Genomic DNA, 48,524 nt, shown 5'->3' with positions numbered 1-48,524 from the left:
GTCGAGCGAGCCGGTTGCATCCTCGGTCATCGCCGCACCTCAGCCTTTCTGCTTCGACAGATCGTACGCGCCGAGGCCCGGCTTGTACGACTTCTCGTCGATGAACTGCCGAATGCCTTCCTTCCGGCCCTCGGTCTTGTCGTGGAAGTTCGCTGCTTCCTGGGCGCGGACAAGGTAGTCCTCGGCGTTGTCGTAAGTCATCTCGCCCACGCGGCGGATCGCGTCCTTGGTCGCCTTCAGCGCGACGGGGTTCTTCTTCAGGAGAACGCTGGCGACCTCGGAAACACGGGCCTTCAGCTGGTCTGCGGGCACGGCTTCATTGACAAGGCCCCATTCGGCGGCGGTCTTGCCGTCGACGTTTTCGCCCATCATCGCGTGGTACATGGCGTTGCGGAAATTGGTCAGCTCGCGGATGATCTTGGTCGCGCCGCCGCCGGGCAGAATGCCCCAGTTGATCTCGGAAAGGCCGAACTGCGCATCCTCTGCCGCGAAGGCGAGGTCGCAGGCGAACAGCGGACCGTATGCGCCGCCGAAGCACCAGCCATTGACCATGGCAATCGTCGGCTTCTGATACCAGCGCAGGCGCCGCCACCAGCCGTACGACGAACGCTGTGCTGCGCGCGTGGCGACAAGGCCCTTGGCCTCGGTCTCACGGAAATATTCCTTGAGGTCCATGCCCGCGGAGAACGCCGTGCCTTCGCCGGTCAGCACGAGAACGCCGAAATCGTCACGAAATTCAAGCTCGTCGAGCACGGCGTTCATGTCGTCGTTCAGCGTCGGGCTCATGCAATTGCGCTTGTCGGGGCGGTTGAAATAGAGCCATGCGACGCCATCGACGATTTCGTAGGCGACCGTGCCGCTTTCTGTGGTGGTTAGGGTCATGGGATTCTCCTGATATGGTCGGGTTTCGATCGTGCTTGCGCGGCGATCAGATCGGGTAGTGGCCGGGCTGGGTCTCGATCGTGATCCAGCGGGTTTCGGTGAAGCTGTCGATGCCCTGCCGTCCGCCGAACTTGCCGTAACCGGACGCTCCGACGCCGCCGAAGGGCATCTGCGCCTCGTCATGGACGGTCGGGCCGTTGACGTGGCAGATGCCGGACCTGATCTGCTTCGCCACTTTCAGGCCGCGCACCGTGTCGCGGGTGAACACGGCGGCCGAAAGACCGTATTCGCTGTCGTTCGCCAGTTCGATGGCGTGCGCCTCGTCCCGCGCGCGGATCAGCGCGACGACGGGCCCGAAGCTTTCGTCGCGGTAAAGGTTCATGCCGTCGGTGACGCCATCGACCACCGTGGCGGGCATCAGCACGCTGTCGGCCGTACCGCCGGTCAGGAGGCGGGCCCCCTTGGCAGTCGCGTCCTCGATCAGGGAGTTGACGTGATCGACGGTCTTCCTGTCGATGACGGCGCCCAGCGGAGTAGTCCCCTCGCGCGGGTCGCCGGTGGGCATGGCGCTGACCTTGGCGGCGAACTTGTCGGCAAAGGCATCGGCCACGGCATCGACGACGATGATCCGTTCGGTCGACATGCAGATCTGGCCCTGGTTCATGAAGGCACCGAAAGCCGCAGCCTTGACCGCCTCGTCGAGGTCGGCATCGTCCAGCACGATGAGCGGGGCCTTGCCGCCGAGTTCGAGCAGGCATGGCTTCAGGTGCTCTGCCGCACGCTTGGCAATGATCCGGCCAACCGCGGTCGATCCGGTGAAATTGATGCGTTTCACCTCGGGCGCGTCGATCAGCGCGCCGACCACATCGGCGGCGTCTTCCGGCGCGTTGGTGACGACGTTGACGGCGCCTTCGGGGAAACCTGCATCGGCGAAAGCCTCGACGATCAGCGCATGAGTGCGCGGGCAGGCTTCGCTAGCCTTGAAGATGACGGTGTTGCCGCAGGCGAGCGGCATGGCGATGGCCCGCACGCCCAGGATGATCGGGGCATTCCACGGGGCGATGCCAAGCAGGACGCCGACCGGCTCCTTCAGCGCCATGGCGACGCAGCCCGGTTTGTCGGACGGGATGACTTCGCCCGCGATCTGGGTGGTCATCGCCGCCGCCTCGCGCACCGTGCTGGCGGCAAGGCCGAGATTGAACATCGCCCAGCCCGCCGTCGCTCCGGTTTCGGCCATCATCGCCGCCACGAAATCGTCCTTGCGCGATTCCAGTGCGTCGGCGGCCTTCATCAGGACCGCGCGGCGCGCGTTCGGCCCCATCGACGACCATGCGGGGAAGGCGGCCTGCGCCTTGGCCGCGATCGCGGGGATGTCGCTTGATTGCATGGCCGGGGCGCTCGACGCGACTTCGCCGGTAAGCGGATTCAGGCGCGAAAAAGTGCTGCTGCCGATCGAATCGGAGGTGCTTGCCATCGTGTGTCCTCTCCTTTATTGTTATATGGCATAACAATCTTCACTGACACCTGCAAGCCGGTTATGCGGCTCGAAGGCCGTTCAGCGGAAAAAAGTTTTGTCATATAACAAAATCGCTCTATCAGTAGGGCGATAAGTCCGCGTGGAAGCGGTCAGAAGATGGAGAGGACTTGCCATGGATCCCCGGCAAACGATCGAATCGAGCAACATGTCGCGCTTTCAGTGGTCGATCGTGGCGATCATGGTCGGCCTGATCGCGCTGGACGGTTTCGACGTCCTTTCGATCAGCTTCGCCTCGCCCGGCATTGCTGCTGAATGGGAAATTGACCGCGCGGCGCTGGGGCTGGTGCTGTCGATGGAACTGATCGGCATGTCGCTCGGCTCGGTCCTGTTCGGCCGTATCGCCGATAGCTATGGGCGCAGGAGGACGATCCTGACCTGCCTTGGCATCATCTGCCTTGGCATGTTCGGCGCCTCGACCGCTTCGGGTGTCGTCTCGCTTTCGGCCTGGCGGGTTGGCACCGGGCTTGGCCTTGGCGGCATGCTCGCGGCGACCAATGCCGCCACTGCCGAAGCTGCCAATGGCCGCTTTCGCGCATTTTGCATCGTGCTGATGGCGGCGGGCTATCCGCTGGGGAACGTCATCGGCGGCAGTATCGCAGCACAGCTGCTTGAAATGTACGACTGGCGCGCGATCTTCCAGTTTGGCGCCGTGGTCGCCGCGCTTTTCATTCCCATCGTCTGGCTCGGTGCACCCGAATCCATCGGCTTCCTGATGGACCGCCGCCCGGCAAACGCGCTGGAGAAGATCAACGCGACGCTGTCGCGGATGGGCAAGCCCCAGATCGACACTTTGCCGCCGCCGGAACCGCGCCCCGAACGGCAGGGTCTTGGCGCCTTGCTGTCAGGCCAGCACCTCGTGCCGACGCTCGCGCTCACGTTCGTCTATTTCGGTCATATCATGACGTTCTATTTCATCGTGAAATGGATACCCAAGCTTGTCGCGGACATGGGTTTTGCCCCTTCGGCTGCCGCGGGCGTGCTGGTCTGGGCCAGTGTCGGCGGTCTCCTGGGCAGCGCCTTGCTGGGCCTGCTCACGCTGCGCTTCCGGGTATTCTGGCTGACCTTTGCGGCCATGATGGTATCGGCGGTGACGGTGATCTGGTTCGGTTTCGCGCCGTCCGATCTGCCTACCCTGTCGATGACCGCGGCCGCGGTCGGCTTTGCGACCAACGCCGGTGTCGTCGGCATCTACGCGATCGTCGCCTCCGCTTTCCCGACCTCGGTGCGCGCGTCTGCCACAGGCGTGGTCATCGGCGTCGGGCGCGGCGGTTCGGCGCTCGCCCCCGCGGTCGCCGGTCTCCTGTTTGCCGCAGGTTATGGGCTGGGTATCGTTGCCACGGCCATGGCATGTGGCTCGCTGGCGGCCGGGTTGGTCCTCGTTCTCGTGGTTCGCAAGGCAAGGACGACGTGAGCGAGGATAGCGGCATCCCGCATCACGGCATTGGCCCGCTGTCGCGGCTGCTGGGCTATCACTTCCGGCGAACGTCGACGCTGTTCCGCAAGGATTTCGAACAGGCTGCTGGCGATTCCGGCATTCGGCAGGTGTCGTTCGGCGTCATGTCGGTGATTTCCGCCAATCCGGGAATACGGCAGGGCGATGTCGGCACGATCCTCGACATCCAGCGGGCGAACATGGTGACCCTGATCGGCGAGTTGACCGATGCCGGCCTCGTCGAGCGCGGGACGGACGGAAACGACCGCCGCGTTGTGCGGCTCTCGCTCAGCAAGAAGGGCGAAAGCCTTCTGGCGGAAGTGACCCGCCGGATCGAGGAGCAGGAAGCCGCCTTGCTGCACGGCTTCGACGAAGACGAGATTGCGGCATTGATCGCGATGCTGCATCGTATCGGTCGCAATGCGCAAGGTGAGGGGAGCCGGCCTGCTTCACCCCCAAACGAGGACGGATCATGAGCATTTGCGGCATCGCGGATCGGGCATATCCGCGCTGCCGTTTCGGCACATCCTGATCAGCAGGAGGCTTGAGGAGAAACATCATGGGTGAGGTTTCAAGCGACTTGTTGTTCGACTTGTACGGCTGCGTCGATCAGCCGGAACGTTGGACTCGCACGCTCGACTCTATCTGCTCCCGCCTTAACGTGCGCAGTGCCGCGCTGCAGATCTTCAATTGCGAACAGATGCGCCTGCGCGAACAGTGGAGCGCGCGCGACACGTTTTCGACCCGCCATGCCGCCATTCACGACATTCACGTCAACAATGCCGACAATCCCCGGCTCGACCTTTCGGTTTCTCCCTTGCCGCAGAACGATTACCTGTGGCCGCACATCGATGAACAATCCTCTGCACGATCCGACTTTCGCGATCTGAAAACCCGTCTCGACACGATCGGCCTTGGCCACTCGATCTGCATCGGCTTCCAATTCGACGCGGACCGCTACCTTTCGTTGATCCTGCACAAGGCGGCGGGCGACGGGACGCCCTATTCGTCATCCGATGTCGACTTCCTGCGCAGGCTTGGCCCGCATGTCGAACAGATGACCCGCGTGACATCGTTCGCGCAAAAGGCGCTTTCGTCCCGCACGGTCGGGGAATCGGTGCTGGATCACATGCGGGTCGGCGTCGTCGTCTGTGATGAGGGGCGGCACATCGAATGGGTCAACCGCGCGGGGCGGAGCATTCTTGATCGTTCGGAACACCTGACCGACCTTGGCGGATCGCTACGCTGCCTGTCGCACTCGGAAGACAAGCGGCTGGCATCGCTTGTCGAAACGGCGCTGCAAGCGCGTGAGAACGACGGGACAGACATGCTCGTCGTCGGCCGGGATTCGCTCTCGCCTGCGCAGATATCGGTCGCCACGGTCGAACCTGCGGCCACGCCCGTCCACACCAGCCAGACCCGGCGAAGCGTGGTGCTTTTCCTTTCGGTTCAGGAAGATGGTCATAACTTCGAACCACAGGAGACCGCTGCCCTGTACGCGCTCTCACCGGCCGAAGGCGCATTGGCGGCGGCGCTGTCGAACGGGCTGACTTTGCAGGAATATGCCGACGACCGGGGCATCAGCACGGGAACCGCGCGAGTGCAGCTCAAGCAGGTCCTGGCTAAGACCGGCACCAACCGCCAGGCGGAGCTTGTCCGCCGGGTCAACAGCTCGCTGCTCGGCTTCCGGTATGAAGGGCCTGCTGGTCGCGCCTGAATTTCGTCCGATACCTCAAATGGGAGTTTCGGGTTTGAGCCGATAATTCCACGATCCCTCTCGAACACGGGCCGCGGCAACCGGCGGCCATTCGTGAGGAGAGGGTTGGATGAAGATTTCGATACGGCGGCCACTGCTGGCCTTGACGACGGGGCTCGCGCTTTGCGGGCTGGCCACACCGGTCCTGGCGCAGCAGGCCCTACCGCAAAATCTGGAAGAAGGCGCGAAATCGGACGTGCCGGTGGCGGTGCAGGTCCTGCGCTGGCACATGCTCGACGCCGACGTGAACACGCTGACTTTCCGCAGCATGGACGAACTGTTCACGACCCGCGAAGTGCCCCGGTCCGGCCCTGTCTGGAACCTCCCGCGCGAAGATCACGCGCTGGATTTCACGTACCAGTACGGCGGCAAGACTTATGCCGCGGACGACTTTGCCGAGCGGACTTACACGAACGCGCTGCTCGTCATGAAGGACGGGAACATCGTTTCCGAAACGTACCGCAACAACAGCGGGCCGCAGAGCCGCTTCATGGGCTGGTCTATGACGAAGTCGTTGACCTCGATCCTGGTCGGCTGCGCCCTTGCCGAAGGGCGGATCCGTTCGCTTGACGATCCGATCACGGCCTACCTGCCCGAACTGAAAGGCGGTGGCTATGACGGTGTGACGATCCGCCAGGTCATGCAGATGCGCTCCGGTGTCGATTACGAAGAACGCTACGATTTCGCCAATCCGGGCATCGCCGCGACCAATCACATCAATGCGCTGGTCAAGAACGTCGCGCGCTTTGCCGATGCCGCCCGCACGGTCGGGCGGGCGCACGAACCGGGAACGGTAACCCAGTACAAGACGATCGACACCGCGGTTCTCGGCTGGCTGATCGAACGGGTCAGCGGCGGCAGCACGATCGCGGCCTACATGGCGCAGCGCCTGTGGGAACCGCTGGGGGCAGAGCGTGACGGCTTCTTCATCATGGACGGCGCGCCGGGAACGGGGCGCGAATTCAACGGTGCCGGCTTCAACGCCACCTTGCGCGACTATGCCCGCGTCGGTGCGATGATGCTGAACGGGGGCATGGCCAACGGTCACCAGATCGTCTCGCCCGAATGGGTCGCCGCATCGACCCGGCCGGTCGAACCCGAAAAGCCCGGAGAGCTGGGATACGGGATGCAGTGGTGGACTCTTGGCGACGGATCGTACTCTGCGATCGGGCTGCAGGGACAGTACATCTTCGTCGATCCCAAGAGCCGGACCGTGGTCGTCAAGCTCAGCTATTTCCCGCCCGGAAACCAGACCGCCGACGATGAAACCGTCGCGTTCCTGAAGGCGGCTGCGGCGTGGCAGCCGCAGTGATCCACACTCGATAAAAACCAAGATAAAGAAATGAAGAGGATTGAGGGATGAAAACGACTTTATTCGGGGCCGTGGCCCTGTCCGCCCTGATGATAGGGCAGCCTGCCTTTGCCGCTGCGGCACAGGACGGCGTTCCGACCAATGATGGCGCGTCTTCGAACGGGGCATCTTCGGAGGGCCTTGGGGCCATCGTCGTAACGGCACAGCGCCGTACCGAGAACCTGCAGGACGTCGCCATCGCGGCCACCGCGCTCGACGCCAGTGCCCTTGATGACAAGGGCATCATGACGATCGAGGATCTACAGACCGCCACGCCGTCGCTGTCGGTCACGAATTCGGGCATTACCCAGTCGATCAATATTCGCGGCATCGGCATCGCCAGCAATTCGCCCAACGTCACCGCGGGCGTCGCCACTTATGTCGACGGCCTGTTCCAGCCGCCGATCGTTCAGGCCAACAGCTTCTACGACCTTGCCAGTGTCGAAGTCCTGCGCGGACCGCAGGGCACGCTTGTCGGCAGCAACTCGACCGGCGGTGCGATTTTCATCAATTCGCAAAGCCCGACGTTTGACCGCGTGAAGGGCTATGCCCAGGCCAGCGTCGGAAACTTCGATGCCCGCGGCGTCGAGGGCGCGCTGAACGTGCCGGTCTCTCAGGATTTTGCGGTGCGCGCGGCGGGTTTCTACGCACGCCACGACAGCTATTACAACGATGTCGGTCCGTTCGATAACGATGCGGGCAAGCTTGACGAATGGGGCGGCAGGCTGGGCCTGAAGTGGGAACCGGGTTCGTTCCAGGCGCTCGCCAAGTTGCAGCTCAACGACCGGAAGACCGGCGGCTATGCCAACCGGCCCATCGCCGGGACGCAGTTCGGCGACTACCGCGTTGGCGACATCTACACGCTGAGCTACGACACGCCCACGAAGCTGCGCGAGCGGGCCTTGATCGCCAGCCTCGAACTGAAGCAGGAATTCGACAGCGGCATCGTGCTGCGCTCGCTCTCGGGCTATCAGTACAAGCGGATCAACGCGCTTACCGATGTCGATGCCTCGCAGGCACCGGTGCAGGTCGGCGGCGACATCAGCGAAGACTACTTCGCCGGGGAAAAGCAGTATTCTCAGGAATTCAACCTGATTTCGCCTACCGAAGGCCGCTTCGACTGGATCCTGGGTGCCTATTTCCAGCGCAACGACATCGACGTACGCATCCTCGACACGCAGGCCGGGTTCCCGACCTATATCGACCCTGTGAACAAGCGCACGACCACCGGTATCTTTGCGCAGGGCAATTACGAGATCACGCCCGACCTCGAATTCCAGCTCGGTGCGCGCTACTCGCACTACTCGGCATCGGGCAGCGGGCAAGTCGTGATCGGCGACGGTATCCCTGGCTTCCCGCCGGGCGGCATACCGGTTGCGGATCTTTCGGGCAGCCACAAGGACGGACTCGTCACCGGCAAGGTCGCGCTCAACTGGACCGTGTCGCCTGACAACCTGCTCTACGTATTCGCCGCGCGCGGGTACAAGCCGGGCGGGTTCAATTCAGAAACGTCGGAGTTCGACCCCGAAGTCGTCTGGAACTACGAGGCCGGCTGGAAGTCGACCTTGCTTGACGGGCACCTGCGGACCCAGATCAATGCGTTCTACAACGATTACAAGAACTTCCAGTTCGCAATCGTCGAACCATCGACCGGGTTTACCGGCGTGCAGAATATCGCGAAGGCAACGATCAAGGGTATCGAGGCGCAGGCACAGGGCCGGTTTGGCGGCCTGACGTTCGATGCCGGTGTTTCATACGTGGATTCGAACCTGGCCGGGCTGACTTTCGTCAATACGCGGGCGATTCCGCAAGGGACGCTTGGCCCGCAATGCCCGGTCGGCACGCCGTCCACGCCGCCGATCTGCTTCGATTACACCCCGGCGATCATCACCACGACGGGCGGGCCCAACCTCTATTCGCCCAAGTGGACATACAACCTTGGCGCGGCTTACGAGTTCTATCTGACCGACGCGATGACGCTGACGCCCCGCGTCAACTATTCGCATCAAAGCTCGCGCTTTACCTACCTGGCCTATTCGCCGGATTCCGACGTCATCGGCGCCCATGGATTGCTTTCGGCCAAGCTGACCCTCAGCAAGGACGACTGGTTCATCGAGGCCTATGGCAGCAACCTCGATAACAAGCGTTATATCGCCGGACAGACCGACTACACCGAATTTTACGGTGCACCGCGCGAATATGGCGTGCGGGTCGGGATGACCTTCTGATCGTCCGGGAGTCGTGAAAAAAATGGCATGAGCCGATGTCCACTTCGGCTCATGCCATTCCGGCGCATCACTTCCGCTCAAACCTGTGACGCCGCCGATGACGGCCTCCATTCCGATGCCAGGTTGAGGGTGCCTGGCACGGGGAGAGCCCTTAGAACCGCGCGATCGCGGATACGGTGATCAGCCGGGGCTGACCCAGTGTGCCGATCACGACGTCGCGCGGCGCGCCGGGAACGGCATCGCCGGGCCAGATCGACCCATCGGAGTAGTAGCCCTTGTCGAAGATGTTTTCGACGTTGAGGCGCAGTGTGTAACGCTCGCTCTCCACACCGATCGAGAAGTTCACCAGTTCATAGCCCGGATGCTTGGCGGTGTTTTCCTGGTTGAACCAGTACGGCCCCTTGCCGAGCAGTTCTGCCGAGCCGACCAGATCCCAAGTGTTGCTGATCGGCGCGTCGACATTGGCCGAAACGCTGAAGCTGTAATCCGAAATCCACGGCGGGGTCTTTCCGCTGACGTCGCTGGGCTGGCTGTTGACGTCGTTGACCAGGCTGCCGTCGCCGAATTCCGCCCAGACGCGGCCGAACCCGGCGTTCAGCGTCAGCCAGTCGTTGGCGCGGAAGTTCGCATCCGCCTCTACGCCATACTGCGTCGAACTGCCCGCATTCAGGATGTTTTCGACAACGCCGCCAATGGCGATCTGTTGTTGCAGTTCGAATTGCCGGTCGCTGTAATCGATGTAGTAGACCGCCGCGTTGAGGCTGAGCCGGCGGTCGAACGCCATCGTCTTGAAGCCCAGTTCGTAGTTGTCGACCGTTTCCTTGAAATAGGGGTTCAGAAGCGGGGTGCCGGCCGAATCGTAGAGGTTGAAGCCGCCCGGTTCGAAACCCTTGGCGTAGTTGGCATAGAGATGCGTGCCGCTCGGCATGAAGTACGAGACAGAGGCCTTGGGCAGCACTTCGGTCCCGCCTTGCTTCAGGTAGGGTACTCCGGTCGCATAAAGCTCGGCATTGCGGTCAAGCGTGTCCGAGCTCCAGTCGTCGATGCGCAGGCCCAGCCCCAGTTCGATCGCCCCGAGCTTGAGCGTCGTGGTGCCGAATGCGGCCCAGTGCTTCTTTTCGCGGTAGCGGTTTTCGAAGGGGAAGGGCACGCGCACCGTGGTCTCTTCTTCGAACGTCGGGGCGAAGACCGGGTCGCCGACGACGCCGTCGAGGATGTTGAGCGTATTGGACGGCGGGATCACCGCGGACAGGACGTCGGTCGTGCCGTAGAAGTTGGCGTAGCTCGACCAGTCGTTCTGCCAGACGCTGCGATAGCCGCCGATGATCCATTCGAAGTTGCTGTCGTTGTCCGACGTCAGGCGCACTTCATGGGTGTAGACCTTGGTCCATTCCGGTCGCACCAGGTCGAACCCGACTTCGCCCGATACGTCGAGGTCGGTCGTGTCCTTGCGCTTGGCATCGGTGTACGATGTCAGGTAGGTCGCTTCCACGCCGCCCAGGTCCCAGTTGACTTCGCCGCTGACACCGAAGGTCTTGCGCACCAGCCGCCCGGCGAAAGTCAGGTCGCGTTCGGGCGAATAGGTCAGGTTGCCCGGATCGTCGGCACGCCAGTTGTTGTTGCCGCCGTCCAGCTTGTTGTAGCGCGCGGTCAGGTAGATTTCGGCATCGGGCGACAGTTCGAACAGGGCCGAACCGCGCACGCCCCATTCCTCGCGCTCGTTGGGATGCTTGCGCCAGATTTCGGCCGAGTTCCCGGAATCGGGTACATATTCGGTGCCCGGCCCGACGAGGGGCAGCGGCCAGAGCGGTCCGTCCGCAAGGTTGGAACGACCGTTGAGGCGGGTGGGATCGCGGTCGAAAACGAAACCGTCGTCTTCGTTGCGATACCCGAACAGACGCAATGCGCCGATGCCGCCGATCGGCACGTTCACCGAACCGGACACGTTGATGAGGTTCTGCTCGCCCGCACGGATCTTGCCGTACCCTTCGAACGTGTCGAGTTCGGGCCGCTTGGTCACGAACTTGATGGCACCGCCGATATTGGAGCCGCCGTAAAGCGTGCCCTGCGGTCCTTTCAGCACTTCGAGCCGCTCGATCTCGCCAAATTCGGCCGAGGCGTCGGTGAAGATCTGCACGCCGTCGATGAAGAAGCCGACACCCAGCGTGTTGCCGAACGAGCCGACGCCGCGGATCGTGACGTTGGGGTTGCCGTCGGCGCGGGTGCTCATGTTGAGGTTGGTGACGCGCAGGCCGACGTCGTCGATGTTGTTGATTTCGTTCTGCTCAAGCGTTGCAGCCGTGATGACCGCGATGGATTCGGGGATTTCCTGCGTCGATTCCGCACGCTTGCGCGCCGTCACCACGATGGTGTTTTCCGAACGATCCTTCTTTGCCTTGGCGTCGTTGTCGTTCTGCACCTCGCTCTCGGTTTCCTGGGCCTGTGCCTGGGCCGGAACCAGCAGGGCAAAGGCGGAAACCCCCGCCAAGATAGCGCCTTGCCATTTGCAGAATTTTTTATTGCCAAGATTCTTTGGTGATCCCGTTATTTTCATCGCATCCTCCCAAGATACCGATTTGTCCGGATGCTTATTTATATAGGTCAAGTTGTGGTGGCGACTTTATCAGTGCAATCGGACGCGCCGGAATCTGCAACAGGCACATCTGGCGCCGCGCCGGCGTGGCGCGTGACTTGCCCATTTGCGCAAGTGAACGCAGGTCTGTGCAGGAATTGGCGTGCCCGCGTCCGCCGATCCCGCTAATGTCGAAGCCATCAGCAGCCAGCCCGACGCTGCTGCGGGGAGACGAATACACTCATGACGCAATTGCCGGACCAGCGCCCCGAAGGCGATCCCGACGCGCCTGAAGAGACGCGCGATTTCGTTTTCAACCAGACCATGATCCGCGTGAAGGATCCGGGCCGGTCGCTACGGTTCTATCAACACGTCCTGGGTATGACGCTGATCAAGGAAATCCCTTTTCCGGACATGGGTTTTACCCTTTATTTTCTAGGCTATGTGCGGGACGGCGACGATCTTCCCAGTGATGCCGACGGCCGCCTGAAATATGCCTTTGGCAAGCCCGCGATGCTGGAGTTGACGCACAACCACGGCACCGAGGACGAGGAAGGAGAGCCTTATCACGATGGCAATTCGGACCCGCGCGGCTTCGGCCACATCGGCCTTGCCGTGCCCGACGTCGAGGCCGCCTGCGCGCGGTTTGAAAAGCTGGGCGTGGAGTTCGTCAAGCGCCCGAATGACGGGAAGATGAAGGGTTTGGCGTTCATCAAGGATCCGGACGGGTACTGGATCGAAATCCTCAATCCCGCAAACAGCGCGCTGATCTGCGGGTCGTAGATTTACCAAATAATTTGAAGGGATGGGATAGAAAAATGAAGAATAGATATTCACCGATCGAAGGTCGCGCCGTAGAGCTGGACGACGTTGACTGGGTTCCCTTTCCCGACGCGCTGAGCGCGGGGGGAATCCGCTGGAAACTGTTGAACGTCGCGCCCGAACTGGGGTCGTGGGCGGCGATCTTCGATTGCCCGGCAGGCTCTTCGTTCAATAGCCATCACCATATCGGCCCGGGCGAATACCTGCTGACCAAGGGTCGCATGGAAGTGCGCGGCGGCAAGGACGACGGCGGCGAAACCGTCAACGCGCCTGCCTATGGGTACGAAGCGACGAGCGCGTTCCACGGCAAGACCTATTTTCCGGTCGACAGCGAATTCTACATGACCTTCCTAGGTCCGCTGCAGTTCGTGGACGAATCCGGCGGCAAGACGCATGCCCTGGTGACCTGGGACGTGGTGCAGCATGCCTGGGATGGAGCGCAAGCTGCCTGACGAATTGCCAGATGGGTTGCTGGCCGAACTGAAGACCATTGTCGGGCGGCGTTACGTGCTGGGCCATCGGGCCCGCAGCAGTCGGTTCAACACGGGTTACCGGGTCGGCGGCGGCGATCTTGCCGCCGTCGTCCGGCCCGGCACGCTGGTCGAACTGTGGCGGGCGGCAAAAGCCTGTACCGCGCGCGGCACGATCCTGATCGTGCAGGCCGCGAACACGTCGCTGACGGGCGGATCGACCCCATTTGGGGAGTATGACCGGCCGGTCGTGCTGATTTCCACGACCCGGATCGAGGGCGTCATTCCGATTTCCGGAGGGCATGAGGCGATCTGCCTTGCGGGCAGCACGCTGACGCAGCTTGAAAAGGCGATCCGCCCGCTGGGCCGCATGCCGCATTCGGTCATCGGATCGTCGTGCATCGGCGCGTCGGTCGTGGGCGGCATCTGCAACAATTCGGGTGGTGCGTTGGTGCGACGCGGCCCGGCCTATACCGCGCAAAGCCTTTATGCGCGCATCGATGCGCAGGGCGAGCTGGAACTGGTCAACCGTCTTGGACGCGACCTTGGCAATTCGCCGGAAGAAATCCTGTCCGCGCTCGATTCCGGAGATACGGGGCAAGACACCTCGCGCGCCGAATTTGGCGATCCGCCCCCCGATTATGCCGAACACCTACGCGAACCGGCCGCCACGCCCGCACGCTACAATGCCGATGCGCAAAGGTTGCAAGAGGCATCGGGCTGTGCGGGCAAGCTAATCGTCTTTGCCGTAAGGGTTCCGACGTTCCCGGCACCGAAGCAGGAAAGAAGCTTTATAGTCGGGTCCAATTCGCGGGACCACCTGGCCGTGCTGCGCCGGGCCATGCTGGACGGCCTGCATCCGCTGCCGTCGGTTTGCGAATACATGCATCGCAGCGCGAGCGACCTGGCCGCAAGCCACGGGCGGGACATCTGCATGACACTGTCGCTGTTCGGGCCGTCGGCCATGCCGCGGTTGCTGGAAGTGCAAAAGCGGGTCGATACCGCAGGCCGCCGGATCGGGTTGGGAGAGCATCTTGCAGGTCGCGTATCGCAAAAGATTTCGCAGGCGGGTGGTCACCTGCTGCCCAGACCGATCAGGCGCTTCGTCGATGCGTTCGAACACGTCCTGCTGGTGACGGCCGACGACGACGGGATCGAGAGGTTGCGCGATCTTCTGGAAACGGCATGCCGCAACCCCGGCATGGAATTCCTGGCGATGACGGAAGACGAAGCCGGCGCGGCTTTCCGGCTGCGGTTCGCCAGTGCCGGGGCGACCGTGCGGCTACGCGACATGGCGGGCAACTCGGAGCTGGCAGCGCTCGACATCGCCTTGCCGCGCAACGCGCTCGACTGGTTCCTCGATCTTCCGCCCGAACTGGAACGGCAAGTGCTGGACCGGGCCATTTACGGCCACTTCCTGTGCTACGTTTTCCATCTCGACTACGTCTTGAAGCCGGGCTTCGCGCGCGAGGATTTCGAACGCGGCATGAAGGAACTGGTCGAAGAGAGGGGCGGGCGCATGCCGGCGGAGCATAACTTCGGCCATCTCTACAAGGCACCCGACCACGTCGCGCAGTTCTACCGGAAGCTCGACCCCACAAATTCGCTCAACCCCGGCATCGGCCGCACATCCCGGAAAAAGGCGTGGGCCCAGTGATTTCGTCAGCACCGACGATCGGAGTTGGATACCGTAGCAATTTGACATAAGTTACATTCATCAAAGAGCCGCAAAGAACGGCATTGATAGGGAGAGACACGATGAAAGGCTCGATCGACCAGGTAAGTTGGTCCACATGCGATTTCCCTTCGCGGGAACGTTACGATGCCTGGGTCGACGCACTGAACCAGACTTATGGAAGCTGGACCGCCGATTTTCCGAACGTTACCGATTTCGGTGCCCGTGTCCGGGGCAGCAGGCTGCCCGGACTGTCGCTGGTCGAATGCCAGTGCGATCCTTGCGGCGCGACCCGCAGCCGCGCCGATATCTCCGCGATCGAGAGTGAGCAGCTGACGATCCAGCTCGTGCTGTCGGGCAAGGAGTACATGAAGCTGGGCAACCAGGAAGCGATGCTGTCGCGCGGTGACGTGTTCGTCTGGGACAACACGCAGCCCATGCAGTTTTCCGTGATCGAGCCGCTGCACAAGATGTCGCTCGTCGTACCGCTCGATCGGCTCAAGAACTGGGTGCCGAGCGGCTGGCGCGATCTGCCTCGTCACCTGAAAAGCGGCGAACCCAATGCCGCGCTTCTGGGCAATTACGTGCGCTCGCTGACCGAAATCGACTTCAGCAAGAACCCCATGCGATACAATGCCCTGATCGAGGCGGCGATCGCCATTCTGGTCGCACCCATCGCCCAGCGCGAGAGCGATCAGAGCCACCGGCTGGCGCAGCTGGAAACCGTCAAGGCCAAGATAGAGCCGATGCTGCGCGATCCCGACCTCGACCTCGAGATGATCGCCGCTCGCAACTGCATTTCGCTGCGGTATCTCCACTGGCTGTTCGAAGGCGGCGACACCACCCCGTGGCGCTATGTCGTCCAGAAACGGCTCGAAGGGTGCATGCGCGACCTGCAGAACCCTGAACAACGGCACCGCAGCGTGACCGACATCGCGTTTTCGTGGGGCTTTTCGAATTCCGCGCATTTCGGCCGCAAGCTGAAGGCCGCCTACGGCCTTTCGCCCACCGAACTGCGCCGCGCCGCTTACAGCGTGAACTGAGCGCGCGGCGGCAATCGCAGGCGTTACATTAATCGACCAACTCGCTTGCACTCACCGTCGCGTGGAACGCGGCCCAATCTGCGACGGTGAACCCCGAAAAACATAGTTTCGAGGGGAGAAGTCGATGTCGAAGGTATGCACGAACAGGCGAAGACCGCTTCATGCCGGGACCGCGCTTGCGGGGCTGCTGGCCGTAGTTGCCCTGCCCGAGGTCGGTCTGGCGCAGGACCGCGAGGAAGAAGAGCTTCAGGACTTTGCGCCGGGCATGATCGTCGTGACGGCGCGCAAGCGGGCTGAAACCACGCTGGAAGTGCCGGAAAGCGTCGCCGCCTTTGGCGCAGAAACGCTGGAACGTGCCAACATCGAGGATATCGACGACGTCGGTCTGGCCGTTCCCAACCTGCAGTTGAGCACGCGCGCCGACGGTTTTCCCAACGTGACCGTGCGCGGCCTTGGCGGGTTCGGCAACACGCAGGGCGTAGGCTTCTATCTCGACGACGTGCAATTGTTCGGCGATGCGTCCTCCCGCTTCGGCGATCTTGAGCGGATCGAGGTGCTGAAAGGTCCGCAGGGTATCCTTTACGGCGGATCGAACATCGGCGGTGCCGTGAAGTTCGTGAGTGCAAGGCCCGAACCCGGCCTGTTCGAAGGGCGGGTGGCGGCCAAGGCCGGGACCGACAACTATTTCGACGGTGAGCTGGAGCTTAACCTGCCGCTTGGCGACAACTGGGCTTTCAAGATCTTCGGCTTTGCGGAAACGGACGACGGCTATCTCATCAATCCTCGCACGCCGCGCGAAAATGGCCAGCGTGCCGATGCCGGCAAGGATATCGGCCACCGCGAACAATATGGCGTGCGCGGCGCGCTTTACGGTGAGCTGGCGGGCGGGACCGAGATTTACCTGACGGCGCGCTACAACGATTATGATGGCCCCAACAACGCCTGGGTCCGCGAGACGGATACCGACTTCGGATATTCGCGGCTGATCGATCTCAGCTACAACCCGCGCAACGAGCGTGAGACGTTCGGGCTGACCGGGCATCTGGATGTCCCGCTGGGCAACTTGAGCCTGCAATCGATCACGTCCTACACCGACACGTCGTCGCGCCGCGAAACCGATCTCGATATCCAGAACGAATTCGTGCTCGACCTCGTCCGGCCCGAAGAATTCCAGGCTTTCACGCAAGAACTGCGCCTGTCGTCCGACGATGCCGGTCCGTTCGTCTGGCAGTTGGGCGCATACTACCTGGACCTGAAGCGCGATCTCGATTCCACGCTGCTGATCCGGGAGGCCTTCTGCTATCTCGATCCGGGCACTTGCGATCCGCTCAGCCAGGACGATGACGTTCTTCTGGCCGAAGTTCCCTTCGAAATCAGCCGCCGCGACCGCGAGCAGATGGCCGCCTTCGTCAACGCGTCATATTCCTTCGGCCAGTTCGAATTGAGCGGCGGGCTGCGCGTCGACAATACGAAGACCGGCCGCGACAATCTCGACACCGGTTTTTCGGGCAAGAACGAGGAAACGGTCGTGCTGGGCCGGGCGTCGATCGCATGGCAGGACCCGGCCGAAACGACGCTGCTTTACGCGACATTCTCGCAAGGGTTCGAACCGGCCGATTTCTCGCTTTCGAACCTTACGGGCGCGAACGCGCTGCTGGGCTACGGCAAGGAAACGGCGGACCAGATCGAGATCGGATATAAAGGACGCCTGCTCGACAACTCGCTGTTCCTGACCATTGCCGCGTTCTACATCGATTACAAGGATCGCCAGTTCGAATTGCAGGCGGCAGACCCGGAAACGGGCGGCTTTGTCGAAGGCGTGGTCAACGTCGGGGATTCGACCCAGATGGGCATCGAATTCGACCTGACCTGGCAATTGACCGACAACCTGACCCTGTCGGGCGGGGCCGGTTACATCGATGCCGAATGGGACGACGGGACGATTTCGCCGACATCGGGGCGCGACTTGTCCGGCGTGCAGCCGCCCAACGTCGCGAAGTGGAGCGGCAGTGCCGCGCTAGAGTATGAAGGCGACCTGGGATCGAACGAGTTCTTCGTGCGCGGACAGGCGCGTTACAAGGGCAAGAGTTCGACCAATGCGCAGTTTTTCGACGTGCCGGGCGATGATTATCCGGTCTTCGAAAACCCGTCCTACTTCGTGGTCGATCTCGCCACGGGTATCGATTTCGGCGGGTTGAACGTCGGCGCGCGGGTCGAGAACCTGTTCGACAAGCGTTACTTCAACGACTTGCAGGAATTCCCTAACTTTGCAGGCGGCCTCAATCCCGGCGAACCGGGGCAGATCATCATCGGCACGCTGGGCCAGACGCGGCGCTTTATCGCGTCGGTCGGGTTCGAGTTCTGACCGCCGAACGGACCACATGAAAAGAGCGCCTTGCACGAGGGTTCGTGCAAGGCGCTCTTCATAAAACCGTATCGGCGACGTGTTAGCCGGCTGGTTTCGGTTCCAGCACGAGGTGGCCGATGGCCGTGTTGGAACAGGGGATGTGGTAATGCCGGTGCAGGCACCGCGTCTTTTTGCCAAGCGCGCCGCGCATGATCAGCCACATGACCATCTCGATGCCTTCGGTGCCGGTCTCACGGATATATTCGATATGCTCGATCCAGCGGGCCTCGTCGGTATCGCCGATCAGCAGGTCCATGAATTTGTTGTCCCACTCCCGGTTCAGCAGGCCGGCGCGCGGGCCTTGCAGCTGGTGGCTCATCCCGCCGGTACCCCAGATCTGGACGTTGAGGTCTTCGGGGAAGCTTTCCACCGCGCGGCCGATCGCCTCGCCCAGTGCCCAGCAGCGATTGCCCGAAGGGACGGGGTAGGTCACGACGTTGACGGCCAACGGGATCACCCTGGCCGGCCACTCGTCGGGCGTTCCAAACATCATCGAAAGCGGCACGGTCAATCCGTGGTCCACTTCCATCTCGTTGATGATCGTCATGTCGAATTCGTCGAGGATCAGGCTCTGCGCGATATGCCAGGCAAGGTCGGGATGCCCTTCCACGTCGGGCACGGGGCGGGGACCGAACCCTTCATCGGCGGATTTGTAGCTTTCGCCGCAGCCGATCGCGAAAGTCGGCACGATCTTCATGTCGAAGGCAGAGGCGTGGTCGTTGTAGACCAGGATGACGACGTCGGGCTTTTCCTGCTTTTCGAAATCCTTCGTCCATTCGTAACCGGCGAAGATCGGGCCGAAATAGTCGTCGCCCGTCTTGCCCTGGTCGACCGCCATGCCCAGCAAGGGCACGTGGCTGGATGCGATGCCTGCGGTGATGCGTGCCATCAGTATTTTCCCTTGATCGAGCGGACACCTTCGGGCGAACGCCCGCCTGCGGCCATCATCGCCTTGTAGTCCTCGAAATTGTGCTCGGTCATGCTCGACACGGCCTCGGCAAAGGACAGGCCATCCGTCGAGATGATCTTGGAAAGGAAATAGATGTTCCCGCCCATGTCGAGCAGCGCGTTGTAATCGCGGTCGAGGATCGCCTGCCGGGCTTCTTCCGACAGGTTCCATTCTTCGAGGTAGGCGCGTTCGTCAGCCTTGAAGCGTTCGCGGTTCTCCGGCTTCATCAGGCTCATCGCGCACTGGTTGATGTGGTATCCCTTGCGAGCGCGGGCGGCGGTGAAGACCCTTGTACCGGGCACGTCTTCGAACTGTTCGAGATACGCGTGAATGTCGGTAATGCGTTTTCGTTCAGTCATGACCGCTCCTTTCGCAGGTTTGAGAGACGCAAAAGGCGCGCGGCACCGGGCCGCGCGCCTTTCGGTCAGTTCAGAGCTCAGCTCTTGGAGCGCCAGCCGTCAGCATAGCTATCGCGCGCCACTTCCGAATAGGGCGTCGGGGAAACGATCGCCTTGATCTCGGTCTGGACGTGCGGTTCGACGGTGGGCTTCGACGTGCCGCCATCGGGCTCGCCCCACAGCAGGGTCACTTCGGTGCCCGGCTCGGCCACGCTCTCGTCGACAATGGCCAGCGCCAGGAAACGGCCCGCGTTCACGGTATAGCCGATCCAGGTCGAGATACCGACGGTCTTGCCGTCCTTCAGCACCGCGTCATAGGGGTGCATGGCATAGACCGCGCTCGGGAATTCGAGGAACTTCGCCTTGTCGCCGGTCTGCAGCATCGAGCTCATCACGCGCACGATGTCCGCGTTGTCGAGAGCCAGCGTCACCTTGCGGCGCTTGGGCTGCTTGTCCAGCTTCTCAAGCGCTTCGCGGCCGATGAAGTCGTGGTCGAACTTGACCATGATGCCATAGCCCAGGTCCCACGGCGTGAGGTAGTAGTCCTCGATGTTGTCGGACACGAACGACCCGCCGAGCGAGCACATGCCGGGGTAGGACTTGCCCTTCATCCATTCGCGGAAGCCCTTGGTGCCTTCGCCGGTGTAGACGGCGGGCAGGGGCGAGGGGATCCAGCCCGATTCCAGCGTGTTCGACGAATAAGTGCGGCCGCCGACCAGCGTGAGGCCATCGTCCTTGCCGGCCTCGACCAAGGCCGAGTGGACCGCGTCGTAGTCCTTCCAGGGGCCGAACAGTTCGTAGCCCGGCTGACCGGCCATGCCGTGGCGCAGGGCGCGCACTTCGACGCCGTTGATCATGATCGGGGCCATGCGGAAGAACTTCAGGTCAGGCGGGGTCTGGCCCATCGCCTTTTCCAGGATCTTCATGGCGTTGGGGCCCTGAAGCTGGAAGCGATAGTTGCGGCGATAGCCCTTTTCCGCTTCGGGACGGGCGGCGGTGCGTTCGTCACGTTCGACCTGGACGTCCCACTTGCCGGTGGCGGCGTGGTATTCGACCCATTCGATCGAGGGCGCACGACCGACCAGTTCGAACTTGTTCTCTTCAAGGTAGAACAGGATCACGTCGCCGATGACATAGCCTTCGGGGGTGACGGGGGCGAACTGCTTGGCCTGGTTGGGCTTGAAGTTCTTGAAGCTGTTGGGGGCAAGATAGGCCAGCATCTCGAACGCGTCGGGACCGGTCACCAGCAGGTCGACCATGTGGTACGACTGGTTGAAGAGCACGGCGGTTTCGGCCCATGCGCGCTGTTCGTCGCGCCAGTTGGAAAATTCGCCGGGGACGCCGGGATAGACGTTGGGGCCAACCTGCTGGTTGCGCAGGAATTCGACCGTGTTGCCAGCCTCGGCCAGCTTCTGTTCAAGCGATTGATCAGTCATTCAAACCTCTCCTAGGGAAAACGAAAATTTCAAACTCAGGTGTTCGTCACCGCCAGCCACTCTTGCAGCACAGCGTTGAATTTTTTTGGCTTTTCCGCCGGAAGCATGTGCCCTGCGCCGGGTACAATGCGCAGAACGCAATCGGGAATCGCGGCCGCGATCGCCTCGTGCTGGGCAGGGGGCGACCAGGCGTCCTGCTCGCCCGTTACCGAAAGGGCAGGGCAGGTCATTGCGGCCAGAACGTCGTCGACCGAAGGGCGGGATAGCAGCGCCTCGATCTGAGCTTCGTAAGTTTCGATACCGGCATCGAGGCACATGGCGCGCAGGTCCGCGTAAAGCGCGCTGTCCTTGCGGGCCTCCGTGCCCAGCATCGGTGGCAGCCACGCATCGATCAGCGCGCCCATACCCTCGCTGTGGCCCAGGTCGCGCAGGGCATGACGTTTGTCCGCTTCGCCCGGCTGAACCGGATGAACGCCGGTATCGGCCAGGGCAATGCCCATCACGCGGTCTGGTGCCATCCGCAGGATTTCCAGTGCCACGCGCGCGCCCATCGAATGGCCGACCAGCATGAACCGTTCGGGCAGTCGCGCCAGTGCATAGTCGGCCATGTCGGCCATGCGCCGTGCGCCGCCGTAGAACCCGTCCACCACCTGCGCACCGACAGCGATCTGCCCGGCGAACATGCGCGAATCGCACATCAGGCCGGGCAGGATCGCAACGGGTGCGAGGGCAATAAACTTCGTATCCATGAATATTTCATCTATACGAAGTAGACTCGATCCGCTAGAGGAAAAATCACCAGGGGCCGCGCGATCGGGCGCAGGCCGCCGACGCCAGCCCGACGGGCGGCCATGGAGAGAGCGAATGTCGAAGCCGGAGATTCACCCGAACTGGAGCCGCCCTGCCGAAGTGATGACGGACGGCTTTTCGATCGAGATCACGGCCAAGGACGTCGAATCCCTGCGCGAAGCCGCACCCGGCATTCCCGGCGACCATCCCGTCGCGATCACGTTTCTTCCCGGTGAGGATTTCGCCGCCCGGATCGCCGCGACCAAGGCCGTGCGCGAACTCGGCTTTGAGCCGATGCCGCACTTCTCCGCCCGCCGGATCGCGTCGGTGCAGGAATTCGAGGACTATCTGAACGCCGTTGTCGAACAGGCGGGCGTCAAGCGTTGCTTCGTGATCGCGGGCGATCCGTCCGAAGCCGAAGGGCCGTTCGACGACAGTTCCTCCCTCATCGCCAGCGGCGCGTTCGAGCGCGCGGGCATTAAGGCCATCGGCATCGGCGGGCATCCCGAAGGCCATCCGAACATGACCGAGGCACAGTGCTGGCAGGTGCTGAAGGACAAGTGCGCGATGATCGAGGCGCGCGGCATGGCCCCGCTTATCGTCACGCAGTTCGCCTTCGATGCAGAGCGCGTGCTGGACTGGCTGCTGGAACTGCGCCGCCGCGGCATTTCCGATCCGGTCAGGCTTGGCGTGCCCGGCCCGGCAGGGATAAAGACGCTCATGCGCTTTGCCGCGCGCTGCGGGGTAGGGGCATCGGCGTCGGTTCTGTCCAAGTACGGCATTTCCATCGGCAAGCTGATCGGCACTGCCGGGCCGGACAAGCTGGTCGATGCCATTGCCAACGGGCTCACGCCGGAGCATGGCCCGGTCCGCCTGCATTTCTACCCCTTTGGCGGCGTGCCCAAGACCGTTGCCTGGATAAACGAATACGCCGCTGCCCACTGATCGGATCGGCACGAAAGACAAGAACAAGTCAGGAGAATGACCTCGTGAGCCTGTGTATCCTTACCCTGCAATGCGACGACCGCCGCGGTCTCGTGTCCGATGTCGCCGGATTCCTCGCCGCGCAGGGCTGCAACATCGTCGATGCGCAGCAGTACAACGATCAGGACAACGACCGCTTCTTCATGCGCGTGGAGTTCGAGGCCGAGGACGATACCCAGGTGCGCGACGCCTTTGCCCGTCAGCCTGTCGCGGCCGATGCGCAGTGGGAACTGCGCCGCAAGGATCGCCCGCGCAAGGTGCTGCTGATGGTCAGCAAGTTCGACCACTGCCTTGGCGACCTGCTTTACCGCAACCGCATCGGCGAACTGGACATGGACGTGGTCGGCATCGTGTCGAACCACCCGCAAAGCGCGCTGAAAATCTCGATGGTTGGCGACGTGCGCTATCACCACCTGCCGATCACGAAAGACACGAAGCCCCAGCAGGAAGCGCAGATCAAGCAGATCGTCGACGAAACCGGCGCCGAACTGGTGGTGCTGGCCCGTTACATGCAAATCCTGTCGGACGACATGGCCCGGTTCCTGTCGGGCCGGTGCATCAATATCCACCACTCGTTCCTGCCCGGTTTCAAGGGCGCGAAGCCCTATCACCAGGCGCACGAACGCGGGGTGAAGATGATCGGCGCGACGGCGCACTACGTGACCGCCGATCTCGACGAAGGGCCGATCATCCATCAGGACGTGGAGGCGATCAGCCATGCCGACACGCCCGACGACCTGGTTCGCAAGGGCCGCGATATCGAACGCCGCGTGCTGGCGACCGCGGTGCGCCACCATCTCGACGGCCGCGTCTTCCTGAACGGTGCGCGCACGGTCGTCTTCAAGGCATAGCGCGATCATGGCGACGGCACCCGAAACCCAGGCGGTCACGCTGATCGACGGCAAGGCGATTGCCGCCCGGCTGCTGGAAACGACCCGCGCCGAGGTGGAGGCCATCGTCGCCGCCCATGGCACGGCACCGGGCCTTGCTGTCGTCCTCGTCGGCAACGATCCGGCGAGCGAGGTCTATGTCGGGCGCAAGATCGCGCAGTGCCGCAAGGCCGGTATCCGCTCTATCGAAAAACGCCTGCCCGCCGATACGGACGAGGGCACTCTGCTCGCTCTGATCGACGAGATGAACGCCGATGACGCCATCGACGGCATCCTGATCCAGCTGCCCCTGCCGCGCGGGATCGACGCGTCGCTGGTGCTGGACCGGATCAGCCCGGCCAAGGACGTCGACGGGTTCCACCCCGTGAATGTTGGGCGCTTGTCATCGGGCACGGGCGGGCTGGTGCCGTGTACGCCGCTGGGCATCATGATGCTGCTCGATACCGTGATCAGCGATTATCGCGGTCTCAACGTCGTGGTGATCGGCAAATCGAACATCGTGGGCAAGCCGGTCTCGATGCTCCTGCTGGAGCGGGAAGCGACGGTTACCGTCACGCATATCGAAACGCGCAACCTGCCCGATATCGCGCGCCAGGCCGATGTGATCGTCGCTGCCGCGGGGGCACCGCATCTGGTGCGCGGATACTGGGTAAAGCCGGGGGCCGTGGTGATCGACGTGGGGATCACCCGCGTGACCGATGCCGATGGCACGACGCGCCTTCTTGGCGACTGTGCGACGCACGAATTGTCCCATGCCGCCGCCGTCACGCCGGTGCCGGGCGGGGTGGGGCCGATGACGATCGCCTGCCTTCTGTCCAACACCGTGCGGGCCGCCCGGATCGCGCGCGATGCTTGATACGATGCGCCCCGAACCCGGCCAGGCTGCCGCGAAAGTTTCCTGCCGGACCCGCGTGCGGGTGAAGGACCTGCCGCTTCTGGCCGATATCGGCATCAACCCCGACGAGATCGGCCGCCGCCAGCCATTGGTCATCACGGTCGAGCTCGAACTGGACGGTGCGCCCATCGACGGCATCGGCGACACCGTCGATTATCGCCGCATCGCCTCTGCGGCCGAGGAACTGGCACTTGTCCATATTCCCCTGATCGAAACTTTCGCGCAGGAACTGGGCCGTCGCTGTCTGGCCATGGCAGGTGTGATCCATGCCCGCGTGGCCATCGACAAGCCGTTCGCGATCACGCGCGGCATGGCCGGGGTAGAGGTGGAAATGACAAGAGAGAGCGAGGCCTCGACATGACCCATATCAAGACCACGCACGTCGGATCGATGCCGCGCGGCGAGGAACTGACCCCGCTGCTCCTGGCCCGCGATGCGGGCAAGCCCTACGACGCAGAGGAATTCGACCGCGTCGTCGGCAAGGCGGTGGAAGAGGTCGTGGCCCTTCAGAAGCGTTGCGGCGTCGACGTGATGAGCGACGGCGAGCTCGGCAAGGTCGGCTATTCGACCTACATGATCGAGCGCCTCTCCGGCTTTGGCGGACATACCGACCGCAAGCCTGCCGCCGACCTGGCCGAAGTGCCCGGCCTTGCGAAGAAGCTTTCGGCGATCATGGGCAGCCAGGAATTCGTCCGCGCATCGTGCATCGGTCCGGTGGAACTGGTGACGCTGCAGCCGCTGCACGACGATATCCGCCGCTTCCGCTCCGCGCTGGACAAGAACGGCGATGGGGCCGAGGCTTTCCTCAATGCAGCGTCGCCGGGCCTTATCACCGCGTTCCAGGTGAACCGCCACTATCCCGATCACGAAACCTATCTCGCCGCGCTGGTCGATGCCATGCGTGAGGAATACGAGACGATCGTCGATGCGGGCTTCCTGCTGCAGCTTGACTGCCCCGACCTCGCGATGAGCCGGCACACCGGCTATCAGGACATGAGCGAGGCCGAGTTCGTCAAGGTGGCCGAAGCGAATGTCGAGGCGCTGAACGCGGCCACCGCGAATATCCCGCCCGAAAAGATGCGCATGCACGTCTGCTGGGGCAATTACGAAGGGCCGCACGATCACGACATCGCGCTGCAAAAGATCATCGGCACGGTGCTGAAGGCCCGTCCCGCCACCGTCCTGTTCGAGGCGGCGAACCCGCGCCATGAACACGAATGGACGGTCTGGCGCGACGCCTCGATCCCCGATGACAAGGTGCTGGCCCCCGGCGTGATCGACACCTGTTCAAACTATGTCGAGCATCCCGAACTCATCGCCCAGCGGATCGAAAGGTTCGCGGGCATCGTCGGGGCCGACCGCGTCGTTGCCAGCACCGATTGCGGCTTCGGCACGTTCGCCGGATACGGCAAGATCGATCCGCTGGTGACCGAAAAGAAGCTGAAGGCCCTGCGCCAGGGTGCCGACATTGCGGGCGACCGTCTGTGACTGAGGCTGAACGCATCGCGATCGAACATGCCTGTGCCAGGCTGGTCGCGCTCTATGCCAACCTCAATGACGAGGCGCGCTGGGACGATGTCGCCTCGCTTTACGCGCCCGACGGTTCGATGACCCGCCCGACCGCGCCGGACGAACCCATCGTCGGGCGCGAGGCGATTGCGGCCGCGTTCAAGGCGCGCCCGGCCCGCAAGACGCGGCATATCTGCAGCAACGTCGTGATCGACGCGCTTTCGCCGACAGAGGCGAAAGGCGTGAGCGCGATGGCCCTGTTCACCCCCGATGCGCCGCCCAAGCTGGGCTCGTTCCACGACGACTTCGTGTTGATGGACGGGCGCTGGCTCTTTGCACGGCGGCGGGGTTCGCTTAGCTTCTGACCAGATGGCAAGCACGTCGCCAAACCCGGTCAAATCCGCACTGCGCACGCTGGACGTGATCGAATTCGTCGTGGCGTTCGGCCATGGCGCGGCGGCAAAGGATATTGCCAGCGGCCTTGGCATCCCGGTTTCCAGCTTGTCCTACCTGCTCGCCACGTTGAGCGAGCGGGGTTACTTGCAACGCGACGGCAGACGCTATTTCCCCGGCCCCAGCCTTGAGCGCCTGCGCACGCCCAATGCGCGCCTGTCGATCGAGGATCGCGTCGCCCCGATCGTGCGCGCGATCACCGCGCAGATCGACGAGACGACCTCGTTCATGGTGCTTGATGGGTGGGAGGCGCGCATCGTGTCGACCGTCGCCAGCGCGCAGGCGCTGCGCTATGCGATAGATCCGGGAGAACGCAAGCCGCTGCACACGCTGGCGGGCGGCAAGGCGATCCTCTGCTTGCTGGGAGAGCGCGAAATCGCGGCCTACCTGGCAGAGACCGAGGGCGAGCGCGAACAGGTGACCGACAAGACGATCGTAGATGCCGATGCGCTGGCCCGCGATATCGCGCTCTCGCAGGAGAGGGGCTTTACCCTTGCGATAGAGGAAAGCACGCCCGGCATTTGTTCGATAGGGCGCGGGGTGCGCTTGCCCAACGGGCAGATCGGTGCGTTCGGCGTCGCGGTGCCAACCATCCGCTATAACGACGCCCTGCTCGAACAGGCGCGGGTCGCCCTCGTGCGGGCTTGCGAGGCGCTCGAGAGCTGAGTTCCTTCAGCCGCGTTTGCGACCGGCTCGCATATCCGCAGATCAGACATGAAAAAGGGGCCGCGACTTTTCAGCCGCGGCCCCCTTTTTTTCACGTTAGCCGAACTCAGTAATCGAAGCGGACCGACAGGCCGATCTTGCGAACCGAATTGAGGCCGAAACGCTGATTGTAGGTCAGCACACCATCGTTGTTCTCACCGGAATCGGTGCTGATATTCACCGGCACGAATTCGTTGGTGCAATTGTTGCAGAACAGGCTGGCCCTGATCCCTTGGGCAAGTTCCGCGCCGAAGCTGACGCCGAAGATGTCGACCGGGCCGACTTGCGCGCCGGGGATGGCGTTGATCTGATAATTGATGCCGGAGCGGTGATACCAGTTGCCCTCGATGAACGGCACGATGTCACCGCCCACAGGGAACTTGTAGATCGCCTGCATGGTCGTCGTCAGGTGGGGCGACAGCGGCAGGTCGTTACCCCCGGCATCGAACGTGCCGTCGACCGCGCAGGATGCATCGGGCTGACCCAGATAGCACTGCGCGCCGGCAAAGCTGTCGAACTTCGCATCGAGGAACGTTGCCGAACCGTTGATGGTCAAGCCTTCGACCGGCCGTGCGGACAGGCTGACTTCGGCACCCTGCGTGGTGACCTTGGCAGCGTTCTGGACGACGTAGGTCAAGAGATCCTGGTTGAAGGACTGGACCTGGAAGTCGTCGAACTTCGTACGGAATGCCGAAACGTTGAACGTCACCGCGTCGTTGAACAGCGTGGTCTTCACGCCGACTTCGAAGGCGTCGGACGTTTCGGGATCGATCGGACGAACCGCGGGGATTCCATCAGGACCGGCAATGGCCGACGTGTTGAAACCCGGACCCTTGTAGCCACGACCGTAGAAGCCGTAGATCATGATGTCGGGGGTCGGTTCGTACTGTCCGCCGACCTTCCAGCTGAAGTTCGTGTTGCTGGTCTCGCCCGTGAAGACACCGGGAAGAACGCCAAGGCCGATGAACGACTTGATCTGTCCCTGATCGACCGAAAGCTCCACCTCGTCGCGGGTCACGCGTGCGCCAGCAAACACTTCGAAAGTGTCCGACAGTTCATAGGTCAGCTGGCCGAAGCCTGCATAGCTGGTGGCATCCTGCGTCGCGAAATAGGAACGGCCCAGGAAGAAGTCGTTGCTGCGCGAACAGTTGGGCGGTCCGCCGGGCGCAGCCGTCGCGCCCACGCAGAACGGGAAGCGGGGCAGGAGAAAGCCCGGAAGGCCCGCGTTGCCGAACAGGGCATTGCTGGTGTCGAGCTTCGATTCGAAATAATAGACCCCGGCCTGACCCGTCAGCGGCCCGTCACCGGGAAGCGAAATACGCAGTTCGTTCGAGAACTGGTCGTAATGGGTGTCGGAATAATTGGTGTTCACTTCAGGCGCGGGAACGCCATCGACATCCAGGTTCTGTTGATTGTCGAAATAGCGCCATGCAAAGGTGTTCGAAATCTCGAAACCCGAAGCGAATTCGTAGCTGAGCACGGCCTGCGCCCCGCCAACGTCGGAATCGAGGTAGTAACCGCCGTCGGCCGCATTCAGGAAGTTTTCGTCCGAGGGCGTGACACCGGCGTCCAGAACCATCTGTTCGCGCGGGCTGCCATCGCCGAATTCACGGAAAGTCGTGTTGAAGCGGTTGAGCCCGGTCCGGATCCGGTTGTAATCGCCGATCAGGTAAAGCGAAAATCCGCCATCGGTTTCGTAGAGGTACTTCGCCTTCAGCTGAACATGCTGATCCGAATCGTAATTCTTGCGCGGTGCATCGACGAACGGGATCGTGCCGCCCTGCTGGGTGGCGACCTGCGTTACCGGCGACGACTGATCGGCGTAAAGCACGTTCAGCCTGAGCGCCGAATTGGCCGAGACCGGGATGTTCACGACCTGCTTGGCGATAACGGCAGGGGCATCGCGATCGGCGCCGGGCGTCGCGCGGTTGGCGAATTCGAGTTCGGTGCTGCCCGAGAAATAGCCGATTTCCGGCTTTGCCGTCACGATGTTGAGCAGGCCAGCCGACGCGTTCTTGCCGAACAGCAGCCCTTGCGGACCGTTCAGCACTTCGACGCGCTCCACATCGTAGAGCAGCGGAATGCCAAGGTCCGGGCGGCCCAGGTTCACGTCGTCGAGAGCGAGTGCGACGCTGGTGTCGATCGTGTTGGCGAAGGCAAGTGTGCCGACGCCGCGGACCGCAAAGTTGTTATCCGCGCCGACCTGAAGGCTGGGGGCGGCAACGGCAAGGCCGCCGAGATCGTTGATCTGGCGCGATTCAAGGCTGTCGGCCGTGACCGCCGTGAGGCTGACCGGCACGTCCTGCAGGTTCTGTGCCCGGCGCTGGGCGGTGACGATGATGATGCCTTCCGAAACGGCTTCGTCGTCTGCCTGTCCTTGCGTGTCCTGGGCGTAGGCTGGGCTTGTGGCGGCACTCGCGGCCATCAAGGCCACGAAAAGCGCCCGGCGCGAAGCCGGTTGCGCGGATAGTTTCTTTGTCAAAAGATTCCCTCTCATTACAACGTACGCGCAGGACTGTTGTCTGACCGCATTCGTGCAAGTGGCCTTACCGGAGTCATCTGCACGACTAAAATTGATTATACTGATGGCAATCCATCAGTGTCATATATGATAAGGGTGTCGGGGGTCTGCCTATCTGTCAGAGCGGGCGCGCGAAGCCGAGCGGGTAGAGCGGGGCCTCGCTGTCGGCCGGTGTACCGGGACGCTGCGCCCTGACCGCCGCCATCGAGCGTGGCAGTTCGAAGGGAAGCCTGCCTTCAGACTCCACCTCGCCGCCGAGCACCGAGAGGAGGGCGGCATCGCTGGCTCCGAAATTCGCGAGCAGCAGATTGCTTCGGTCGGTCAGGGGAGAAAGGATCGCGGGCCTGTCCAGATAGACATCGACCACCGCAGGCAAGGGGCGGGGCAGTGACGCCAGCAGTTGCAGGCCTTCGTCGTCTGCCGGGAACGCAAGGCTGCCCTCGTGCTGTTTCGAACCGAAGAAATAGCCTGGATGCAGCTGTTCGAAGGGGGCCTTCAGCCGGATGAGAGCGACCTGCGCCTCGGCCGGGTCGTCCACCGCAATCAGCCCCCGATCTTCGGCCGCCTTTGCGTCCATGCCGTAGACGAAGACCTTCATGCCCGGTCGCAGTGTCGGGACGGTGTCGTCATCCTCAAGCCGCACGATCGCGCGGGCCTGTGCCAGCGTGCCTGCCGCGTGATCGGCGGCAGTGCCGGAACGGGCGCTGGGTTCGTCCGGATCGACGAAGGGGGCTTCGAACAGGCCCAGTGCGAAAGTCCGCGTAAGGACGCGCCCGACAGCCTGGTCGATCCGTTCCTGGCTGATCAGACCGGCGTCCACCGCTTCGCGCAAGGGCGAGGTGTCCATGACGCCGCCGAACTGGTCCACGCCGTGGTTCATCGCCAGTGCGAACCGTTCCGGATGGGATAGATCCTCAACGCCCCATGCCATCGATATGCCTTCGAAAGTGGGATATTCGCCTTCGGGAAAGCCGTTGCGGCAAATGTCGCCGCAATCATTGGTCACGGCCCAATCGGACAGGATCACACCGTCAAAGCCGTATTTCCCGCGCAGCAAGTCCTCCATCAACACCTTGCTGTAAGCTGCGCCCACCGGTTCCACCGGCACGCCGTCCACCGTCAGCCCCTCGGCAATGGTGTAGGCAGGCATCACCGAACTCGGATGCTTTTCAAACGCGGCTTCGAAGGGGCGCAAGTGAACCTTGAACTCGTCCTCGTCGATCGCGGCGAAGCGGCCATAGCGGTTGTGGCCGTCCCAACCGTCCTTGCCCGCGCTGTACCCGGCAAAGTGCTTTACGACCGTCGCAACGCCGGTCGGCCCGACGCCATCGGCAGAACCCTGCAGGCCTTCGACGAGGATACTGGCAAGCGGCACGGCCCGCTCCACGTCTTCGCCCAGCGTGCCGTTGTTGCGCGGCCAGCGCGGTTCGGTGGCAAGGTCCAGCTGCGGGCCGAGCAGCATACTGATCCCGGTCGCTCGCAAATCGCGCCGGACCGTCTCGGCAAACTGGCGGGACACCGCTTCGTCGTTTAGCGCGGCCAGACCGGTCGGTTCGGGCCAGGTGCTGAAGCCGCCCGCCGCCACGCCCGCACCGATCGTCGCAGCCTGGTGATGGCGCGGATCGGTGGCGAAAACGACGGGAATGCCAAGGCGACCCTGTTCCGCGATTTCCTGAACCGCATTGTTCGCGCGGGCAAGATCGGCCGGGGCGATGGCGAGGCTTGAATTGAAATGCAGGATGTGCGGCCCGCGCATCAGGCCTTCGAGCATTTCGCTCGCATAGCCGGTCGCGGGCTGGCCATAGGGCGCATTGTTGAAGGCATTGGCGACGACCAGTTGCCCTATCTTTTCCTCCAGCGTCATGCGGGAGACAAGGTCGGCGGCGCGTTCCGCCGGGGGCAACCGCCAGTCTTCATAGGCGGTCAGCGCCCCATTGCGATCAAGGTCGCGGAAGCGGAAACCATCTTCTTCCAGCACGGGGATCGACCGGCTCGACATCTTGGCAGGATCGGCCAACTGGACCGAAACGCAGGCGCTGGTGCCAAGCAGCAGGACCGCTGCTCCTGCAAGTGTGCTGCACGCCTTTGAAAACATCGAACTCACCCAGGTTATTTTCGGTTGCTGTTTGGAGGACTAGCCGCAACGCGACGAGACCGCGATTGACCTTCTCCTTGCAAACAGGCCGGAATCACAGGCGCAAATATATTCGATCGATTTGTATCAGTCCGATTTGTGCGACGTGCTCGCATGGCTTCGTTAGACCCGTTGTTATCTAAGCCATGCCGAGCCCCCCTCAGGCAGCCCTTTCGGTGAAGTTGGTCAAGCCAATAAATTGGTTTCTGCCTGTCGGTTTGTGTTGCTTATGGCGCAGGCCGTGGATGATACCACTCAATAATCAGAAAAATAACGATATTTTAGAGGCAGCCGCCGTCACCCTTTTACCATTGCGGTCAGACCAAAAAATCTTCAGGATATGGAAAAACATGCAATTGAGCTGATGCCAGGAGAACCAAGCGTGCCTCGAACTATCCGCCGACCGATCTATGCACTTCTGGCGGGCATAGGTCTTGCCGCGACATACCCGACCCTTGCGATGGCGCACGGACCTGCCGCAAGCGGCGAAACATCGGCTAAGGAAGGGGCCGCAAAGGAAGGGCAGGGGGAAGATATTCGCACGCGCATATCGCTGCGCGATGGCTGGCAGTTCAACCTGCTGGGGCCTGTGCCGCAGGACGGTAGCGTGATGGAGCCGGACCCGGCCAACTGGCAAGCCGTTTCCGTCCCGCATACCTGGAACAGGGTAGGATACTATCTGTCCGACCCGGAAACCCACATCAATACGCCCGACAACATCGACAAGACGCAAGGGGTCGGTTGGTATTACCTGACTTTCGATGCACCGTCGCTATCGGGCGGAGAGCGTGCATTTCTCGAATTCGACGCGGTCAGCCGCACGGCTGAAGTCTATCTCAACGGCAAGCTGCTTGGCGGACATCGCAATCCGTTCGGGCGCTTCCGGCTCGACGCCACGGATTTCCTGAATGCCGATGGCGCCAATACGCTTTACGTGAAGGTCGACAACACGCAGCCTGCCCTGGGCAACACGACGCAGGACGTGCTGCCCATGACCGGCGATTTCTTCGTGCGCGGCGGTATCTATCGTCCCGTCAGCATTGTCGTGACGCAGCCGGTGCACTTCGACATGCTCGACCATGGCGGACCCGGCGTCTACGCCGAGACGACCGCGCTTTCCGATAACGATGCGCAGATCACGTTGAGCGCGCGGGTGACCAACAACGCGTCGTCGGACACGCCGCTGAGCGTTTCCGCGACCTTGATGGACGACAACGGTCACACCGTCGGCTCGTTCGAAAAGCAGGTGTCGGTGCCGGCAGGCGGGACCGAGGAGCTTGGCGGAGAGATGAGCGTGGCCGATCCGCATCTGTGGAACGGCGTCGAAGACCCCTACCTCCACACCCTGCGCTTTGAACTGCGCGATGCGGACGGGACGCTGCTCGACACGGTCGAACAGGCGTTCGGCATCCGGCAGATGGCCATCGATCCGCAGAGCGGCTTCATCCTGAACGGCAAGCCCTACCAGCTGCGCGGGGCGGGCATGCACCAGGATAGCGAACGGTCCGACTGGGCCATTTCGCCGGAGGAGACGGACGAATCCCTGAAGATCATGCTCGACATGGGGGCCAATTCGATCCGCCTTTCGCATTATCAGCACGGCTCACCTGTGCACGATCTGGCAGACCGTTACGGCATCGTCCTGTGGGACGAGATCGGACTGGTCACCGCCTGGACCAACAGCCGCGATCAGGCCGTCGCCCCGGCGGGCATCGTGGCCAATGCGCGTACGCAGCTGCTCGACCTCGTGCACCAGAACTTCAATCATGCATCGGTCGCGGTTTGGGGCATCGCGAACGAGGTCGATTTCGGACCGGGCCGACCCGACTTCCTGGGCCGTCCGCCTGAAGTCATCGCCGATCCGATGCCGCTGCTCTACAACCTTGCGGAACTGTCGCGTGAGCTTGATCCGAACCGGCCCGTTGTCCTTGCCAATTGCTGCGAGGAACGGGACATGGTCGACGTGCCGGTCGTCGCCGAGGCGGTCGATGCGGTGGGCGTCAATCGCTACTACGGCTGGTATTACGGGGAGCCGGGCCAGTTGGGCGACCATCTGGACGGCCTGCTGGCAAAGCATCCGGACAAGCCCCTTTCGATCAGTGAGTACGGCGCCGGTGGTGCGGCAAACCTGCACACCGACAACCCGCTTGGCGGCCCGGTCGACAAGTCGGGGCGCGTCCAGCCCGAAGAATTCCTGACCTGGTTCCACGAGGAAAACTGGCGCGAGCTGGCGGACAGGGATTACCTTTGGGGTATCTGGATGTGGAACGCCTTCGATTTCGGCACGACGGTTCGTGCCGAAGGCGATGCGCAGGACATCAATACCAAGGGCATCGTCACTTACGACCGCGATATCCGCAAGGATGCGTTCTATTTCTACCGGGCGAACTGGTCCGACCAGCCGACCGTTCATGTACAGGGCCGCCGCTACGTTAATCGCGCCTACCCGGTTACCGATGTGCGCGTGAATTCGAACGCCGAGACAACGACGCTGCTGGTCAACGGCGTCGAGGTCGGTTCGCGGCAGGACTGCGATCAGAACGTCTGCGTCTGGAAGGACGTTCCGCTTGCCGATGGTGATAATTCCATAGTCGCACGCGGCGACTTTGCCAGCGGGCCGGTCGAAGACCAGATCACCTGGAAGCTCGGCGAAGAGCAGGTTGGCTCTTTCCGGATCGACAGCGGCGCATTGATCGCCGCCGATGCCGACATGCGGTTCGGTTCGGATAACTTCTTCGTCAATGGCAGCAGCGCAACCGCCGACAAGTCGGGCGGCTGGGGCAAGCCGCCGGTCAAGACACCGATCGAGGGGACCGAGCGGCGCGATGTCGTGGCGAGTTTCCGTCAGGGCGACTTCAGCTATCGCATACCCGCGCCCAAGGGCCGCTACCGCGTGACGCTGACGTTCGTGGAGCCGGAAAAGGCCGTGGGAGAGCGCGTCTTCGACGTGTCGGTAAACGGTCAGCCGGTGCTGTCTGGCTATGACATCGCTGCCAAGGCCGGAGGGGCGCTGAAAGCCGTAAGCGAAAGCTTCGACGCCGCGTCGGAGGATGGCGCGATCACGCTCGACTTCACTCCTGTCGCAGGCGATGCGCTTGTGTCGGCCATCGAGGTCGTCGCGCAACCGTGACGGGCCGGGCGGGTCGCCGCCGTTTGCAGGCTACGCGGCGCCAGGCGCTGGTCGCCTTGCTGGCAAGCGGCGCTGCGGCATGCGCAGGCGGATCGGTGCGCGCCGGTCCGCCGCGCCCGCTCGGGCTGACCAGCCTGACGGTCGCGCGCGAGCTGGCGGCTGACTATGCAGGCACCCTGCGGCGCGCACGGTCGCTCGGCTATTCGCATTTCGGTTTCCCCCTCGGCCCGCAATCGCCCCGCCACCCGGCAGTGCGCGATCCGGGCGAGGTGGCAGCGCTCTGCCGGGCTGCGGGACTGCAAGTGGGCGTGGTGCGGCTGGCCCATGACGACGACTATCCCCGCCAGATGGAGATGGCGGCAAAGCTTGGTGCCAGTATCGTCGCGCAATCGGCCGCCGACGTCTTCTTCACCGGCGAAACGCGCGGCAAGACGACCCGGACCGCGTTCGAGGGGTGGATGGAAAGACTGGCCGTAATGGCCCGCGCCGCGCGCGAGGAAGGCCTGCGGCTCGTCTATCACAACCATGACTGGGACCATGTTCCGCTTGCCGGAAAGACCCCGCTGGAGCTGATCGCCGCGTCTTTCGCGCCGGGCGAGGTGGATTTCGAAATCGACCTTGGCTGGGCATATGTGGCGGGCGTGGACCCGCTGAACCTGCTCCGCGACCTGGGGCCGCGCGTGCTGTCGCTTCATCTGAAGGACGTGGACGCAAGCTGTAGCGGCAATGACTGCCCCCGGTTCGTCGCGCCGGGGGAGGGCGGCATGGACTACCCGGCCCTTATGCCCTGGATCGACCGCGTGACCGACGCGCAGGCCTATGTCGAGGTCGACGATCCGGTTGATGGCATGGAAGCCGCGACCAGCGGCGCGCGGACCATATTGCGGGCCCGCGCCGCTACCTAAAGGGCAGGCGGATAGGGCGCAGCGTCGTCACGCGCAGGTATCGCCCCCGTGCGCATGATCGTCCACCCGGCCAAGGCATTCGCCTTGCGCGCGGCATCGACGGGGCTGTCGCCGTTCAGCCGGGCGGCGAGGTAACCCGCGTTGAAGGCATCGCCGGCCCCGCTGGTATCGACAGGGGCAAGCTGCGCGGCAGGGGCGACGATCTCACCGCCGGGAACGCGGCAGCCGAGCGACCCCATCTTCACGACCGCTTCGCCGCAGCCCAGTCCTTCCCAATGCGCGGCGACGTCTTCGGCAGTGGCCTGACCGGTCATCGCCGTCTCGTCCTCCAGCGTGGGCAGGCCGATGCCGGAAATGGCGATCGCACGGTCGCGCCAAAGGGCGGCGGTGGCGCTATCTTCCCACAGCGCCGGGCGGTAATTCCCGTCGAAAGCCACCAGACCCCCGGCATCGCTGACCCTGCGCGCGAGAGCGAGTAGAGACTCTCTGCCGTCATCGGGCAGGATCGCCAGCGAAATCAGGGAGAAGGCGATGGCATCGCCTTGCGCGATCATATCGGCCAGCTGCACGCTGTCCGGCAACGCGAACAGCCTTCGTGCCGCGCTGTCGCTGCGCCAGTAGGTGAAGCTGCGTTCGCCGTTCGCATCTAGCGTAATGGCGTAGAGCCCTGCGTGAGCGTCCGGATCGGTCAGGACAGTGGAACAATCCAGTCCTTCCCCGCACCAGCTATCCCGCAAGGTCCGGCTGAAGGGATCGTCGCCCAGTGCCGTGGCGTAGGCGACGTCGCAGCCCAGCCGGGCCATGTGGATCGCGGTGTTCAGGGTATCCCCGCCATGGCCGACGCGGCAGCTGCAGTCGGCTTCCTGGCGCAGCTCTACCATGCCCTCGCCGATCAGGGTGATGCGGCGGTCAGGCATGGCTTACCAGTTCCACATGGAGCCGTCTTCCAGCCGCGCGATGGGCAGGTAGGCCGGCTTGTACGGATATTTGGCTGCCAGTTCCTCGTCGATGTCGACGCCGTGGCCCGGCGTTTCGCCGCAATGCAGATAACCGTCGTCGAAGCTGTAATCGTGCGGGAACACTTCGTCCGTCGCTTCGGTGTGGCGCATGTATTCCTGGATACCGAAATTGGGGACCCAGGTGTCGAAATGCAGCGCGCAGCCCATGGTGACCGGGGACAGGTCGGTCGCGCCGTGGCAACCGGTGCGGACCTGATAGAGCGCGGCAAGATCGGCGATGCGGCGCAAATGGGTCAGGCCACCGGCGCCCACGATGGTGCAGCGGATATAGTCGATCAGCTGGTTCTGGATCAGGTCCTTGCAGTCCCAGATCGTATTGAAGATCTCACCCACGGCCAGCGGGGTTACGGTGTGCTGACGCACCAGCTTGAATGCTTCCTGGTTTTCGGCGGCCGTGCAATCTTCCAGCCAAAACAGCTGGAAAGGCTCCAGCATCTTGCCCAAATTCGCAGCTTCCTGCGGGGTATAGCGGTGGTGGCCGTCGTGCAGCAGGTGATGGTCATAGCCATAAGTATCGCGCAGCTTTTCGAACAGCTTGGGCACGTAGTTCAGCGCCTTGCGCGTGTCCCAGCCAGTGACCGAGGGTAGTTCCGCATCGGCAGGTTCGTAATGCAGCTTGCCGCGCCCGACGCCGTAGGCATCCTTGATGCCCGGCACGCCGGTCTGGGCGCGGATCGCCTTGTAGCCAAGATCGATATATTCGCCGACCGCATCGACGGTTTCGGCAATGTCGCTGCCATTGGCGTGGCCATAGACCATGACCTTGTCGCGGCTGCGCCCGCCAAGCAATTGATAAAGTGGCATTCCGGCCATCTTGGCCTTGATGTCCCACAGCGCAACATCGACCGCCGCAATGGCCCGCATGGTCACCGGACCGCGCCGCCAGTACGCACCGCGATAGAGGTATTGCCAGATGTCCTCAATCTGCCTGGGGTCCTTGCCGATCAGGCACGGGATCACGTGGTCTTCAAGGTAGGAGACGACCGAAAGCTCCCGCCCGTTAAGCGTGGCGTCGCCGATCCCGTAGACGCCCTGGTCGGTTTCGATCTTCAAGGTGACGAAGTTGCGTCCGGGGCAAGTGACGATGACTCTGGCGGATTGAATTTTCATGCGAGGCCCCGGAATTTGGCTATAACGTGATGCAGTCCTTGACGTCCGTAATTTGGTCTGTCAAGTTCTTAACAATCGGTAAGGCCAAAAGGAATTCCAGATGCCGACAGCCCCGCGTTCTGCGCCTCGCCTCTACAAGGAAATCGCGGCCAAGATCATTTCGGAAATCCAGGACGGTACTTTCGCCGTCGGTGCGCGGCTTCCGGCCGAACGCGATCTTGCCGTGCAATACCAGGTCAGCCGTCCGGTCATCCGCGAGGCGATTATCGCGCTGGAAGTGCAGGGGCTCGTCGAAGTGCGCGTGGGGTCCGGCGTCTATGTTCTCTCCGCGTCCCAGGCGGAATTGGACAGCGAGGAAGACGTGTCCGCCATCGAACTGACAGAGGCACGTCTGCTCGTTGAAAGCGAAGTGGCGGCCCTTGCCGCAGCACAGATCACCGACGAGGAACTGCGCGAACTGGAAGAACTGGTCGACCAGATCGAACAGGAGAACGAGACCGCGGACGGCAAGGAAGAAGCCGATGCCGCGTTCCATCTCGCGATCGCGAAGGCGGCGCGCAACAACGCCCTGTTCGATGCGGTCGAACGGTTGTGGGGTCTGCGGCGCACCTCGCGCGAGGCGGCTCTGCTCCACGAAAAGGCGCGCCATGCCAACATCAAGCCCATCGTCGATGAACATACCGCGATCCTCAATGCGCTGAAGGCGCGCGATCCGAAGGCGGCACGCAACGCGATGCGCGGGCACCTTTCGCAGGTGCTCGAAAGCCTGCTGTTCGCGACCGAGCAGCGCTTCGTGGACGAGGCGCGTCGCAATATGCAGGCCCGCCGCGAACGCTTTTCCCGCGTAACCGCCTGACGAGCGCGGATACTCTAACGGACTGACACATGCCCAAGCTGGAACTTCATCCCGACCGCCTGTTTCCGGCGGATGCATCGGTACGCGGCATTGCACGCGACCTGTACAAGTCCGTCTGCGACCTGCCGATCATCAGTCCTCATGGTCATACCGATCCTTCGTGGTTCGCGCGTGACGAGCATTTCGGGAACGCGACCGAACTTCTGCTCGTCCCGGACCATTATGTTCTGCGCATGCTCTATTCGCAGGGCCTTGCGATGGAAGACCTGGGCGTTCGGCCAAAGTCCGGCGGTGCCGCAGCCGACCCGCGCGAGGCGTGGCGCGTTCTGGCATCCCATTACCACCTGTTTCGCGGCACGCCTTCGCGCATCTGGCTGGACTGGGTGTTCAGCGAGGTTTTCGGTTTGGACCGGCTGCTCACGGCCGAAACGGCCGATCTCTACTACGACCGCATCACCGACAGCCTGCAGCAGGATTCCTTCCGTCCCCGCGCGCTGTTCGACCGCTTCAACATAGAAGTCATCGCCACGACCGAGGCACCGCTCGACACGCTGGAAAGCCACGCGCAGATCCGGGACAGCGGCTGGACCGGGCGCGTCATCACCGCCTATCGCCCGGACCCGGTGGTCGATCCCGAATTCGACGGCTTCGGCAACAATCTCGCGGCCTTCAGCGACTTGACCGGCGAGGACTGCACGACCTGGCAAGGCTATCTTGCCGCGCATCGCCAGCGGCGCGAATTCTTCAAGCGGATGGGCGCAACTTCGACCGATCATGGCCACCCGACCGCGATGACCGCCGATCTGTCGCCCGCCGAATGCGAGGCGCTGTTTGCGCGCGTGCAGGAACAGGACGTCAGCCCGGCGGATGCGGAACTGTTCCGCGCGCAGATGCTGACCGAAATGGCCGGGATGAGCATCGACGACGGGCTGGTCATGCAAATCCACCCCGGTTCCTTCCGCAACCACAACCCGCAGCTTTTCGAACGGTTCGGCCGGGACAAGGGCGCCGATATCCCGGTGCGGACCGAATACGTGCGCGCGCTGCACCCGCTGCTGGCAAAGTATGGCAACGATCCGCGGCTCAGCGTCATTGTCTTCACGCTCGACGAATCGAGCTATGCCCGCGAGCTGGCGCCCTTGGCGGGGCATTATCCGGTGCTGAAACTCGGCCCCGCGTGGTGGTTCCATGACAGCCCCGAAGGCATGCGCCGCTATCGCCGGATGGTGACGGAGACGGCCGGCTTCTACAATACGGTCGGCTTCAACGACGACACGCGCGCCTTCCTCTCGATCCCGGCCCGGCATGACCTCGCGCGGCGGATCGATTGCGGTTTTCTCGCCGAACTGGTGGCCGAACACCGGCTGGAAGACTGGGAAGCGGCCGAACTGGCCAGTGACCTGGCCTACAACTTCGCCAAGTCGGCTTACCGGCTGTGAGGCTGTCGCAGGATACGATCGGTCAGCTGCCCGATGACGTTGCCGTGCCCGCCTATGACCGCGCGGCCGCGCCCAGCATAGTCCACTTCGGCATCGGGGCATTTCACCGCGCGCACCAGGCGGCCTTCACCGACGCCTGCAACCGCGAGTACGGTGCGCCGTGGATGATCACGGGCGTTTCGATGCGCTCGGCTACGGTTGCGGATCAGCTCAACCCGCAGGACTCGCTCTATACCCTGACCGAGCGGACCGGCGAGGGCAGCGACACGCGCGTAATCGGGGCGATCGCGAACGTCCTCGTCGCCGGAGAAGACCGGGACGCCATCGTGGCGCAGATCGCCAGCGCGACGTGCCACATCGTCACGTTCACCGTGACCGAAAAGGGCTATTGCCGCGCGCTCGACGGCTCGCTCGACCTCGGCATGGCCGAGGCAGGTTTCTACCCCATGCTGTGCGACGCGCTTGAACAGCGCCGGGCCGCCGGGCTGCCGGGTCTTTCGTTGTTGAGCTGCGACAACCTGTCCGGCAACGGCAAGCAGCTGGGCCGCCTGATGCGCGACTGGATCGATGCCAGGGTGCCTGACTTGCGCGAATGGTTCGACGGTCACTGCACCACGCCCGACAGCATGGTCGACCGCATCGTGCCGGCCCCGTCGGCCGATGATCTCGATGCGCTTGAACGGCGGATCGGGCTGCGCGACGAAGGTGCGATCTTCACCGAAGGTTTCAGCCAGTGGGTGATCGAGGACGATTTCGCCGGTCCGCGTCCCGCCTGGGAAACGCAGGGCGTGCAGATCGTGGACGATGTCGCACCGTACGAAACCGCCAAACTGCGGATGCTGAACGGCGCGCATTCGCTCCTCGCCTATGCGGGACTGGATGGCGGCCATACTTATGTGCACGAAGCCGTGGCAGACCCGCAGCTGCGCACCTTGGTCACGCGCCTGATGTTGAAGGAAGCCGCGCCCACGATCGAGGCGGGGGAGGGGCAGGATCTTGCCTCTTACGCCGCGCAACTGGTGCAGCGGTTCGAGAATCCGGCCCTGAACCACCGGCTGGAACAGATCGCGATGGATGGCAGCCAGAAGATCGGCCAGCGCTGGCTGGAGGTTCTGGCGGAACATCCCGGCGACGGCCTTTGCGAAGCGATCCTGACGGGCATCGCCCACTGGCTGCATCACGCCAGCGGCAAGGTGCGCACGGTCGACGATCCGCGTGTCGACGAATTGCAGGCGGCGTGTGCCGATGGGCCGGGGACAGAGGCGGTCCGGGCCGTCTTCGGCGCGACCGGACTGATACGGTCTGCATGGACCCCATCTGACGCCGAAACCGACTTCATCGTCGGCAAGTGGCGCGATCTGGTATGACCACATGATACGCATGAACCGACGCGCCGCGATGCTGGCGGCTGGCGCTTTCGGAACGATGGCTGCGCTGGGCGGGTGCAGTGCCGGTCCGCGCGCGCTGATGGCCGCGGACAGCCAGCCGGAAAACTATCCGACCGTTGCGGCGCTACGCTTCTTCGCGGCAGAGCTTTCGCGCCTGACCGACGGGCGTCTGGCGGTCGACGTCTATCCGTCCGAACAGCTTGGCGGGCAGAGCGATACGCTGGAACTGGCGCAGCTGGGCGGTATCGATTTCATCCGCATCAATTCCGCGCCGCTGAACGTTCTGGTGCCGGAAACGCTGGTCCCCTCCCTGCCTTTCCTGTTCCATTCCATCGCGCACATGCGTGCCGCGATGGACGGCGCGCCCGGCCGCGCGATCCTTTCGGGCCTGTCGCGCCACGGGCTGATCGGTCTGGCCTTCTACGACAGCGGTGCGCGTTCGATCTACACCGTGGACCGCGCCGTGCGCGAACCTGCCGACATGGCGGGTCTCAAGATCCGGGTGCAGACGTCGGACCTGTTCGTCAGCATGATCGAGGCGATGGGCGGCAATGCCACGCCGATGGCCTATGGCGAAGTCTATCAGGGCATGGTGCAAGGCGTGATCGACGGGGCGGAGAACAACTTTCCCTCCTACGAAAGTTCGCGCCATTTCGAGGTTGCGCCGGTTTACAGCCTGACGCGTCATGTCATGGCACCCGAAATCCTCGCCATGTCGAAACACAGCTGGGACAAGCTTTCGCCGCAGGACCGGGATGCCGTCGTGCAGGCGGCGGCGGCCTCGGTGCCGGTCATGCGCGAGCTTTGGGATCGCCAGGTCGTCCAGTCGCGCGAAATCGTGACCGCGGCAGGCGTCAAGATCGTCGATGACGTGGATCAGGACGCCTTCAGCCAACTGATGCATCCCATCTGGGCGCAATATGCGGACACGCCCGAACTTCGCCGCCTGGTCGAAGACATCCGCAACAGCGGAGAGGCAAATGGCTGAACGGATACTCAGGGCCATCAGCCGCACGCTGCTGATGGCATCGGCGCTGGCGCTGGCATCGATGATGGCGATCCTGACGTGGCAGGTCTTTGCCCGCTACGTTTTGGGCAATAGCCCGGCGTGGGCAGAACAGACCGCGCTCGTGCTGATGATCTGGATGACCTTTCTGGGCACGGCATCGGGCATTGCCGACGGGTTTCACATCCGCATCGTCGAAGGCGTCATGAGCCTGAGGGAGCCGTGGCGCAAACGGGCGGTCCAGACGGCGAACCTGCTGATCATTCTTGCCGGTATCCTGATCCTGGTCCTGGGCAGCAACCTGGTCGGCACTACTTGGGGCAACGCCGTTCCCACCCTGCCGCTGAGCCGGGGCATGGTCTATCTCGTCATTCCGGTTTCGGGCGCTCTGATGGCGGTCTTCGCGATGCAGAAGCTGATCCGGGGTGAGCAGATCGAAGGGAGCGCGGGCAGCGCATGACTCTGATCCTGATCCTCCTCGTCCTGCTGGCCGTGATGCTCTATCTCGGCGTGCCGGTTGCGATCTCGCTGTTCCTTTCGGCCACGGCGATCCTCTTTACGCTCGACATCCCGCTCGTCGTCGCGGCGCAGCGCATGTCGGCGGGGGTGAACATCTTCACGCTGATGGCGATCCCGCTGTTCATCCTCGCGGGCGAACTGATGACCCAGGCCGGTATTGCACGGCGTCTGGTCAACCTGTCGGAATCGACACTGGGCGCCGCGCCCGGCGGGCTGGGGCAGGTCACGGTTCTGTCATCGATGCTGTTCGGCGCGGTGTCGGGCTCTGCCCTAGCCAGCGCCTCGGCCATGGGATCGGCGATCGGGCCGGAAATGCGCAAGCGCGGTTTCGATGCCGACTATACGGTCAACGTATCGACCAGCGCGTCGATCACGGGCCTGCTGATCCCGCCTTCGCACAACATGATCATCTACGCGACCGCGGCGGGGACCGGCATTTCCATCGGCGACCTGTTCCTGGGCGGCGTAGTGCCCGGCATCCTGACCGGCCTTGGTCTTATGGTGGTCGCGGCCATCGTTGCCGTTCGGCGCGGCTATCCACGGGGCAGCTTTCCCGGCGTGCGTCCGCTGCTGCGGGCCGCCGTGTCCGCCTTTCCGGGCATCCTGACGGCGGCGATCATCCTGTTCGGCATTCTGGCAGGCGTGTTCACCCCGACCGAAAGCGCGGCCATCGCCTGCACGTATACGCTGCTGATCGGCGTTTTGCTTTATCGCGATCTCGATATGGCGCGGATGCGGGCCGCCTTCGTCAACAGCGCGCGCACCACGATCATGGTCATGTTCATCATCGCGACGGCATCGCTGTTCGGCTGGGTCCTGGCCGTGCTGCAGGCGCCTGCACAGCTTGCGGAACTATTGGCCCCGGCGATGACCAGCCCCTTGCTGACCCTGCTGCTGATCGCGTTCATGCTGCTGGTACTGGGCACGTTCATGGACATGGCGCCGCTGATCCTGATCACGACCCCGATCTTCCTGCCCATCGCCATGCAGGTGGGCATGGACCCGGTGCAGTTCGGCATGATGCTGATGCTGGCGCTGGGCATCGGGCTGCTGACGCCGCCGGTCGGATCGGTCCTGTTCGTGGGATGCGCGGCACAGGGGATAGAGGTCGGGCAGGCGCTGAAAACGATCTGGCCGTTCTACCTTGCGCTTCTGGTGGCCCTGTTCCTCGTCATCACTGTGCCTGCGCTTTCCCTGTGGCTGCCGGGCGTGCTGGGCTGAGGCAGGTCATCCACGTGTTCAATCCGCTTCGCCTTCGCCAGACAGCACCTCGCGCGCGATCTGGCGGAAACGCAGCGAAAGAACGCTGTCGTCGGCCATGCGCTGGCTGAGGATGATGGGCGATACGGCATTTTCGTCGAGCAGCGGGCAATAGACGATGTCCTCGCTCTGGAAATGGCGCATCGAGTGGGGGACGAGGGTATAGCCGACATCGGCCGCGACAAGGCCGAGTGCGGTCTGCACTTCCCTGACCTCGATGATCTTGACCGGCGTAACGCCTCGGTCGCGCACGATCGACAAGACCTGATCGGCATAGCTGGGGCGCGGCTGGCTGGGATAGACGAGCAGCGGGATCGCCGCGAGATCGCGCAGCGACAACGGCTCTCCTGCCGCGCCCAGCGGGCTGGATGCCGGAAGCGCGACGACGAGCGGTTCCTTGTGGAGCAGTTCGCGGCGGTTGGCGGGATCGGCGATGCGGATGCGGCCCAGTCCCGCATCGATCCGCCCCGTCTTCAACGCGGCGACCTGGTCCAGCGTGGTGAGTTCAACAAGTTCCAGCTCGACATCGGGGGCGAAGGCGCGGAAGCGGCGCAGGATATCGGGCATCGCGCCGTGCATGATCGACCCGACGACGCCGATGACGAAACGCTTTTCCGGCATTTCGCCCAGCCGCTCCATCGATTTGCGAAGCTGTTCCGTGGCGACAAGGATCTGCGATGCCTGTTGCTGAAACACGCGGCCCGCCTCGGTCAGCCGGATCGGGCGCGTGTCGCGGTAGAACAGTTCGACGCCCAATTCTTCTTCCAGCGCGCGGATCTGCCTGCTGAGCGGGGGCTGCGAAATACCCAGCCGCTCGGCCGCGCGGGTGAAGTTCTGCTCTGTCGCGATGGCGTCGAAATAGCGCAGCTGGCGAAGTTCCATGATACCTTTCCGGAATAATATCGGACCGACATAGTCTTTCTCTCTGCGGCCGGAAAGGCTTAGCCTGCATCCAGCATGATCAAGATTGACCAGATCGAAACCGTCCTCATCGACGTTCCCACCATCCGTCCCCACGTGCTGGCGATGGCGACGATGAACTGTCAGACGATCTGCCTGGTGCGGATCCGGTGTAGCGACGGCAGCGAAGGGCTGGGCGAGGCGACGACCATCGGCGGCATGGCCTATGGCCCCGAAGCGCCCGAGACGATCAAGCTGGCTATCGATACCTATTTTGCACCGCTGTTGATCGGGCAGGACGCCGAAATGCCCGCGCGCGCGATGGCGCTGCTCGACAGGCACGTGGTCGGCAACACTTTCGCCAAGTGCGCGGTGGAAACAGCCCTGCTCGATGCGCAGGGACGGCGATGCGGCTTGCCGGTCAGCGAACTGCTGGGCGGAAGGGTGCGCGACAGGCTGCCCGTACTCTGGACACTGGCCAGCGGCGATACCGCGACGGACATTGCAGAGGCCGAGCGCATGATCGAAACGCGCCGGCACGACACGTTCAAGCTCAAGATCGGCAAGCGCAGCGTGGCCGACGATGTCGCCCATGTCGCGGCGATCAAGAAGGCGCTGGGCAGCCGCGGATCGGTCCGCGTCGATGTCAACATGGCCTGGACGCCGGTGCAGGCGCGCGAAGGGCTGGCGATGCTGGCCGATGCGGGCTGCGATCTGTGCGAACAGCCGATCCACCGTTCGAACCGTGAAGGGCTGGCCCGGCTGTCTCTGAATTCGCCGATACCGATCATGGTGGACGAAGCGCTGAATGGCCCGGCCACAGCGTTCGACCACGCCCGCGCGGGTGCCGGCGACGTCTTTGCCGTCAAGATCGAGCAGTCGGGCGGCCTTCGCGCGGCCGCTTCCGTGGCGCAGATCGCCGCGTCGGCGGGTGTCGCGCTTTATGGCGGCACGATGCTCGAAGGCGGGATCGGGACGGTGGCATCGGCCCACTGTTTCGCCACGTTCGCCACGCTCGATTTCGGGACCGAGCTGTTCGGGCCGCTGCTGCTGACCGAGGAAATCCTGGCAGAGCCGCTCGACTATTCCGATTTCTCGCTCGCCATTCCGGCGGGCCCTGGCCTCGGCATCGGGCTGGATGAAGACAAGATCGCCTGTTTGCGCCGCGATGCCAACCGAACCGCCGTGTCGGTCGCCGCAGGTTGAAAGGAGACAATTCGTGCTTTTCAAAGTCGAGATGGATGTAAACGTTCCGCACGGTTACGATTCGGACAAGTTCGAGCAATTGAAGGCCGCCGAAAAGGCGCGCTTTCAGGAACTGCAGCGTGCCGGGACATGGCGCCACATCTGGCGCGTCGTCGGCCAGTACAGCAACGTCAGCATCTTCGACGTGGAAAGCAACGCGGCGCTGCACGACATCCTGATGTCGCTGCCGCTCTACCCTTTCATGACGATCAGCGTCGTTGCCCTTTGCCGCCATCCCTCGTCGCTTCACGACGACGACAGGTAAGCCCCCCGACCGCAAGCGAAGCCCCTTCGCTTAATTCACAACCGATCCGAGGAGAGGATCATGACTAACGATTTCCTTCAAACTCCCGCAGTACAGACCCTGCTGGATCGTTCGGCCGGGATAGATCAACCCGGCGGCGATGCCCGCCTCAAGGCGATCACGCGCGACCTGCTCGAAGGGCTGATGGCGACGATCATCAAGCATGACATTACCGAAAGCGAATTCTGGCAGGCGATCAGCTTCCTCCAGAACGGCGCGCAGGAACTTGGCCTGATCGTGCCGGGTGTCGGCCTTGAACACTTCATGGACCTCGTCATGGACGAACGCGACGCCGAAGCCGGCCGGACGGGTGGCACGCCGCGTACGATCGAAGGCCCGCTCTATGTCGCGGGCGCACCGATCGTCGAAGGCGACGCCAACCTCACCTCCGATCCGGACGAAACCGGCACGCTGCGCATGCAGGGCCAGGTTACCGGCCCTGATGGAGAGCCGGTCAAGGACGCGATTCTTCACGTCTGGCACGCCAATTCGAAGGGCTTCTATTCGCACTTCGATCCCACGGGCGAGCAGACCCCGTTCAACAACCGCCGCCGGATCAAGCTTGGCGACGATGGTCGCTACAGCTTCCATTCGAAGATGCCGAACGGCTATTCGGTGCCACCGCAGGGCGCGACCGACGTGCTGATGCAGGCGCTGGGCCGCCACGGCAATCGCCCGGCCCACGTCCACTTCTTTATTGAGGCACCGGGCTATCGCACGCTGACGACGCAGATCAATTTCGGCGACGATCCCTTCGCCCGCGACGATTTTGCATTCGGCACGCGCGATGGACTGCTGCCCGTTCCCGAACGCGACGGCATCGATGCGGGCATCGTCTTCGATTTCAGCCTGCAGCGGGCGACTTCGCATGACGAAGAGGAATTCTCCGCCCGCGCCCGCGCAGAGGCTTGAGACAGGCACGATGAGCAAGGTATTCCAAAGTCCGGCCGCCGCGCTTGACGGATTGCTGTTCGACGGGATGACGATCATGTCGGGGGGCTTCGGCCTCTCCGGCAATCCCGAATCCCTGATCCCCGCGATCCGCGATGCCGGGACGAAAAATCTGACCGTGATCTCGAACAATGCCGGGGCCGACGGCTTCGGACTTTGGATGCTGCTCGAAAGCCGGCAGGTGAAGAAGATGATCTCGTCCTACGTGGGGGAGAACAAGCTTTTCGAAAGCCAGTACCTGTCGGGCGAACTGGAACTGGAACTCAATCCGCAAGGGACGCTGGCCGAACGCATCCGCGCAGGCGGGGCGGGCATCCCGGCGTTCTATACGAAAACCGGCGTCGGGACGGTCGTGGCCGAAGGCAAGCCGGTCGAAACGTTCGAGGGACAGGAATACGTTAGAGAAACTTGGCTGCGTTCGGACCTGTCGATCGTGAAGGCTTGGCGCGCGGACGAATCCGGAAACCTGATGTTCCGCAAGACGGCGCGAAACTTCAATCCCAACATGGCGACGGCGGGCAAAGTCACGGTTGCCGAAGTCGAGGAAATCGTGCCCGTCGGCACGTTCGACCCCGACTGCATCCACACGCCGGGCATCTATGTCGACCGCGTCGTGCTTTCGACCATCAACGAAAAGCGGATCGAAAAGCGCAC

General features: G+C 63.1%; 41 protein-coding genes (1 of these 41 cut by a window edge). 29 read left to right on the top strand and 12 right to left on the bottom strand.

Features of this window, described 5'->3' with window-relative positions; all coding sequences use genetic code 11:
* Positions 1-39: 39 nt before the first annotated feature.
* Positions 40-882, bottom strand: a complete 843-nt coding sequence (locus tag FAX90_RS15930; RefSeq protein ID WP_144098414.1) for a p-hydroxycinnamoyl CoA hydratase/lyase — start codon at positions 880-882, stop codon at positions 40-42.
* 46 nt (positions 883-928) lie between these two features.
* A complete protein-coding gene (locus tag FAX90_RS15925) occupies positions 929-2,356 on the bottom strand; it encodes an aldehyde dehydrogenase (protein WP_144098413.1) in 1,428 nt (475 codons plus the stop codon).
* Positions 2,357-2,564: 208 nt separating this feature from the next.
* Here FAX90_RS15925 and FAX90_RS15920 point away from each other — a divergent pair, with 208 nt between their 5' ends.
* The 5 genes from FAX90_RS15920 (at position 2,565) to FAX90_RS15900 (ending at position 9,186) form a co-directional block, all read left to right on the top strand.
* On the top strand, positions 2,565-3,830 hold the full coding sequence (locus FAX90_RS15920; protein WP_240704949.1) for an MFS transporter: 1,266 nt from the start codon (positions 2,565-2,567) through the stop codon (positions 3,828-3,830).
* Positions 3,827-4,327, top strand: a complete 501-nt coding sequence (locus FAX90_RS15915) for a MarR family winged helix-turn-helix transcriptional regulator (protein ID WP_170235015.1) — start codon at positions 3,827-3,829, stop codon at positions 4,325-4,327. Before FAX90_RS15920 ends, FAX90_RS15915 begins: the two co-directional genes overlap by 4 nt.
* A gap of 83 nt (positions 4,328-4,410) precedes the next feature.
* Positions 4,411-5,568 carry a helix-turn-helix transcriptional regulator gene (locus tag FAX90_RS15910; protein ID WP_144098410.1) on the top strand — a complete coding sequence of 386 codons (1,158 nt, stop codon included), beginning with the start codon at positions 4,411-4,413 and terminating at the stop codon, positions 5,566-5,568.
* Between the two features lie 109 nt (positions 5,569-5,677).
* Positions 5,678-6,919, top strand: a complete 1,242-nt coding sequence (locus FAX90_RS15905) for a serine hydrolase domain-containing protein (protein WP_144098409.1) — start codon at positions 5,678-5,680, stop codon at positions 6,917-6,919.
* Between the two features lie 47 nt (positions 6,920-6,966).
* Positions 6,967-9,186 (top strand): TonB-dependent receptor, encoded by a 2,220-nt coding sequence (locus FAX90_RS15900; RefSeq protein WP_144098408.1) that lies wholly within the window; start codon positions 6,967-6,969, stop codon positions 9,184-9,186.
* Between the two features lie 151 nt (positions 9,187-9,337).
* Here the strand turns inward: FAX90_RS15900 and FAX90_RS15895 are convergent, their stop codons facing one another.
* Positions 9,338-11,674 carry a TonB-dependent receptor gene (locus tag FAX90_RS15895; RefSeq protein ID WP_170235014.1) on the bottom strand — a complete coding sequence of 779 codons (2,337 nt, stop codon included), beginning with the start codon at positions 11,672-11,674 and terminating at the stop codon, positions 9,338-9,340.
* 327 nt (positions 11,675-12,001) lie between these two features.
* On the opposite strand from FAX90_RS15895, the gene gloA reads away from it, so the two are divergent.
* The 5 genes from gloA to FAX90_RS15870 all read left to right on the top strand — a co-directional run bounded on the left by gloA (position 12,002) and on the right by FAX90_RS15870 (position 18,133).
* Positions 12,002-12,541 (top strand): lactoylglutathione lyase, encoded by a 540-nt coding sequence (gloA, locus tag FAX90_RS15890; protein ID WP_144098406.1) that lies wholly within the window; start codon positions 12,002-12,004, stop codon positions 12,539-12,541.
* A gap of 35 nt (positions 12,542-12,576) precedes the next feature.
* Positions 12,577-13,032, top strand: a complete 456-nt coding sequence (locus FAX90_RS15885) for a cupin domain-containing protein (RefSeq protein ID WP_144098405.1) — start codon at positions 12,577-12,579, stop codon at positions 13,030-13,032.
* The gene (gene dld, locus FAX90_RS15880; protein WP_205700710.1) at positions 13,004-14,707 is read left to right on the top strand and encodes a D-lactate dehydrogenase; all 1,704 of its coding nucleotides are present in this window, start codon (positions 13,004-13,006) and stop codon (positions 14,705-14,707) included. The genes FAX90_RS15885 and dld overlap by 29 nt, the downstream gene beginning before the upstream one ends.
* A 101-nt stretch (positions 14,708-14,808) precedes the next feature.
* The gene (locus tag FAX90_RS15875; protein WP_144098403.1) at positions 14,809-15,768 is read left to right on the top strand and encodes a helix-turn-helix domain-containing protein; all 960 of its coding nucleotides are present in this window, start codon (positions 14,809-14,811) and stop codon (positions 15,766-15,768) included.
* A 124-nt stretch (positions 15,769-15,892) separates the two neighbouring features.
* Positions 15,893-18,133 (top strand): TonB-dependent receptor, encoded by a 2,241-nt coding sequence (locus FAX90_RS15870; RefSeq protein ID WP_144098402.1) that lies wholly within the window; start codon positions 15,893-15,895, stop codon positions 18,131-18,133.
* Between the two features lie 82 nt (positions 18,134-18,215).
* Here FAX90_RS15870 and FAX90_RS15865 read toward each other — a convergent pair whose 3' ends face one another.
* The 4 genes from FAX90_RS15865 to FAX90_RS15850 all read right to left on the bottom strand — a co-directional run bounded on the left by FAX90_RS15865 (position 18,216) and on the right by FAX90_RS15850 (position 21,707).
* Positions 18,216-19,064 (bottom strand): class III extradiol dioxygenase subunit beta, encoded by an 849-nt coding sequence (locus FAX90_RS15865; protein ID WP_144098401.1) that lies wholly within the window; start codon positions 19,062-19,064, stop codon positions 18,216-18,218.
* Positions 19,064-19,483, bottom strand: a complete 420-nt coding sequence (gene ligA / locus FAX90_RS15860; protein WP_144098400.1) for a protocatechuate 4,5-dioxygenase subunit alpha — start codon at positions 19,481-19,483, stop codon at positions 19,064-19,066. The genes FAX90_RS15865 and ligA overlap by 1 nt, the downstream gene beginning before the upstream one ends.
* Positions 19,484-19,560: 77 nt before the next feature.
* Entirely contained in the window at positions 19,561-20,958 is a 1,398-nt protein-coding gene (gene desA / locus FAX90_RS15855) for a syringate O-demethylase (protein ID WP_144098399.1), read from the bottom strand.
* 35 nt (positions 20,959-20,993) lie between these two features.
* A complete protein-coding gene (locus FAX90_RS15850; RefSeq protein WP_144098398.1) occupies positions 20,994-21,707 on the bottom strand; it encodes an alpha/beta fold hydrolase in 714 nt (237 codons plus the stop codon).
* 115 nt (positions 21,708-21,822) lie between these two features.
* Between FAX90_RS15850 and FAX90_RS15845 the strand changes: the two genes are divergently transcribed.
* The 7 genes from FAX90_RS15845 to FAX90_RS15815 are packed head-to-tail and all read left to right on the top strand — an operon-like array spanning position 21,823 to position 27,144.
* Positions 21,823-22,692, top strand: a complete 870-nt coding sequence (locus tag FAX90_RS15845) for a methylenetetrahydrofolate reductase (RefSeq protein WP_144098397.1) — start codon at positions 21,823-21,825, stop codon at positions 22,690-22,692.
* 44 nt (positions 22,693-22,736) lie between these two features.
* On the top strand, positions 22,737-23,582 hold the full coding sequence (gene purU, locus FAX90_RS15840) for a formyltetrahydrofolate deformylase (RefSeq protein WP_144098396.1): 846 nt from the start codon (positions 22,737-22,739) through the stop codon (positions 23,580-23,582).
* 7 nt (positions 23,583-23,589) lie between these two features.
* Positions 23,590-24,477 carry a bifunctional 5,10-methylenetetrahydrofolate dehydrogenase/5,10-methenyltetrahydrofolate cyclohydrolase gene (locus FAX90_RS15835; protein ID WP_144098395.1) on the top strand — a complete coding sequence of 296 codons (888 nt, stop codon included), beginning with the start codon at positions 23,590-23,592 and terminating at the stop codon, positions 24,475-24,477.
* On the top strand, positions 24,470-24,877 hold the full coding sequence (locus tag FAX90_RS15830; protein ID WP_240704948.1) for a dihydroneopterin aldolase: 408 nt from the start codon (positions 24,470-24,472) through the stop codon (positions 24,875-24,877). Before FAX90_RS15835 ends, FAX90_RS15830 begins: the two co-directional genes overlap by 8 nt.
* A complete protein-coding gene (locus FAX90_RS15825) occupies positions 24,874-26,004 on the top strand; it encodes a cobalamin-independent methionine synthase II family protein (protein ID WP_144098394.1) in 1,131 nt (376 codons plus the stop codon). The genes FAX90_RS15830 and FAX90_RS15825 overlap by 4 nt, the downstream gene beginning before the upstream one ends.
* Positions 26,001-26,390 carry a nuclear transport factor 2 family protein gene (locus FAX90_RS15820; RefSeq protein WP_144098393.1) on the top strand — a complete coding sequence of 130 codons (390 nt, stop codon included), beginning with the start codon at positions 26,001-26,003 and terminating at the stop codon, positions 26,388-26,390. The genes FAX90_RS15825 and FAX90_RS15820 overlap by 4 nt, the downstream gene beginning before the upstream one ends.
* A 4-nt stretch (positions 26,391-26,394) precedes the next feature.
* Positions 26,395-27,144: an IclR family transcriptional regulator gene (locus tag FAX90_RS15815; protein WP_144098392.1), complete on the top strand. Its 750-nt coding sequence runs from the start codon at positions 26,395-26,397 to the stop codon at positions 27,142-27,144.
* Between the two features lie 106 nt (positions 27,145-27,250).
* On the opposite strand, the gene FAX90_RS15810 is transcribed toward FAX90_RS15815, so the two are convergent.
* Entirely contained in the window at positions 27,251-29,608 is a 2,358-nt protein-coding gene (locus tag FAX90_RS15810) for a TonB-dependent receptor (protein ID WP_144098444.1), read from the bottom strand.
* Between the two features lie 214 nt (positions 29,609-29,822).
* The gene (locus FAX90_RS15805) at positions 29,823-31,799 is read right to left on the bottom strand and encodes a glycoside hydrolase family 3 protein (protein WP_144098391.1); all 1,977 of its coding nucleotides are present in this window, start codon (positions 31,797-31,799) and stop codon (positions 29,823-29,825) included.
* Between the two features lie 421 nt (positions 31,800-32,220).
* Here FAX90_RS15805 and FAX90_RS15800 point away from each other — a divergent pair, with 421 nt between their 5' ends.
* Both FAX90_RS15800 and FAX90_RS15795 read left to right on the top strand, forming a co-directional pair.
* Complete coding sequence (locus FAX90_RS15800; RefSeq protein ID WP_170235013.1) at positions 32,221-34,968, top strand: glycoside hydrolase family 2 TIM barrel-domain containing protein; 2,748 nt, start codon at positions 32,221-32,223, stop codon at positions 34,966-34,968.
* Positions 34,965-35,873 carry a sugar phosphate isomerase/epimerase family protein gene (locus FAX90_RS15795; protein ID WP_144098389.1) on the top strand — a complete coding sequence of 303 codons (909 nt, stop codon included), beginning with the start codon at positions 34,965-34,967 and terminating at the stop codon, positions 35,871-35,873. Before FAX90_RS15800 ends, FAX90_RS15795 begins: the two co-directional genes overlap by 4 nt.
* Here FAX90_RS15795 and FAX90_RS15790 read toward each other — a convergent pair.
* Both FAX90_RS15790 and manD read right to left on the bottom strand, forming a co-directional pair.
* The gene (locus tag FAX90_RS15790; RefSeq protein ID WP_240704947.1) at positions 35,870-36,790 is read right to left on the bottom strand and encodes a sugar kinase; all 921 of its coding nucleotides are present in this window, start codon (positions 36,788-36,790) and stop codon (positions 35,870-35,872) included. The genes FAX90_RS15795 and FAX90_RS15790 overlap by 4 nt on opposite strands.
* 3 nt (positions 36,791-36,793) lie before the next feature.
* Entirely contained in the window at positions 36,794-38,002 is a 1,209-nt protein-coding gene (manD, locus tag FAX90_RS15785) for a D-mannonate dehydratase ManD (RefSeq protein ID WP_144098388.1), read from the bottom strand.
* A 100-nt stretch (positions 38,003-38,102) separates the two neighbouring features.
* On the opposite strand from manD, the gene FAX90_RS15780 reads away from it, so the two are divergent.
* The 6 genes from FAX90_RS15780 to FAX90_RS15755 are packed head-to-tail and all read left to right on the top strand — an operon-like array spanning position 38,103 to position 44,431.
* Positions 38,103-38,858, top strand: coding sequence for a FadR/GntR family transcriptional regulator (locus FAX90_RS15780; RefSeq protein WP_144098387.1), 756 nt, complete (start codon positions 38,103-38,105; stop codon positions 38,856-38,858).
* Positions 38,859-38,887: 29 nt separating this feature from the next.
* Positions 38,888-40,297, top strand: coding sequence for a glucuronate isomerase (gene uxaC, locus FAX90_RS15775; protein ID WP_144098386.1), 1,410 nt, complete (start codon positions 38,888-38,890; stop codon positions 40,295-40,297).
* A complete protein-coding gene (locus tag FAX90_RS15770) occupies positions 40,294-41,664 on the top strand; it encodes a mannitol dehydrogenase family protein (protein WP_144098385.1) in 1,371 nt (456 codons plus the stop codon). The genes uxaC and FAX90_RS15770 overlap by 4 nt, the downstream gene beginning before the upstream one ends.
* Before the next feature lie 13 nt (positions 41,665-41,677).
* Positions 41,678-42,673: a TRAP transporter substrate-binding protein gene (locus FAX90_RS15765; protein WP_144098384.1), complete on the top strand. Its 996-nt coding sequence runs from the start codon at positions 41,678-41,680 to the stop codon at positions 42,671-42,673.
* Positions 42,666-43,151, top strand: coding sequence for a TRAP transporter small permease (locus tag FAX90_RS15760; protein ID WP_170235011.1), 486 nt, complete (start codon positions 42,666-42,668; stop codon positions 43,149-43,151). Before FAX90_RS15765 ends, FAX90_RS15760 begins: the two co-directional genes overlap by 8 nt.
* On the top strand, positions 43,148-44,431 hold the full coding sequence (locus FAX90_RS15755) for a TRAP transporter large permease (RefSeq protein ID WP_144098382.1): 1,284 nt from the start codon (positions 43,148-43,150) through the stop codon (positions 44,429-44,431). The genes FAX90_RS15760 and FAX90_RS15755 overlap by 4 nt, the downstream gene beginning before the upstream one ends.
* Before the next feature lie 18 nt (positions 44,432-44,449).
* On the opposite strand, the gene FAX90_RS15750 is transcribed toward FAX90_RS15755, so the two are convergent.
* Positions 44,450-45,352: a LysR family transcriptional regulator gene (locus tag FAX90_RS15750; RefSeq protein WP_144098381.1), complete on the bottom strand. Its 903-nt coding sequence runs from the start codon at positions 45,350-45,352 to the stop codon at positions 44,450-44,452.
* Between the two features lie 75 nt (positions 45,353-45,427).
* Between FAX90_RS15750 and FAX90_RS15745 the strand changes: the two genes are divergently transcribed.
* The 4 genes in view from FAX90_RS15745 to FAX90_RS15730 are tightly spaced (at most 60 nt apart) and all read left to right on the top strand, a layout consistent with a single transcriptional unit that may run on beyond the window.
* Positions 45,428-46,576: a muconate/chloromuconate family cycloisomerase gene (locus FAX90_RS15745; protein ID WP_144098380.1), complete on the top strand. Its 1,149-nt coding sequence runs from the start codon at positions 45,428-45,430 to the stop codon at positions 46,574-46,576.
* A 13-nt stretch (positions 46,577-46,589) separates the two neighbouring features.
* Complete coding sequence (catC, locus tag FAX90_RS15740; RefSeq protein ID WP_144098379.1) at positions 46,590-46,880, top strand: muconolactone Delta-isomerase; 291 nt, start codon at positions 46,590-46,592, stop codon at positions 46,878-46,880.
* 60 nt (positions 46,881-46,940) lie between these two features.
* Positions 46,941-47,831 (top strand): dioxygenase family protein, encoded by an 891-nt coding sequence (locus tag FAX90_RS15735; protein ID WP_144098378.1) that lies wholly within the window; start codon positions 46,941-46,943, stop codon positions 47,829-47,831.
* Positions 47,832-47,841: 10 nt separating this feature from the next.
* A protein-coding gene (locus tag FAX90_RS15730) for a CoA transferase subunit A (protein ID WP_144098377.1) crosses the window boundary here: on the top strand, positions 47,842-48,524 show its 5' portion. The gene runs 25 nt beyond the window's last position; only the first 683 of its 708 coding nucleotides appear in the window; it begins with the start codon at positions 47,842-47,844; its stop codon lies beyond the right edge, outside the window.

The sequence above is a fragment of the Croceicoccus sediminis genome (assembly GCF_007570835.1).
Lineage (GTDB): Bacteria > Pseudomonadota > Alphaproteobacteria > Sphingomonadales > Sphingomonadaceae > Croceicoccus > Croceicoccus sediminis.
Note: the sequence above shows the minus strand (reverse complement) of the source record. Positions and strands in the feature narration are given on the sequence as shown.

What these genes read in the sequence shown, in the direction of transcription:
- FAX90_RS15865 (WP_144098401.1), bottom strand. Translation starts at nt 19,064, where the DNA reads ATGGCACGCATCACCGCAGGCATCGCATCCAGCCACGTGCCCTTGCTG.
- FAX90_RS15810 (WP_144098444.1), bottom strand. Translation starts at nt 29,608, where the DNA reads ATGGCCGCGAGTGCCGCCACAAGCCCAGCCTACGCCCAGGACACGCAA.
- FAX90_RS15835 (WP_144098395.1), top strand. Translation starts at nt 23,590, where the DNA reads ATGGCGACGGCACCCGAAACCCAGGCGGTCACGCTGATCGACGGCAAG.
- FAX90_RS15765 (WP_144098384.1), top strand. Translation starts at nt 41,678, where the DNA reads ATGAACCGACGCGCCGCGATGCTGGCGGCTGGCGCTTTCGGAACGATG.
- uxaC (WP_144098386.1), top strand. Translation starts at nt 38,888, where the DNA reads ATGCCCAAGCTGGAACTTCATCCCGACCGCCTGTTTCCGGCGGATGCA.
- FAX90_RS15900 (WP_144098408.1), top strand. Translation starts at nt 6,967, where the DNA reads ATGAAAACGACTTTATTCGGGGCCGTGGCCCTGTCCGCCCTGATGATA.
- FAX90_RS15925 (WP_144098413.1), bottom strand. Translation starts at nt 2,356, where the DNA reads ATGGCAAGCACCTCCGATTCGATCGGCAGCAGCACTTTTTCGCGCCTG.
- FAX90_RS15790 (WP_240704947.1), bottom strand. Translation starts at nt 36,790, where the DNA reads ATGCCTGACCGCCGCATCACCCTGATCGGCGAGGGCATGGTAGAGCTG.
- FAX90_RS15780 (WP_144098387.1), top strand. Translation starts at nt 38,103, where the DNA reads ATGCCGACAGCCCCGCGTTCTGCGCCTCGCCTCTACAAGGAAATCGCG.
- FAX90_RS15870 (WP_144098402.1), top strand. Translation starts at nt 15,893, where the DNA reads ATGTCGAAGGTATGCACGAACAGGCGAAGACCGCTTCATGCCGGGACC.
- FAX90_RS15905 (WP_144098409.1), top strand. Translation starts at nt 5,678, where the DNA reads ATGAAGATTTCGATACGGCGGCCACTGCTGGCCTTGACGACGGGGCTC.
- manD (WP_144098388.1), bottom strand. Translation starts at nt 38,002, where the DNA reads ATGAAAATTCAATCCGCCAGAGTCATCGTCACTTGCCCCGGACGCAAC.
- dld (WP_205700710.1), top strand. Translation starts at nt 13,004, where the DNA reads ATGCCTGGGATGGAGCGCAAGCTGCCTGACGAATTGCCAGATGGGTTG.
- FAX90_RS15830 (WP_240704948.1), top strand. Translation starts at nt 24,470, where the DNA reads ATGCTTGATACGATGCGCCCCGAACCCGGCCAGGCTGCCGCGAAAGTT.
- FAX90_RS15875 (WP_144098403.1), top strand. Translation starts at nt 14,809, where the DNA reads ATGAAAGGCTCGATCGACCAGGTAAGTTGGTCCACATGCGATTTCCCT.
- FAX90_RS15755 (WP_144098382.1), top strand. Translation starts at nt 43,148, where the DNA reads ATGACTCTGATCCTGATCCTCCTCGTCCTGCTGGCCGTGATGCTCTAT.
- FAX90_RS15850 (WP_144098398.1), bottom strand. Translation starts at nt 21,707, where the DNA reads ATGGATACGAAGTTTATTGCCCTCGCACCCGTTGCGATCCTGCCCGGC.
- FAX90_RS15885 (WP_144098405.1), top strand. Translation starts at nt 12,577, where the DNA reads ATGAAGAATAGATATTCACCGATCGAAGGTCGCGCCGTAGAGCTGGAC.
- FAX90_RS15735 (WP_144098378.1), top strand. Translation starts at nt 46,941, where the DNA reads ATGACTAACGATTTCCTTCAAACTCCCGCAGTACAGACCCTGCTGGAT.
- gloA (WP_144098406.1), top strand. Translation starts at nt 12,002, where the DNA reads ATGACGCAATTGCCGGACCAGCGCCCCGAAGGCGATCCCGACGCGCCT.
- FAX90_RS15845 (WP_144098397.1), top strand. Translation starts at nt 21,823, where the DNA reads ATGTCGAAGCCGGAGATTCACCCGAACTGGAGCCGCCCTGCCGAAGTG.
- FAX90_RS15760 (WP_170235011.1), top strand. Translation starts at nt 42,666, where the DNA reads ATGGCTGAACGGATACTCAGGGCCATCAGCCGCACGCTGCTGATGGCA.
- FAX90_RS15825 (WP_144098394.1), top strand. Translation starts at nt 24,874, where the DNA reads ATGACCCATATCAAGACCACGCACGTCGGATCGATGCCGCGCGGCGAG.
- FAX90_RS15910 (WP_144098410.1), top strand. Translation starts at nt 4,411, where the DNA reads ATGGGTGAGGTTTCAAGCGACTTGTTGTTCGACTTGTACGGCTGCGTC.
- FAX90_RS15745 (WP_144098380.1), top strand. Translation starts at nt 45,428, where the DNA reads ATGATCAAGATTGACCAGATCGAAACCGTCCTCATCGACGTTCCCACC.
- FAX90_RS15805 (WP_144098391.1), bottom strand. Translation starts at nt 31,799, where the DNA reads ATGTTTTCAAAGGCGTGCAGCACACTTGCAGGAGCAGCGGTCCTGCTG.
- FAX90_RS15815 (WP_144098392.1), top strand. Translation starts at nt 26,395, where the DNA reads ATGGCAAGCACGTCGCCAAACCCGGTCAAATCCGCACTGCGCACGCTG.
- desA (WP_144098399.1), bottom strand. Translation starts at nt 20,958, where the DNA reads ATGACTGATCAATCGCTTGAACAGAAGCTGGCCGAGGCTGGCAACACG.
- FAX90_RS15920 (WP_240704949.1), top strand. Translation starts at nt 2,565, where the DNA reads ATGTCGCGCTTTCAGTGGTCGATCGTGGCGATCATGGTCGGCCTGATC.
- FAX90_RS15750 (WP_144098381.1), bottom strand. Translation starts at nt 45,352, where the DNA reads ATGGAACTTCGCCAGCTGCGCTATTTCGACGCCATCGCGACAGAGCAG.
- FAX90_RS15930 (WP_144098414.1), bottom strand. Translation starts at nt 882, where the DNA reads ATGACCCTAACCACCACAGAAAGCGGCACGGTCGCCTACGAAATCGTC.
- ligA (WP_144098400.1), bottom strand. Translation starts at nt 19,483, where the DNA reads ATGACTGAACGAAAACGCATTACCGACATTCACGCGTATCTCGAACAG.